Annotated in this window: 41 protein-coding genes; 26 read left to right on the top strand and 15 right to left on the bottom strand. The window is 54.3% G+C overall.

The window, feature by feature from the left end; translation table 11 throughout:
- Positions 1 to 184: 184 nt before the first annotated feature.
- From purM to LQZ21_RS09660, 5 genes are all read left to right on the top strand, one after another.
- Positions 185 to 1,300: a phosphoribosylformylglycinamidine cyclo-ligase gene (gene purM, locus LQZ21_RS09680; RefSeq protein ID WP_411044127.1), complete on the top strand. Its 1,116-nt coding sequence runs from the start codon at positions 185 to 187 to the stop codon at positions 1,298 to 1,300.
- Complete coding sequence (gene purN / locus LQZ21_RS09675; RefSeq protein ID WP_486401691.1) at positions 1,293 to 1,928, top strand: phosphoribosylglycinamide formyltransferase; 636 nt, start codon at positions 1,293 to 1,295, stop codon at positions 1,926 to 1,928. The genes purM and purN overlap by 8 nt, the downstream gene beginning before the upstream one ends.
- Positions 1,929 to 1,938: 10 nt before the next feature.
- The gene (gene purH / locus LQZ21_RS09670; RefSeq protein WP_411044125.1) at positions 1,939 to 3,567 is read left to right on the top strand and encodes a bifunctional phosphoribosylaminoimidazolecarboxamide formyltransferase/IMP cyclohydrolase; all 1,629 of its coding nucleotides are present in this window, start codon (positions 1,939 to 1,941) and stop codon (positions 3,565 to 3,567) included.
- Between the two features lie 41 nt (positions 3,568 to 3,608).
- Positions 3,609 to 4,904, top strand: coding sequence for a phosphoribosylamine--glycine ligase (gene purD, locus LQZ21_RS09665; RefSeq protein WP_411044124.1), 1,296 nt, complete (start codon positions 3,609 to 3,611; stop codon positions 4,902 to 4,904).
- Between the two features lie 73 nt (positions 4,905 to 4,977).
- Entirely contained in the window at positions 4,978 to 5,373 is a 396-nt protein-coding gene (locus LQZ21_RS09660; RefSeq protein WP_411044123.1) for a pyridoxamine 5'-phosphate oxidase family protein, read from the top strand.
- Positions 5,374 to 5,382: 9 nt separating this feature from the next.
- Here LQZ21_RS09660 and LQZ21_RS09655 read toward each other — a convergent pair whose 3' ends face one another.
- Complete coding sequence (locus tag LQZ21_RS09655; RefSeq protein ID WP_411044122.1) at positions 5,383 to 6,009, bottom strand: NUDIX hydrolase; 627 nt, start codon at positions 6,007 to 6,009, stop codon at positions 5,383 to 5,385.
- 167 nt (positions 6,010 to 6,176) lie between these two features.
- Between LQZ21_RS09655 and LQZ21_RS09650 the strand changes: the two genes are divergently transcribed.
- The 4 genes from LQZ21_RS09650 (at position 6,177) to LQZ21_RS09635 (ending at position 10,297) form a co-directional block, all read left to right on the top strand.
- Positions 6,177 to 6,998: a cytidylate kinase family protein gene (locus tag LQZ21_RS09650; RefSeq protein WP_411044121.1), complete on the top strand. Its 822-nt coding sequence runs from the start codon at positions 6,177 to 6,179 to the stop codon at positions 6,996 to 6,998.
- Positions 6,999 to 7,275: 277 nt separating this feature from the next.
- A complete protein-coding gene (aspS, locus tag LQZ21_RS09645; RefSeq protein WP_411044120.1) occupies positions 7,276 to 9,174 on the top strand; it encodes an aspartate--tRNA ligase in 1,899 nt (632 codons plus the stop codon).
- Positions 9,171 to 9,749: a chromate transporter gene (locus tag LQZ21_RS09640; RefSeq protein ID WP_411044119.1), complete on the top strand. Its 579-nt coding sequence runs from the start codon at positions 9,171 to 9,173 to the stop codon at positions 9,747 to 9,749. Before aspS ends, LQZ21_RS09640 begins: the two co-directional genes overlap by 4 nt.
- The gene (locus LQZ21_RS09635; RefSeq protein ID WP_411044118.1) at positions 9,746 to 10,297 is read left to right on the top strand and encodes a chromate transporter; all 552 of its coding nucleotides are present in this window, start codon (positions 9,746 to 9,748) and stop codon (positions 10,295 to 10,297) included. Before LQZ21_RS09640 ends, LQZ21_RS09635 begins: the two co-directional genes overlap by 4 nt.
- 163 nt (positions 10,298 to 10,460) lie before the next feature.
- Here the strand turns inward: LQZ21_RS09635 and LQZ21_RS09630 are convergent, their stop codons facing one another.
- The 3 genes from LQZ21_RS09630 to LQZ21_RS09620 all read right to left on the bottom strand — a co-directional run bounded on the left by LQZ21_RS09630 (position 10,461) and on the right by LQZ21_RS09620 (position 14,237).
- Positions 10,461 to 10,865, bottom strand: a complete 405-nt coding sequence (locus LQZ21_RS09630) for an acyl-CoA thioesterase (RefSeq protein ID WP_411044117.1) — start codon at positions 10,863 to 10,865, stop codon at positions 10,461 to 10,463.
- 271 nt (positions 10,866 to 11,136) lie between these two features.
- A complete protein-coding gene (gene adhE / locus LQZ21_RS09625; protein ID WP_411044116.1) occupies positions 11,137 to 13,806 on the bottom strand; it encodes a bifunctional acetaldehyde-CoA/alcohol dehydrogenase in 2,670 nt (889 codons plus the stop codon).
- A gap of 77 nt (positions 13,807 to 13,883) precedes the next feature.
- The gene (locus LQZ21_RS09620; protein WP_411044115.1) at positions 13,884 to 14,237 is read right to left on the bottom strand and encodes a hypothetical protein; all 354 of its coding nucleotides are present in this window, start codon (positions 14,235 to 14,237) and stop codon (positions 13,884 to 13,886) included.
- Between the two features lie 64 nt (positions 14,238 to 14,301).
- Between LQZ21_RS09620 and LQZ21_RS09615 the strand changes: the two genes are divergently transcribed.
- The 3 genes from LQZ21_RS09615 (at position 14,302) to LQZ21_RS09605 (ending at position 16,168) form a co-directional block, all read left to right on the top strand.
- Positions 14,302 to 14,781, top strand: coding sequence for a glutathione peroxidase (locus tag LQZ21_RS09615; protein WP_411044114.1), 480 nt, complete (start codon positions 14,302 to 14,304; stop codon positions 14,779 to 14,781).
- A 61-nt stretch (positions 14,782 to 14,842) separates the two neighbouring features.
- Positions 14,843 to 15,430 carry an orotate phosphoribosyltransferase gene (gene pyrE, locus LQZ21_RS09610; protein ID WP_411044113.1) on the top strand — a complete coding sequence of 196 codons (588 nt, stop codon included), beginning with the start codon at positions 14,843 to 14,845 and terminating at the stop codon, positions 15,428 to 15,430.
- 3 nt (positions 15,431 to 15,433) lie between these two features.
- Entirely contained in the window at positions 15,434 to 16,168 is a 735-nt protein-coding gene (locus tag LQZ21_RS09605) for an HAD family hydrolase (RefSeq protein ID WP_411044112.1), read from the top strand.
- A 146-nt stretch (positions 16,169 to 16,314) separates the two neighbouring features.
- On the opposite strand, the gene LQZ21_RS09600 is transcribed toward LQZ21_RS09605, so the two are convergent.
- Entirely contained in the window at positions 16,315 to 17,520 is a 1,206-nt protein-coding gene (locus tag LQZ21_RS09600) for a mannitol dehydrogenase family protein (protein ID WP_411044111.1), read from the bottom strand.
- 139 nt (positions 17,521 to 17,659) lie between these two features.
- Here LQZ21_RS09600 and LQZ21_RS09595 point away from each other — a divergent pair, with 139 nt between their 5' ends.
- Together LQZ21_RS09595 and LQZ21_RS09590 are read left to right on the top strand one after the other, a co-directional pair.
- Complete coding sequence (locus tag LQZ21_RS09595) at positions 17,660 to 18,904, top strand: ROK family transcriptional regulator (protein ID WP_411044110.1); 1,245 nt, start codon at positions 17,660 to 17,662, stop codon at positions 18,902 to 18,904.
- Positions 18,905 to 18,929: 25 nt separating this feature from the next.
- Entirely contained in the window at positions 18,930 to 19,634 is a 705-nt protein-coding gene (locus LQZ21_RS09590; protein WP_411044109.1) for a PIG-L deacetylase family protein, read from the top strand.
- 20 nt (positions 19,635 to 19,654) lie between these two features.
- Here the strand turns inward: LQZ21_RS09590 and LQZ21_RS09585 are convergent, their stop codons facing one another.
- From LQZ21_RS09585 to LQZ21_RS09555, 7 genes are read right to left on the bottom strand one after another with little or no spacing between them, the layout of a single operon-like run.
- Entirely contained in the window at positions 19,655 to 21,550 is a 1,896-nt protein-coding gene (locus LQZ21_RS09585) for a beta-N-acetylhexosaminidase (RefSeq protein WP_411044108.1), read from the bottom strand.
- Complete coding sequence (locus LQZ21_RS09580; RefSeq protein WP_411044107.1) at positions 21,550 to 22,860, bottom strand: DegT/DnrJ/EryC1/StrS family aminotransferase; 1,311 nt, start codon at positions 22,858 to 22,860, stop codon at positions 21,550 to 21,552. Before LQZ21_RS09580 ends, LQZ21_RS09585 begins: the two co-directional genes overlap by 1 nt.
- Before the next feature lie 39 nt (positions 22,861 to 22,899).
- Positions 22,900 to 23,505: a carbohydrate-binding family 9-like protein gene (locus LQZ21_RS09575; RefSeq protein ID WP_411044106.1), complete on the bottom strand. Its 606-nt coding sequence runs from the start codon at positions 23,503 to 23,505 to the stop codon at positions 22,900 to 22,902.
- Between the two features lie 16 nt (positions 23,506 to 23,521).
- Positions 23,522 to 24,340 (bottom strand): carbohydrate ABC transporter permease, encoded by an 819-nt coding sequence (locus tag LQZ21_RS09570; protein WP_411044105.1) that lies wholly within the window; start codon positions 24,338 to 24,340, stop codon positions 23,522 to 23,524.
- Entirely contained in the window at positions 24,337 to 25,215 is an 879-nt protein-coding gene (locus LQZ21_RS09565; protein WP_411044104.1) for a carbohydrate ABC transporter permease, read from the bottom strand. Before LQZ21_RS09565 ends, LQZ21_RS09570 begins: the two co-directional genes overlap by 4 nt.
- Before the next feature lie 21 nt (positions 25,216 to 25,236).
- Positions 25,237 to 26,478 carry an ABC transporter substrate-binding protein gene (locus LQZ21_RS09560; protein ID WP_411044103.1) on the bottom strand — a complete coding sequence of 414 codons (1,242 nt, stop codon included), beginning with the start codon at positions 26,476 to 26,478 and terminating at the stop codon, positions 25,237 to 25,239.
- A gap of 38 nt (positions 26,479 to 26,516) precedes the next feature.
- On the bottom strand, positions 26,517 to 27,464 hold the full coding sequence (locus LQZ21_RS09555) for a sugar phosphate isomerase family (RefSeq protein ID WP_411044102.1): 948 nt from the start codon (positions 27,462 to 27,464) through the stop codon (positions 26,517 to 26,519).
- Positions 27,465 to 27,775: 311 nt separating this feature from the next.
- Here LQZ21_RS09555 and LQZ21_RS09550 point away from each other — a divergent pair, with 311 nt between their 5' ends.
- The 9 genes from LQZ21_RS09550 (at position 27,776) to LQZ21_RS09510 (ending at position 38,151) form a co-directional block, all read left to right on the top strand.
- Positions 27,776 to 28,558 carry an RluA family pseudouridine synthase gene (locus LQZ21_RS09550; protein ID WP_411044101.1) on the top strand — a complete coding sequence of 261 codons (783 nt, stop codon included), beginning with the start codon at positions 27,776 to 27,778 and terminating at the stop codon, positions 28,556 to 28,558.
- A gap of 478 nt (positions 28,559 to 29,036) precedes the next feature.
- The gene (locus LQZ21_RS09545; protein WP_411044100.1) at positions 29,037 to 30,110 is read left to right on the top strand and encodes a LacI family DNA-binding transcriptional regulator; all 1,074 of its coding nucleotides are present in this window, start codon (positions 29,037 to 29,039) and stop codon (positions 30,108 to 30,110) included.
- Positions 30,111 to 30,513: 403 nt separating this feature from the next.
- Entirely contained in the window at positions 30,514 to 31,815 is a 1,302-nt protein-coding gene (locus tag LQZ21_RS09540) for an ABC transporter substrate-binding protein (RefSeq protein WP_411044099.1), read from the top strand.
- A gap of 168 nt (positions 31,816 to 31,983) precedes the next feature.
- Positions 31,984 to 32,895 carry a carbohydrate ABC transporter permease gene (locus LQZ21_RS09535; protein WP_411044098.1) on the top strand — a complete coding sequence of 304 codons (912 nt, stop codon included), beginning with the start codon at positions 31,984 to 31,986 and terminating at the stop codon, positions 32,893 to 32,895.
- Between the two features lie 2 nt (positions 32,896 to 32,897).
- Positions 32,898 to 33,746, top strand: a complete 849-nt coding sequence (locus LQZ21_RS09530) for a carbohydrate ABC transporter permease (RefSeq protein ID WP_411044097.1) — start codon at positions 32,898 to 32,900, stop codon at positions 33,744 to 33,746.
- An 80-nt stretch (positions 33,747 to 33,826) separates the two neighbouring features.
- On the top strand, positions 33,827 to 34,297 hold the full coding sequence (locus LQZ21_RS09525; RefSeq protein WP_411044096.1) for a VOC family protein: 471 nt from the start codon (positions 33,827 to 33,829) through the stop codon (positions 34,295 to 34,297).
- Between the two features lie 59 nt (positions 34,298 to 34,356).
- The gene (locus tag LQZ21_RS09520) at positions 34,357 to 35,334 is read left to right on the top strand and encodes an NAD-dependent epimerase/dehydratase family protein (RefSeq protein ID WP_411044095.1); all 978 of its coding nucleotides are present in this window, start codon (positions 34,357 to 34,359) and stop codon (positions 35,332 to 35,334) included.
- 172 nt (positions 35,335 to 35,506) lie between these two features.
- Positions 35,507 to 35,872 carry an ArsR/SmtB family transcription factor gene (locus tag LQZ21_RS09515; protein ID WP_411044094.1) on the top strand — a complete coding sequence of 122 codons (366 nt, stop codon included), beginning with the start codon at positions 35,507 to 35,509 and terminating at the stop codon, positions 35,870 to 35,872.
- A 116-nt stretch (positions 35,873 to 35,988) separates the two neighbouring features.
- Positions 35,989 to 38,151 (top strand): heavy metal translocating P-type ATPase, encoded by a 2,163-nt coding sequence (locus tag LQZ21_RS09510; protein ID WP_411044093.1) that lies wholly within the window; start codon positions 35,989 to 35,991, stop codon positions 38,149 to 38,151.
- Positions 38,152 to 38,173: 22 nt separating this feature from the next.
- Here the strand turns inward: LQZ21_RS09510 and LQZ21_RS09505 are convergent, their stop codons facing one another.
- A complete protein-coding gene (locus tag LQZ21_RS09505; RefSeq protein ID WP_411044092.1) occupies positions 38,174 to 38,860 on the bottom strand; it encodes a hypothetical protein in 687 nt (228 codons plus the stop codon).
- Positions 38,861 to 39,016: 156 nt separating this feature from the next.
- Here LQZ21_RS09505 and LQZ21_RS09500 point away from each other — a divergent pair, with 156 nt between their 5' ends.
- The 3 genes from LQZ21_RS09500 (at position 39,017) to LQZ21_RS09490 (ending at position 40,835) form a co-directional block, all read left to right on the top strand.
- A complete protein-coding gene (locus LQZ21_RS09500; RefSeq protein WP_411044091.1) occupies positions 39,017 to 39,436 on the top strand; it encodes a Fur family transcriptional regulator in 420 nt (139 codons plus the stop codon).
- Between the two features lie 29 nt (positions 39,437 to 39,465).
- On the top strand, positions 39,466 to 39,744 hold the full coding sequence (locus tag LQZ21_RS09495) for a hypothetical protein (protein ID WP_411044090.1): 279 nt from the start codon (positions 39,466 to 39,468) through the stop codon (positions 39,742 to 39,744).
- 134 nt (positions 39,745 to 39,878) lie between these two features.
- Positions 39,879 to 40,835, top strand: a complete 957-nt coding sequence (locus LQZ21_RS09490; protein WP_411044089.1) for a metal ABC transporter substrate-binding protein — start codon at positions 39,879 to 39,881, stop codon at positions 40,833 to 40,835.
- Between the two features lie 757 nt (positions 40,836 to 41,592).
- On the opposite strand, the gene LQZ21_RS09485 is transcribed toward LQZ21_RS09490, so the two are convergent.
- A complete protein-coding gene (locus LQZ21_RS09485) occupies positions 41,593 to 41,838 on the bottom strand; it encodes a UPF0175 family protein (protein ID WP_411044088.1) in 246 nt (81 codons plus the stop codon).
- A gap of 223 nt (positions 41,839 to 42,061) precedes the next feature.
- The coding region (locus LQZ21_RS09480; RefSeq protein ID WP_411044087.1) for a hypothetical protein at positions 42,062 to 42,367 on the bottom strand (306 nt) is incomplete at its 5' end.

The following is a 42,367-nucleotide window of genomic DNA, read 5'->3' as shown; positions in this document are numbered from 1 at the left end:
GCCCCTTGGGGCGGAACCAAGGGTATGTACCCTGAGTCAAATACCTTATGAGAACAACATACCCCGACCGCTTGCGGCGGGGTTGTTGATTTAATCCCCCCGCAATGCTATAGTAAACTCCAACGATACCGTGCGGCAGAGCCGGGCGGCGGGGTAGTACGCTTTCCGGATGAAAGGACAGGACATGGATTACAAACAAGCCGGGGTTAATATTGAGGAAGGGTACCGGGCGGTGGCGAAATACCGGGACCTGGCCGCGGGAACCACCAATGCGGCGGTGATCAATGGGATAGGCAGCTTTGCGGGAATGTTCTCCCTTAAGGAACTGATAAGGGCCGGCGCCGGAATGGAAGATCCGGTGCTGGTCTCGGGCACCGATGGGGTTGGTACCAAGCTGGAACTGGCCTTTAAGCTGAAAAAATATGATACCGTGGGCATTGATTGTGTGGCCATGTGTGTAAACGATATCCTCTGCCACGGAGGGCGGCCCCTGTTTTTTCTGGACTACATCGCCTGCGGCAAACTTGATGCGGAGGTGGCGGCGGAAATCGTTACGGGGGTGGCTGCCGGCTGCCGTGAAACCGGGAGCGTCCTCCTGGGGGGGGAAACCGCGGAGATGCCCGGTTTCTACGAAGCGGGCAAATACGATATCGCGGGATTTGCCGTGGGTATGGTTGACCGGAAAAATATCATAGACGGAAGCAGGATACAAGCGGGGGATACCCTCGTGGGAATTGCCTCATCGGGGCCCCACTCCAATGGGTTCAGCCTTATCCGTAAGGTCCTTCCCGATTTGCATGAGGATTTTGGCGGTATGCCCCTGGGAATGGCCTTGCTGGAGCCGACCCGGCTGTACGTAAAACCCGTGCTGGCCCTGCTGGAGCAGATGGAAGTCCGGGGTATGGCCCATATCACCGGGGGGGGCTTTTACGAAAATGTCCCCCGGATGTTTTCCCGCCCCTTGGATGCGGTCTTCGGCATCCCCCCTGCCAAAGCAGCGGGGACCGGTAACGCCTGGACCATTCCCCCTGTTTTTGCCCGGATCGCCTGGGGAGTGGCCGGCGGCGGCTCTACCGGCCCGCAAGCCCAGGAGGCGGGGGCGGAACTGCTGGAAACGGATGAAGCCCTGCGAAAATTAATGTTCAACACCTACAATATGGGGATAGGTTTTGTCCTGGCCCTGGCCCCGGAGGACAGCGGCAGGGCGATAGATTTTCTCGACCGCCGGGGGTATCCCGCCTGGGAAATAGGGACGGTCAAGGCCGCCCGGGGTACTACCGGAGCCGTGGCTTTTGTCTAACCCGCCTGTTTCCGGCCGGGGGCCGGTGGATATTTTGGTCCTGGTTTCCGGGAGCGGTACCAACCTCCAGGCACTGATCGATGCGGAAAAACAGGGCCGGCTGGGTCCCGGGCGGGTGGCTATCGTGGTTTCGGATCGTCCCCAGGTTTATGCCCTTACGCGGGCGGCGGCCGCGGGGATCCCCACCCTGACGGAACCGGTGAATCCCCTCCTCGCCCCAAAGGAGCGGCGGCGGGATCTTTCGGATCGGCTTCTGGGGATAGCCCGGGAGCGGAAGATCGGCCTGGTGGCGCTGGCGGGTTTTCTCTCGATTCTTGAGGGGGACTTTATCCAGGCCTATGGGGGCAGGATCATCAACCTGCATCCAAGCCTGCTGCCAAAGTTTGGCGGGCCGGGCATGTACGGCCTCCGGGTTCACCGGGCCGTGCTGGCGGCAGGGGAAAAAGAGTCGGGCTGCACCGTACACCTGGTTGATGCGGGGACCGACACCGGGCCGATCCTCCTGCAGCGGAAGGTCCCGGTCCTTCCCGGGGATACCCCGGAGGGGCTCGCGGAACGGATCCATGGGGAGGAACATATCGCCATAGTTGCGGCCGCGGCCATGATGGCGGAAAAACTTACCATTTGAGGGAGAATGCATGAAACAACGGGCACTGATCAGCGTCTTTAACAAGGACGGTATCCTGGAGCTGGCTTCGTTTTTGGCCGGATCAGGGTGGGAGCTCCTTTCCACCGGGGGAACCGCAAAATATCTGGAGGAACATCAGCTTCCTGTTACGGATGTGGCGGCGGTGACCGGATTTCCCGAATGTCTGGACGGCCGGGTAAAAACCCTGCATCCCGCGATTCACGCCGGACTCCTCGCCCGGCGGAATGAAAAATCCCACCTCGACACCCTGGAAAAGTTGAAGATTTCTCCCATTGATTTGGTCTGTGTGAACCTCTACCCTTTTTTTGAAAAGGTCCAGGCCGGACTTTCCCTGGAGGAGACCGTGGAGTTCATCGACATCGGGGGACCCACCATGCTCCGTTCGGCGGCGAAAAATTACCGGGATGTGCTGGTCCTTACCGACCCGGCGGATTACGGGGACCTTATCGCCGGCCTCAAAGCGGGAACCCTCAGCGCGGAATTTCGCAAGCGCCTGGCGGGAAAGGTCTTTGACCTTACCTCCGCGTATGACGGGGCCATTGCCCGGTACCTCCTGGATGAGAAATACCCGGAGTATCTGCCCCTTTCCCTCCGCAAAGCCCAAACCCTGCGGTATGGCGAAAACGGCCACCAGGGGGCTGCCCTTTATTTAAACACCGACCGCCCGGGGGCGCTGGGGGCCATGGAACAACTCCACGGCAAGGAACTCAGTTACAACAATATCCGGGATCTGGATCTGGCCTGGAAAGCGGTGTGCGCCTTTGGCCTGGGGGCGGATCATACCAAGCCCCAGGGGGAGGAAGACCTGGAGCGGCTGTTACCGGAGCTTTCGGCTGCGGCCAGGGGGAAATCCCCGGTCTGTTGTGTGGCAATAAAACACAATACCCCCTGTGGAATAGCCCTGGGGAATACCCTGGGGGAGGCCTACGAAAAAACCTATGCCTGCGATCCGGTTTCCATCTTTGGGGGTATTGTCGCTTCCAATGTTCCGGTGGACGCTGCTACCGCGGAAAAACTGGGGGAACTTTTCCTGGAAATTGTGGCTGCGCCGGATTTTGAGGAAGACGCCCTGGAGATCCTCAAAAAGAAAAAAAACCTCCGGATCATCCGCGCCCCGGCTGCTCCCCGGGAGCAGGTGGAATATGCTGCCATTGACGGCGGCTTATTGGTGCAGGACGTAAACCGCCGGCTCCTGGAAAAATGGGAGGTGGTTACCAAAACAGCCCCCCTTCCTGAGGACAGGGAGGATATGATCTTTGGGATGCGGGCGGTGGCCTATGTTAAGTCCAATGCCATAGTGGTGGTAAAAAATCAGGCCGCGGTGGGCATAGGGGGAGGCGAAACCAACCGGATTTGGGCGGCGGAGCTGGCCCTGAAACGGAGCGCCCGGCTGATCGCCGCTGCTGCCGAAGCCGGGAAAGACGACGGCGTCCCCGCCCGGGTTCTGGCTTCGGATGCCTTTTTCCCCTTTCCGGATGTGGCCGAGGCCGCGGCTGCGGCGGGGATCAAGACCATCATCCAACCCGGGGGCTCCCAGAATGACAAGCTTTCCATTGAAACCTGCGATAAGCTGGGGCTTGCCATGGTTTTTACCGGGATCCGGCATTTTAAACATTAGCGGCCAAGGCTTTCGACTGGCGCTATTATAGGAAAGGTAGTATGAAGGTTTTGATTATCGGTTCAGGGGGAAGGGAACATGCCATTGCCTGGAAGTTGGCCCAGTCGGATAGGATAGACCGGGTTTTTGTCGCCCCTGGAAACGGCGGTACCGCCGGAGAAGCCAAATGCGTCAACCTTCCCGTTTCCGATGAGGCTGCCCTGGCCGCCTGGGCCCGGCAGGAGGGGATAGACCTTACCGTGGTAGGCCCCGAGGCGCCTTTGGCGGCAGGGGTGGTGGACCGGTTTCGCGCCGCGGGGTTAACTATCGTAGGCCCCGACAAAAACGCCGCCCGGCTGGAGGCAAGCAAGGGCTTTGCCAAGTCTTTTATGGAAAAGTACGGCGTCCGGGCGGCCCGGAGCACAACCTTTACGGATCACGGCGCGGCCGTAGCCTACGGGGCAAAACATTTTGCCCGGGATAACCCGCCCCCCCTGGTGATCAAGGCCGACGGCCTTGCCGCGGGCAAGGGGGTGATCATCGCCCTCAGTCAGCGTGAGGCGGAGGACGCCCTAAAGGCCTTTATGCGGGAGAGCACCCTGGGCGAGGCGGGGCAAACCGTGGTGCTGGAGGATTATCTTGCGGGCCGGGAAGTATCGATCCTGGCCGCGGTGAGTTCCGCGCCGGGAAAGGCCGGTGGGGCCATCCTTCCCTTTGTGTCCGCCCGGGATCATAAACGCCGTTTTGAGGGAGGGCAGGGACCCAATACGGGGGGTATGGGGGCCATTGCCCCGGTGCCGGATTTTTCCCCCGCCGCCCAAGAGGATTTCCGGCGGGCCATCCTGGAGCCGACCCTCCAGGGTATGGAACAGGAAGGGATGGATTACCGGGGGTTTATCTTTTTCGGCCTCATGGTCAGGGAAGATCAATGTTTTCTTTTAGAGTACAATGTGCGGTTGGGGGATCCCGAGACCCAGGCGGTGCTTCCCCTTTTGGAATCGGATCTGGGGGAATTGTGCCTTTCCATGCTTGACGGAAGCCTGGGGAGTTTTTCCCTGCGCTGGAAGCCCGGCGCGGTTTACGCGCCGGTGGCGGTCGCCGGGGGCTATCCCGGTTCCTACCGCAAGGGGGACCCCATCACCATAGACCGGGAGGTCCTCGCCAAAACCGGGGCCCGGCTTTTTATCGCCGGGGCATCGACCGGCGATGCAGGGGACCTGTATACTGCCGGAGGCCGGGTCCTGGCACTATCCGCCTGGGGCAGCGACGGCGATGAGGCTCATGCCCGGGCCTACCAGGCCATAGAGGCCGTGCACTTTAACGGCATGGCCTTCCGCCGGGACATAGGCCGTGAATAGGGTGTTAAATGAGGCTGCTTTAGAACCTCAGTTTTTAAATTAACTCAAATTAATAGTAAAGGGGAGCGTTTTTATGGAAGAGATAATCAAATTTTTGCAGGACCAGCAGGTTTTTTTTCTTGCCACTACCGAGGGGGATCAACCCAGGCTGCGTCCCATGGGAGCGGTGATGGAATACAAAGGTAAACTCTACCTTTGTACCAATAACCAAAAGGAGATGTACAAGCAGATGAAAGCCAACCCCAAGGTGGAGCTCGGCGCCTGTTCACCGGAGGGGCAAACCCTCAGAATCTCCGGAGTGGTGGCCTTTGATACTTCCCGGGAGGCAAAAGAAAAGATCCTGGAGGCGCTCCCCAGGATAAAGCAGATGTATTCCGTGGATGACGGTATATTTGAAGTTTTCTATTTTGAGCAGGGAACCGCGGTTTTTAGCGATATGCAGGGGGGCAGGCAGGAGATCCGGTTGTAAGCCGGGGCCTTAGCGCTTTAGCAGATACAGGCCCAGCGCCGATGCCATGAGGGCATGCACATAGGGGGGGCTGCCCATGTCCTTGAGCGCCTCGTTCTCCGGGATAATTTCCACCGCTATATATTCATCCTCGTCTAAATGCCGGGTCTTCCGGTATTCCAGGGATTCGGCTAAAAAAAAGTGAACCCGGTTCGACATGAGCGCCGGATTTGGGCGCATCTCCCCGATTTTCCGTATTTTTCCCGGCGCATAGGCGGTTTCTTCCTCCAGTTCTCTGGCTGCCGCCGCTGCGGGATCTTCCCCCGGCTCTACAACGCCCCCGGGAAATTCAAGGCTCAGTTCCCGGGAACCATGACGCCATTGCCGGACCATGACAAAGGCCTTTCCCTGCTCCGTTTCTACCACCGGAATGACAATGGCCCAATCCGCGGCCTCCAGTACGGTAAAACCCTTACGCTCCCCCTCCGGGGACAGGCTGGAAGTCTCATGAATCGAAAATACCGGACAGGTAAAAACCTGCTTCCGGCTCTGTTCCTTCCAGATAAGATGACCAGTATCCATAGTATCCTTTTGGCCGGAATCCGGGGAACCATCGTTCTTTCCCCCATTCCGTAGCCATAGATGAATATACTTCATATCGTTGGGTCCGTCAATTTAGCGTGCCAGGCACCGGAGATTGGCAAACAGCTAGCCTGAACCTGCCACACCCCAAAAAACCTTTTGACAAGATCGATCCTTGGCTTTATGCTAAGAGAAGGGAGCATAAACGACGTGGCTTTAGCGGCGCCCTAAAGGAGTTTGCGATGGCGATTATTACGATTTCCCGTGAATTGGCAGCCATGGGAGATGAAACTGCCCATGAGCTGGCGAAACTTTTGAATTACCGTTTTGTGGATAAGCTGAGCCTGGAGGAACGGATAAAATCTTACGGCGTGGCGGATCGGAAATTTGAAAAGTACGATGAACGGAAGCCGTCCCTTTTTGCGTCCCTATCCCAGGACCGGGATGATTATCTTCATTATTTAAAAACCGCGATCTTTGCCGAAGCCGGAAGCGGAAATTGTGTTTTTATCGGCCGGGGAGCCGGGGCGGTCTTTAGAAACATACCCGGAGTCTTGTCAGTCTTTCTGGTTGCCCCCGGCGAAATACGGAATGAGCGGGTAAAGAGTTATTTCCACTGCGATGACCGGCGGGCCCGGCAGATCATTGAGCAAAGCGATCAAAACCGTGTGGGATTTCACCGTTATTTTTTTGATATTGATTGGCGATCCCCGGACAATTACCATCTTACCCTGAACACCGGTTATTTATCGCCGGCGGCATGTGCGGAACTCATCAAAAACCTCCTGGAAAAACTGATCTCCGAGGAAATAGAGATCCAAAACCTCCGGAAACTCCGGGAATTGATCCTGTCGCAGCGGGTGGTTCATCATATTCTCTATGAAAAGGAAATACCGATCCATTTCCTGGAATCTTCATCTTCGGAAAACGCGGTAACCCTGTACGGCGTTGCCAGTTCCCAAGCCCTGGTGGAAGCGGCGGTTTCTTCCGCCCGGGAAGTCCCCCCGGTGGCCGATGTGCGGTCAGAGATCCAGGTGGTTCAGGAATACAGTGTGATGCCTTAGTACCTAAGCCGGTACAACCAAAGAGATGTAACCACGAACCGGGGGGAATAATTAACCACGAACTACACGAACCACACGAACAAAGAGGAAGGAGGAGTTAGAAGTTAGGAAATTTGGTACTGGATATTGTTTAGATGATTAATTACGAACAAAAGCATGATCTTAATGAAAAGTTCGTGTGGTTCGTGGTTTTTTCGGTCCTTTGTTGAAACTGAGAATTGCCCGGACCGAGGGAGGGGTTCTTGTCAGGCTGCCTTCCAGCAGGTATAGTTACGTTATGGAATTCTTGAAGCGTACAACCACGTGCGGCGCCCTGGGTAAGGCCGATGTAGGGAAGAAGGTGATCCTCAACGGCTGGGTACACCGAAAACGGGATCACGGGGGAATTTCCTTCATTAACCTTCGGGACCGGTATGGGATAACCCAGGTGGTGGTGGATGCCGCCGGGGAGACCGGAGCGGAAAAGGAATTGGCCCGTATCGCCGGGGAACTCCGGAACGAGTATTGTATCGCCGTGGAAGGGATCGTCCGCCCCCGGCCCCCCTCGATGGTGAACCCTGAAATGGCCACCGGTGAAATTGAAGTGGCCGCGGAAAAACTCCTTGTGTTAAACCGTTCCGAGGTACTTCCTTTTCAAATTGATGAAGAATCCGACGCCAAAGAGGAAACCCGCCTTACCTACCGGTACCTGGATCTCCGATCCGGGGGCATGCAGCGGCGGATCCGGCTCCGCAGCGAGCTGTGTTTTGCGGTTCGGGAGTGGATGACTTCTCAGGATTTTTACGAAATTGAAACCCCCACTTTTATCCGCTCCACCCCGGAGGGCGCCCGGGATTACCTCGTACCCTCCCGGCTCTATCCGGGGAAATTTTATGCCCTGCCCCAATCCCCCCAGCTCTACAAACAGATCCTCATGGTGGCGGGATTTGACAAGTATTTCCAGATTGCCCGCTGTTACCGGGATGAGGATGCCCGGGGGGACCGGCAGCCGGAATTTACCCAGATTGATATCGAAATGTCCTTTGTGAGCCGGGAGGATGTCCTGGCCGCGGCCGAGGGCCTTTTGGGTTATGCCTTTAAGAAAACCCTGAACCGGGAACTTCCCCCCCATTTTACCCGGCTGACCTTTGAGGAGGCCCTGGAACGTTACGGTACGGATAAGCCGGATCTCCGTTTTGCTATGCCCCTCCAGGACTTTGGTCCCTATACGGCGGAGGGAGGGTTCCAGGCTTTCAAGGACGCCCTCACTGCCGGGGAAGCGGCCAAGGCTGCCGCGGCCACCCGGGGTATCACCCAAAACAGCGGCGGCGTTAAAGCCCTGGTGGTCCCCGGAGAACTTATGGGCAAGGCGGGGAAGGGCCCCTATTCCCGGAAGCAGATCGAGGAGCTTGAGGCCCAGGCGAAGATCTACCGGGCCAAGGGCCTGGCCTGGATGAAGGTGGCGGGCACCGAAGAGGCCCCGGTTCTGGAAGGGGGGGTCTCCAAGTTTTTTGGAGACGGAAGTTCCGGCGAAAACGGGTTGGCCCAAAGGATCCTCTCCGGATTGGGAGCCAAGCCCGGGGACCTGATCCTGATCACCGCCGATGCCGACCGGCGGATCGCCAACATCGCCCTGGGGGCGGTACGGTCCAAGCTTGGCCGGGACCTGGGCCTTTTGGACCCCGGCCGTTTTGAGTTTGTCTGGATCCTGGACTTTCCCCTCTTTGAATTTAATGACGAGGAAAACCGCTGGGAAGCGGCCCACCATATGTTCTCCTATCCCCAGGAACAGTACCATGCCACCCTGGAACAGGACCCCGGAGCGGTCAAGGGGGATCTCTACGACCTGGTCCTTAACGGTTTTGAACAGGCTTCGGGTTCCATTCGTATTCACGACCCGGAATTGCAGCAGCGGATCTTCAGCATTATGGGCTTTGACCCGGAGGAGGCGGAGCAAAAGTTCGGCTTCCTTACCGGGGCGTTTAAATACGGCGCTCCCCCCCATGGAGGTATCGCCCTGGGACTGGACCGGCTGGTGATGCTCATGGCCGGGGAAACTTCGATCAAAGAGGTGATCGCCTTCCCGAAAAATTCCTTTGCGGTGAGTCCCATGGACGACAGCCCCGGGGAGGTGGATCCCAAACAACTGGATGAACTCCACCTGGCGGTGGTCAAGCCCCCTGAAAAAAAGCCGTGAAAGAATATCTGGACCTTTTGTGGACCTTCTTTAAAATGGGATGTCTTACCTTTGGCGGGGGGTATGCCATGCTTCCCGTGATTGAGCGGGAACTGGTGCGGCATAAGGGCTGGGCTACCATGGACGAGGTGATGGATTATTATGCCATAGGCCAGGTTACCCCGGGGATTATCGCGGTAAATGTATCTACGTTTATCGGATGCAAAAAAAAGGGTATCCTGGGAGGCATCGTGACCACCCTGGGGTTTGTGCTTCCTTCCCTTATCATTATTACGGTCATTGCCGCGGGGCTGCAAAATTTTTCCGAATCCGAGGTCGTCCAGCATGCCCTCAAGGGGATCCGGGTGGCGGTGGGGGCGCTTATCCTGGATGCGGTCCGCAAACTCTTTAAGGGGGCGGTGAAGGATTTCAAGGCTTTGGCGCTTTGCCTCGTGGTTTTCGGCCTTTCGGCGTTTTTTAAGATCTCCCCGGTACCGATGGTGATAAGCGCCGGCCTTGCGGGGTTCCTGCTCTACCGGCCCCGGAACAAGCGCCCTGCCACGGGACCTTCCAATTCCGGGGAAGGGGCACCGTGATTTTTCTCATCCTCTTTGGGGAATTTTTCAAGATCGGTCTTTTTGCCGTGGGCGGCGGACTCGCGACCCTGCCCTTCCTCTACCGGCTGGCGGACCACTACGACTGGCTGAGTTACGAGACCATCGCCGATATGATCGCCATCTCCGAATCCACCCCCGGCGCCATCGGGGTGAATATGGCCACCTATGCGGGGTTTCAGGCCGCGGGTATCGCCGGGGCGGTGATCGCTACCCTGGGGCTGATCACCCCTTCGATTATCGTAATCCTCATCGTGGCCCGGATCCTCACCGCCTTTAGGAATAGCCCGGTGGTGGCTTCGGTTTTTCAGGGCCTTCGTCCCGCGGCCACCGGGCTCATCGCCGCCGCGGGCTTGGGGGTTATCCGGCTTTCCCTGTATAGCGGTCCGGCCCCCCGCTGGTATGACCGGATCCACTGGCCGGAACTGGCCCTGTTTGTCCTGCTGTTTCTGCTTATCTATCGCTTCAAAAAGCATCCGGTGTGGTACATCCTGGCCGCAGGGGCCGCGGGGATAGTTTTGGGTTTGTAACGCATGGTTAACAGCGGGCAGTAGCGCTGAAAACTATGCTGCTTTGGCATAGGACTTGAAAAATAGGGGTGACGTTTCGAACAAAAGGAGCGTGTTTTTCGGGTGATTCGTGGTTAATGAAGAACCCAGGAGCAAGCTCCGGGGTATGGTCTCCGTCTTCCAATCATCTTGGGGGCCGCAGATGTTCCGCCAGGAGTTTCTTTTTGTCCTCGGGAATGGGGATGCTTTCCCCCTTAATAAAATCATAGTGGACAATCACCGCCGTACCCTTGGTACAGAACCGCCCTTCCTGCCAGGCTTCATGGCCCACCGTAAAAGATTTGGTTCCTATCCGTTCCACATAGGTTCTGATTTCCACATCATGGTGAAAGAAAAGCTGGTCCAGAAAATCGTAGTCCGTGTGGGCCATGATCAGGGTCCAGTCCTGGTGGGAAAGGCTCAAGGTGGGACAAAAGATACGGAACAGGGGAGTCCGGGCCGATTCGAACCAGATCGCCAGAATTACGTTGTTGATATGCCCCAAGCCGTCCACATCCCCAAACCGGGGACTTACCGTCGTCGAAAACATAAAAAACTCCAAAAGAAATCCCGATAATCGGAATTTTTGTCTAAAAGTTCGGCCGTCAAACTTTCCCGGAATCCCCATATAAAATGAAGAACCGGTTTCAAAACTCAGGTGGGTTTTTACGACCCCCTCTATTTAGACCCGCGCAGGCAAAACAGGTTGCAAAATGACCTGCCGGGTCCCCCTGTTCGAAGGGAAAGGAGGGGGTACCGTGTCGGCAGCGGCTTGTCGCAGGATAAAATTAGTTCATCCTTTACCGGCGCTCCCCTTGCTCTTAATTGTTGGTAGGGGGCTTTTTCCCCCGGACCGCGGGTTTTGGGGCGTTTGTTATGGCCCCGGATTCGGTCCGCGGCGGTTTTTCCCCGGTCCCGTAGTAGGCGTCCCGGTAGAGCTGTTTTATTTCGCTCAGCAGGGGGTAACGGGGGTTGCCGCCGGTACATTGGTCGTCAAAGGCCTGCATGGACATATCCTCCAGGATATCCAGGAAGGCTTTTTCCTCGATACCGATGTCCCGGATGGTGGGGGGAATCTCCAATTCCTTTTTTAAAGCCTCCAGGGCCGCCAGGTATTTTTCCACCTTGTCCTCCGGGGTTTTGCCCCCCAGCCCCAGGTAGTCCGAGATCCGGCCGTACCGGTCTATGGCCACGGGGTACTTGTATTGGGGGAAGGTCGCCTGTTTCCGGGGGGCGTCCACCGCGTTGTACCGGATCACATGGGTAAGGAGTACCGCATTGGCCAGGCCGTGGGGAACGTGGAAGGCGGAACCCAGCTTGTGGGCCATGGAGTGGCAGACCCCCAGCATGGCATTGGCAAAGGCCATCCCCGCCATGGTGGAGGCATAGTGGACCTTTTCCCGGGCCTTGGGATTTTTCGCCCCCTCCTGGTACGCTCCGGGGAGGTACTTAAAGAGGAGCCGCAGCGCTTCCAGGGCCAGGCCGTTGGTGAACTCCGTGGCAAAGACCGACACATAGGCTTCGGTGGCGTGGACCACAGCGTCCAGCCCTGAATAGGCGGTAAGGCTTTTCGGCATATTCATGATAAAGTCCGGGTCCACAATGGCCATGTCCGGGGTCAGGGTATAATCGGCGATGGGGTACTTGATGTTCTTTTTTTCATCGGTGACCACCGCAAAGGGGGTTACCTCGGAGCCGGTCCCGGAGGTGGTGGGGATCGCCACGAAGATCGCCTTTTTCCCCAATTCGGGGAATTTGTAGATCCGCTTCCGGATATCCATAAACCGCATGGCCAGTTCCCCAAACTGAACCATGGGTTGTTCGTACATGAGCCGCATGATCTTGGCGGCGTCTATGGGACTACCGCCCCCCAGGGCGATCACCACATCGGGTTTAAAGATGTTCATGATATCCACCCCCTTGTAGATGGTGGCCAGGTCCGGGTCGGGGCGGACATCAAAAAAGATCTCGTATTCGATCCCCATGCTTTGCAGGGGGACGGTTACCCGGTTCACAAACCCCGCGTCGAAAAGGTATTTGTCGGTAACGATAAACGCCCGCTTCCTGCCCCGGAGATCCCGGAGCCCTTCGGAGACGGCGTTTTGTTTGAAATAAACCTTGGGCGGTACCTGGAACCACAACATGTTTTCCCTCCGCTCGGCAATGGTTTTTACATTCATCAGATGTTTCACCCCCACGTTTTCGCTGATCGCGTTCCCTCCCCAGCTTCCACAGCCCAGGGTAAGGGAGGGCTCCAGCTTGAAATTGTAAATATCCCCGATGGCCCCCTGGCTGGCGGGCATGTTGATAAGCACCCGGCCGGTGTTCATCATCTCCCCATATAACTTGATCCGGTCACGGTTGTGTTGATCCGTGTACAGTACCGCGGTGTGCCCCAGCCCTTCAAGCTGGATCTCCTCCCGGGCGATCCGGCAGGCGTCGTCAAAATCCCGGGCGCGGAACATGGCCAGCACCGGGGAGAGTTTTTCGTGGGCAAAGGGTTCGTTGGGGGAAACCTCGTTGATTTCCGCGATGAGGACCTTGGTTTCCTCAGGGACCGTGATATTCGCCATGGCGGCGATTTTATAGGCCGGCTGCCCTACAATATCCGCGTTGACCCTGCCGTCCTTCATGATCACCGCCCCGAGTTTTTCCTTTTCCCCGGGGCTCAAAATATAGGCCCCCCGGAGGACAAATTCTTCGGTCACCTGCTTGAACACCGCATCCAGGATGATCACCGACTGCTCGCTGGCACAGATCATCCCGTTGTCAAAGGACTTGCTCATCAGGATGGAACTCACCGCCATCTTGAGGTGGGCGGTCTCGTCGATAATCGCCGGGGTGTTCCCCGCCCCTACCCCAATGGCGGGTTTCCCCGAGGAATAGGCGGCCTTGACCATGCCCGGCCCCCCGGTGGCCAGGATCAGGTTCAGCCCGGGGTGGCGCATCAGGGCCGAGGAAAGCTCCACCGTGGGTTCGTCGATCCAGGCGATCACGTCCTCGGGGGCGCCGGCCTTGACCGCCGCGTCCCGGACGATCCGGGCGGCCTCCACGGTGGCCTTTTTAGCCCGGGGATGGGGGGAGAAGATGATGGCGTTCCGGGTTTTCAGGGTGATAAGGCTCTTGAAAATAGCGGTGGAGGTGGGGTTGGTGGTGGGGACTATCCCCGCGATAAGACCGATGGGTTCGGCGATCTTCACGATCCCCGCCTCGCTGTCCTCCTCAATGATACCGCAGGTTTTTTCCGCCGCATATTTGTTGTAGATGAATTCCGAGGCAAACTGATTCTTGATCACCTTGTCCTCGAAAACCCCCATGCCGGTTTCCTCCACCGCGAGTTTGGCCAGCTTGAGCCGGTTCTCGCTAGCCGCCTGGGCGGCATGGCGGAAGATAACATCCACCTGGGCCTGGGTGTATTCGGCGAATTTCCGCTGGGCCGCGGCCACCCGCACCACCAGTTCGTTTAATGCTTCCTGGGTACTTATTGCCATACAATGCTCCGTTTAAATATAGATAGAAATATATCGATATATTTCTATCTATAAAATAATGAAAAAAACTATTTTTGTCAAGGAACCGTACCAACTGGTCGGTAAGTCGCAGTTGCAACAAAGAAAACCACGAACCACACAAACCTCACGAACAAAAGAAAGAATTCAGGGATTAATTTCAGGGCATCGAAGTAAAAGTTCGTGTTTTTCGTGGTTATTTTAAATTGAGGATTGCTGCCAACCGGTTCATAGGCGCCGCAAAGCCGCCGCGCAAGGGATTGGAGGGGTGCGAAGCAGCCACGGCGCTGTGCGCCGGGGCCGGAGCGATAGCGGAGCCCCGAAAAGCCCGGTTTCCGGCGCGCAGCGCCGGAAATGCGCCCAAATTCCTGATAGGACGCTGCGCTATTGACAAAACAGGTAAAAAGATACAACTATCGCTGATAGATTTCCTGCAAAAGAGGAAAATTTGCGTTTGTTTACGTAAGGAGCGGTGTCATGGAGTTGTATGATTTTTCTGTTAAAAATATTGATGGGGAAGATGTTTCCCTTGCCGGGTACCAGGGTAAGGTGCTTTTGATCGTAAACACGGCAACCCACTGCGGTTTTACGCCGCAATATACCGGCTTGCAGCAATTATATGCCCGTTATCAAGAAAAGGGCTTCGAGATTCTTGATTTCCCCTGCAATCAGTTTGGCGGCCAGGCACCCGAGGACGATGCGGAGATTCAAGATTTTTGCACCTTGCATTACCATACTACCTTTCCGCGTTTTGCGAAGATCAACGTGAACGGCAAGAACGCAAGTCCCCTGTATGCCTATCTGAAAGAACAACAGACGGGTACCCTGGGGGCACGTATCAAATGGAACTTCACCAAGTTTCTGGTGGACAAAAACGGAAGGGTAGTTCGGCGGTATGGCCCGGATCAAAAACCGGAAGTGATTGAAAAAGACCTGGTGGAGCTGTTGGGCTTGTAATCCATGGATTATGGATGATGCGGATGGGCTGCAAGGCTTTTAAGGGACGGGGGAATATTATATGAACGAGACTATTGCCCTATTGCGGGAATCCGGGGCTATGCTGGAAGGGCATTTTTTGCTCTCCTCGGGGCGGCATTCGGACCGGTATTTTCAATGCGCCCGGCTGTTACAGTACCCTGACCGGGCGGCGGCAGCCTTGCAGCCGGTGGCGGAACGGATCCGGCAGGACCTGGACGCGGGCAGGCTGGTTATAGACGCCATTGTGGGGCCCGCCATGGGGGGGATCCTGGTGGCCTATGAGTTGGGCCGTCAGCTGGGGCTCCCCGCCTTTTTCACCGAACGGGATGAACGGGGAGCCATGACCCTGCGCCGGGGGTTTGCAGTGGAAGCGGGCGCGGCTATCCTCATCGCCGAAGACGTGGTCACGACGGGAAAGTCATCCGGGGAAAGCGCCGTGGTCCTGGAAGGGCTCGGGGCCCGGGTTACCGCCCTCGCCTGCCTGGTAGACCGCCGGGCTCCGGGGGCGCCCCTGTCCTGGCCCCTCTATGCCGCCTGTACCGTGGCGGTTTCCGACTGGGACGCCCCCTCCTGCGGGCTCTGCGCCCAGGGGATCCCCGTGGTAAAACCCGGTTCCCGGAAATTCTAGGCCATGCCCGCTCCGCCGGAAACACCCTTCCTGGGGCGCGGGCCCCTAGGCGCGGTGGTATTCGACCTTTTTTTTACCCTGATAAACCCCCTGGACCAGCGCGTGGCAGGGGAAAGCGAATACGCGGTCCTGGGAATGGATCGGGAAGATTTTGAGGCGCGGTATACGGCGGATTATGAGACCTGGGGCCGGGGAAAGCTTCGGGACCCGGTGCAGATTATGACCCGCACCCTCCGGGGCTTGGGCGTTTCCCCGGACCGGATATGCCGGGCCGCGGAGGCCCGGATGGAACGGATACGAAGGGCGATTTACGGTATCGAAGAGAAAAACCTCACCCTCCTCAGGGAGCTCCGGGAAGGGGGGTACAAAATTGCCCTGGTCAGCAACGCCGATGTTATGGATATCCGGTATTGGCCGGGTTCGGCCTTGAGCCGTGCCTTTGACCAGATCATTTTTTCCTGCGAGGAAGGGCTTTTAAAACCCGATCCCCGTATATTTGCCCTGGCTGCGGAAAAACTCCGGCTGGAAAGCAGGGCCTGCCTCTATGTGGGGGACGGCGGTCACCGGGAACTGACCGGTGCCCGGGCCGCGGGGATGATCCCGGTCCTCACCACCGAATATATTAGCCGCATCTGGCCTGAAAAAATCGAAGCCCTGGGTAAAGACGCGGACCGGGTGATCCAAAGCCTGGATGAAATCCGGCGGCTTATCCCCTGGGGCCCGGAACCGCAGGCGTGAGGGCTCATATCACGGTCTTCCCGTCGTACTCCTAATAATACGAAAAGCCCAAAGAAATTTAACCACGAACCAACACGAACCACCCGAACAAAGAGGAGAGGAATGAGGAGATAGGAGTTATGGAATTTGGCGGCATCCTGTTGGGTCTAAATGATTCCGGGTTTATAGGCCGCATCAGCAGCGGCGGTGATGAGTTCCGGAAAATCGGCTTTCTTTGTAATCATGGAATGGAAGGAAAGTATGCCGGCGGCGTCAGGCGAAGACGCCCCCAGGCCGGATACTTCCGCCAGGGCGGCGGCGGCGGCTTTGGGGGTTTGGGGCTGCTGGTTTTCCTCCAGGTGGCGGAACAGCGCGGCGGCGCAGCCGAGGGAAATAAAGGCCGGCGGGATCCCCTGTTCCCCGCAGCAGCGGATGGCGCCTATGAGCCGGTCCTGGGGACCGAGTTTGCGGGTGGTATCCCCGCCTACCCGGGCGCAGGTATCCCTGAGGGCCCGGTTGGAAAAGCGGCGGAGCAGATCCCGAATGTGCCCGAGGAGGTCCGGCAGGGAGGCGCCGAATTTTGCCGAAAGGGCAAGGGCGCTTTCCAGCATGGCATTCTGAACGATATAGCCTATGTCCCCCCGCCGGACAGCCTGGTACAGGAACTCGTCCCCCTGGAGCATCCCCAGGTACGATGAAACCGCGTGCCCCATATTATGGATAAAGAGTTTGCGCTGAAGGTAAAAATCGAATTGACTGAAAGGACACATTCCCTCGATGCGCGGGATTTCCCCCTTAAAGGCGTCCTTATCCACGGGCAAAAAACCGTACGTTTCGGTACAGATCCGCAGCGGGTTCCCGTCCTGCATCTCCGGAGTCTGCAGGGGAACCATACGCCCGATGGAAGCTTCCACCAGACCTATATGTTTATCAAAAAAATCTTTCTCCAGTTCATGCAGATGTTCCTTGATGAGTTTTTCCAGCAGCTTATTGGCGTCAATGAGATTCTCGCAGATAATGATGTTAAGGCAGCTCCCGTTTTTTGCGAAGCGCTTTTTTATTCCTTCCGCAATGACCGGGGCTATGCGGGGAAGGACCCTGACCCCTACCGCCGTGGCCATGATGTCCGCCGCGGCTATGGCCTCCGCCGCCTTTTCCGGGTCCCTGCCGTTGACCGCCTGTACCCCCTCGATCCAGCAGTCCACGCCGCCGCTGTCGGAGAGGAGCCTCACCGGGTAACGGCCCGCTTGGTTTATGCCGTCTATGACCGGTTCGGCCACGTCGATAAAGGTAAGCTCGTATCCCGATGCCGCAAAAAGCTGCCCGATAAAGCCTCTGCCAATATTTCCGGCGCCGTAGATCACCGCTTTCATGGAATAATTATAGGGGCGGAAATTTCATTTGTCAATTGCAGGGAACCGTAAAAACTGTCGTTTAAGGAACTCCCATAGCTATTGACGGGGGGTATAAAAATGCTATAATTAGTTCATCCTACAAACTAATGCGGAGCATATGAAATTTATCAACCTTGAAAACAACCTTAAATCCAGGCCGCATCAAAGTATCATCAAAGAATCTAATATCAAACAGATCTTTGATCTGGTCTTTGAAAATGAAGGCATTTCCCGTATTGAAATATCGCGGATTACGAATCTGAGCCGCTCCACCGTTTCCCTCCTTATGGAGGAACTTATGGATGCGGGGCTTATCAGGATGATCGGCGAACGGGCATCGGACTCTTCAGGAAGAAAACCCATAGGCCTTGAGATTAACGGGGATCGGGCGCAGATCATTACCCTCTCCCTGCGGAAAGACCATTACCACTATATACTCTATGATATACGGGGCCGGGAGCTGGAACAATTTTCCCATAGGATAGTTTATAAAAACGGATGTGCCGCGAAAATATGGAATATGCTAAAATCCCGGTCTTCCTGCCTGGATGAATCCCGGCTGCTGGTGGTGTGTGTTTCTATTCCCGCCAAAATCAACAAGACGGAAAAATCCATCAATCTGTCCATCCTGGACACGGATAAAAATTTTGATCTGCTGAAAGAACTTAAAAGCATGTGTCCACAGATCCCGCTGGTGGCGGTAAACCAGTCCTCCGCCCGGGCGTATGCGGAGTACAAATATGTATACGGCGGAAAAAACGGCGATTTGATCTATTTTAACATCGACGACGGAGTAGGGGCGGGCATCATGGTAAACGGCAGGCTCTTTACCGGTGAGATCGGTCATATGTCCATAGATCCCAAAGGGCCCCGCTGTGTCTGCGGAAAACAAGGCTGCCTGGAAAATCAGATCAGCAAAACCGCGGTGATTAAAGAATTTACGGCCCGGGCGGGCGGGGACCAAAACGGGGTCCTCTATGCCCTGATTGGCGGTGACCCTGTCCGGATAAATTACCGGCTTATCCGGGAAGCCTTGGAGCAGGGGGACCTTGCGGTTATGGCGGCGGCCCGGGATATTGCGGAAAAAATCGCCCTGGGCATCAGTAATGTGATCTGCATGTTTGATCCCGAAAAGATTGTTGTCGGCGGCAATATACTGGAATTGGGCAGAACCTTTCTGAATATGGTACTGGCGCGGGTCGAAATCCCCGGAATTAACGGGGTATGTACCGATATTTCCAGCCAGATAGTCGGCAGCGGCATAGCCCATGATGCGGAAAACCTGGGGGTCCTGCGTTTTTTTCTTGACCGGATCTTTACTATTTCCGTTGAAACCGTAAATACCATATATCTTGGGGATTAAGAACCGGATATAACGAGGAGGAGCGATGAACATTTTAGGAATTGGGTGTCATCCCGATGATCTGGAAATCGGCTGCGGCGGTACTTTGGCGAAATACGTGAAACAGGGGCATAAGGTATTTATGTGCCATATTGCCAACGGGAATCTGGGCCATGCGGTCATTCAGCCCGGGGAGCTGCGGGAGATCCGTGACCGGGAGGCAAAGAACGCCGCCGCCGTGATCGGCGCCGAATCCATTTCCCTTGATGTCGGGGATCTGGAGCCGGAGGCATCGGATAAAAAAGTCAGAGACGCCCTGACCGAAGTGGTCCGTTATACCAAGGCGGACCTCATTATCACCCATAATCCCCAGGATTATATGCGGGATCATGAACAGGTTTCGTTTCTGGCCCAGGATGTCTCCTTTGCTACTACAATCCCCCATCTTCTGACCGGGACTCCCGGTACCGGCATATTCCCTCCGGTTTTTTTTATGGATACCCTGGCGGGGATCAACTTTATTCCCACCGAGTATGTGGATATTACCGGGGAGATAGAAAAGAAACTTGACGCTATCAGTTGTCATGAAAGTCAGGTAGTCTGGATGAGGGAACACGATAACATTGATTTTCTTGATTTTGTGCGGACCTGCAACAAGTACCGGGGGCTCCAATCGAACTGCGCCTTCGCCGAAGGTTTCAGGCAGTACGCCGCCTGGCCCCGGCTGCACCCCCGGCGTTTTTTGCCTTAATTCGGCAAGCCGCCTCCCCATTAAAACCGGTAAGAGATATTCGCCGAAAGCCTGCCGGACATGACTACCCGGCCGTAGCAATTACATTCCGAAAGACCCCGGGATGAAAAGGGGAGCCGCTTTTCTTCAAGCTCCTCTATAACGGAAATTTTTCCTTCAAGCCAGGATTTGATCCGGTATGCCGTTGTATCCAGCCGGGCGAGGAGGGTCCCGTAACGCAGGTCCAAAACTTCCCAGCCCAGGGGCTTGATGTTGGCCATCCAGTAATCCCGGTTGAAACGCCGCAGTTCTTCTGTCCGCCGTATCAGATCGGGGATGGTGGTTTCCGCCAAAAGCCCCAGGGCGGCCTGGTCCCCCGCCTTATAGGCGGCGCTTATTTTTTTACCCAGATCCGCTTTCAATTCCAAAACCCGGGCAATCCGGGCGGAGAAGGCAAAGAGACCGTAGGGGTCCCTGCCCTTGGCCGCCGCCTCGTAATATGCGGCCCATTGGGCGTAATGGCCGGCGGTTTCAATCCCCCTGATTTCGTAATCAAAAAGTCCCGCCAACGGGTCCTGCCAGATGAGGATCTTCGCGGCGTTGAAGTTTTTGGGGTTTCCCGCTTCGGTTCCGGGGATCTCGTTAAGGCGGCTTATGGCTTCAAAATGTTCACCGTCCATTCCGGTACAGAAGGAGGCCCGTTCCCTAAAAGATGCAAGATCTATCTCGTCATGGAAATTATGTTCCGCATAGAGCTGAAGCCCCAGCAGGGTGGTATATACGCTGGACTCGGTGGTGTCGTCTCCCCATACGGTCATAAAAACTTCTTTGCAGCCCGATTCCTTGCAGGCCTGGAGGGCGGCGTTGGTGTTTTTAACGGTCTTCCCCCAGTTCATACCAAAGCCGGTCCAGTTCCACATGCCCCCGGCAAAGACCGTTCCCCCCGGAAAGGCGCGGTGCCGTTGGAGCCATTCCCGGTAGAAGTCCACGGTATCGTGGTAATAATCCCAGTAGACCATCTGTATGTCCGGGGGAGCGGCGGCGGAAACTTCCGGCGGTATCGGGGCGGAGCTGTCGTAATAGTCCCCGGTGGGCGAGGCGGCGCGGAAGTACATGTCGCTCCATATCATGGCCCGTATGCCGTTTTTGCGGCAGATCTCCGCCACCCTTGCCAGGTGTTCGTTCATGATGTCGAATTTACTGCGGTAGCCGTTTTTAAGCAGGTACTGTCCCTGCCCCAGTTCCCAGGCCTCGTCCATACCGATATGCATGCGTTTGGTACGGAAAGGGGCCGCGCTCTGGGTTATCATTTGTTCCACAAAACGATAGGTCTTTTCCTCTCCCACCAGCAAGGTGTCGTCGTCTTCGCGGATGTCCCGGTAGGCTTCCCATTTAAGCACGTCGATGAGATGGGCCAGGGTTTGGATGCAGGGGATCATCTCTATTCCCAGGGCCCAGGCGAAATCATCCAGCGCTTTGAGTTCCTCCGGTGAGTAGCGGGAACGCATGTACCCGAAATAAGGGTTGTCTTTCAGGTCATAACTGTCTTCCACATAAAGCATGAACATATTGAGGCCCATCAGGGACATGCGCCGTAAAATTTCTTTTACCGTGGAGACCCGCATCACCGCGTTTCCCTGGGTCACGTCGTACATGGCCCCGTCCATGGTGAAACGGGGGATTTCGGTTACCGCGATATCCTGGTTTCCCTTTTCCAGTTCCTGACAGAGAAGCCCCAGGCCGCGGAAGAAAAAAACTTTTTCGGAAAAACGGATCCGGTATTTTCCCGAACCGCCTTTTACTTCAAGCAGGGACCCGGTGGTCTTTTCCGCTTCAACTTGGATGCCCCCCGTCCCGTGGCGGAGATCGAGGAGATCCCGGATCGCTTCAAAACCTTCCCGTACGGAGGTATCGCCCAGAACTTGTATGGTGGTCATTATTTTCCGGCCTGCATTTCCGCCACACATTCCATGGCGGTATCGGCCATGTAATCAAGCTGCTCATCGGAAAGCCCGTAAAGGGGAAGATGGGTATAGCGGCGGTAGAATACATCTTCACAGACCGGACAGGTTTTGGCGATGGCTTCGGACTTATAGCCCAGCTGGCGGATAATTTCAAAACGGTAGAGGGGACCAAAGTGGGGAATATTGGTAACCCCCTTGGCGCTCATCTTTGCCTTGAATTGCTGTACGTCGCCGCCGGCTTTTTCGGGATCGATCTGGATCTGGTAGAGATGGAATGTGGAAACATAATCCCTGTTTCCCGGATCCTGGGGAATGATGGCGGGATTTTTAGACAGCCGCTTGGTGACCCTGGCGGCCGCCCTGCGGCGTTCCGTCAGGATAGCTTCGTAGCGGCCCATCTGTTGCAGCAGCCCCAGGGCCTGGATCTCCGTTACCGAGGCGTTTCCCGGAACCGAAGGGCCGTATTTGCCTGGGATGGCGGTGACATCGTAGAGCCAGTCCTTGGACTTACGGCTAAAATCAAGCCCCAGAAACCGCGCCCGTTTCATATCAGCCTCGAAGCCGGGGATGGTGGTGGTAAGGAGCCCCCCTTCACCCAAAGAGGTGTTGTTTTTTACCTCATGGAAACTAAAGCCCGTAAAGTGCGCGGTGGTTCCCACCATCCTGCCCTTGTATTGCGCGCCAAAAGCGTGGGCCGCATCCTCAAGTACCACCAGGTCGTGTTTTTTTGCAAGCGCCATGAGGGGATCCAGGTCAACGGGATAACCGCCGATGTCCACGGGAACGATCATCTTTGTTTTCCTGGTAATTTTCCGTTCCACATCAGCGGGATCGATATTCACTGTTTTGGGATCAATGTCGGCAAAAACCAGTTTTGCCCCCACCGAAAGGGGATAGGCTATGGTCGCCATAAAGGTGATGGCCGGTACGATGACCTCGTCGCCGGGGCCGATGTTGGCGTATTTGTAGGCAATTTCAAAACCGGCGGTACAGTTGCAGAGCAGTATGCTGCCGGACGTTCCCAGGTAGTTATCGCAGGCCGCTTCCGCCTTTTCAACCTCGGTTCCCAGGGAAAGTTTTCCCGGGGGCGAGGACAAGCCGGCCAATGTATTCACCGCCCCCTTCACTTCCTGCAGGGCTTCGTTGTATTCCTTTCCCCGGCCCTGCATCAAGAATTTGATAAAGGCCATTACATCCTTGGCGTTGTAGTTTTCCCCCACCGCCGCCCAGGGGACCTTTGCCGCCCCGGTGTTATATCTAAAATCCGATGCTTTCTTCGCCATAATTTCCTCCTGCCGCACTGCGGCTATAGCAATGATAGACTACTCCAAAACTATTTTTCCAAAACACTCAGGCCGGTGGAAATCCGGTACCGGGCTTTCCACCGTATTCCAGACGAGGTAGTGGGGGACTTCGGTTTCATCGCCGCACTTGTAAAAATTCGCCCGAAAGGCCCGGCCCGTTTCCAACGTGAAAGCCGGGGCGTAAATGCGTATGAAGGTCAGGGGTATGGAAAAATCTATCCCCCATCCCCCCGCCACCGAAAAAGGGCTGACCGCAAAAAGCTCCCGGTATTCGGGAATGTAGAGACGATGGGAATGATCCCGGTCAACGCCGTAACCCAGGTACAGGGAACCCCGGGGATTGAATTCAAAATTGAAATAACGAAGATCCCCTTCAACGGGGGAGAAGAAAAACTCAAGGCAGCTGTCGTTACAGACCATGTCGGTAAGGCCCGAGAAGCGGGAAAGAATTTTTTTCTCCTGCGCCTGGAGCCTGAGTTTAAGTTTTTCCTGATCATAACAGAGCCGGGCAAAAGCGGCGAGTCCTTCCGGGGGCATTATCCACTGGGGAATCGTTATTTCAGCTTTTTCAAGCGAGTCCCAGGGGGGAATCCCTTCTTCATAGATCGCAGGGTACGTGTGCATGATCCTTTTTCCTCTCCTATCCCTTTATCCCGCTTAAGGTGATTCCCTCCACAAACTGTTTTTGTAATATCAGAAAGAGGAAAAACGAGGGAAGAAAGGCTATGGTGGCGCCGGACATTACCAGGCCATAATTGGTTAGATAGTTCCCCCGCAAGGCAGCCAGGGCCAGGGTCAGCGTTTGCATTTGGGGCCTGGTGGTAATCACCAGGGGCCACAGGAAATCATTCCAGCAGTTGATGAAGGTGAATATCGTCAGGGACACCAGCACCGGCTTGATCAGGGGAATAACAATGGTGAAAAATTTTCTTGATTCGCCGCAGCCGTCAATGTTGGCGGCTTCCAGAAGTTCATCGGGAACATTAAACATAAACTGCCGTATCAGGAACACCCCAAAGGCGTCAATCAGCGGCAGGAACAGGGCAGGGTAGGTGTTCATCAGTCCTCCATAGCGGATGATGGTATAAACCGGAATGAGTTTTACCTGGGTAGGGAGCATAATGGTGGCCAGATAGAGCATGAACAGGGCTTCCCGAAAGCGGAAACGTTTTTTCGCAAACCCGTAGGCCGCCATGGATCCGATAAGGCAGTTAAAGAAACAGGCAAAGAACGTAACAATAACGCTGTTTAACATATTTCTCCCGATATTCAGATTGTTAAAAATAATAGGATAATTCTTGATACTGAAATCGGAAGGGTCAAAATTAAAACTCAGGTAACGCTTGCTCGTCAGAGAGGTGATAAACATAAATACAAAGGGCACAATGGCCAGCGCCGCCATACCGGCAAGAAACAGCGCCGGGAGCATAAGCGGCCATCGTTTGGCAGGCTTTATCATTCGCTGCCCCCTGCGCCCCTGAGCACTCTCTTTTGAATCAGGGAAAGGATCAGTACAAAGCAGAGAAGAAGCAGGGCCGTGCAGGCTGCGTAACCCATGTTGAATTCCTTGAAGGCCGAGGTATAGACCGTGTAAACCAGGGTAAGGGTTGAAAGCCCGGGCCCTCCCCCGGTCATGGTATAGATGATGTCAAATACCTGGAACGACCAGATGGTCCCCATGGTCAAAATAAGATAGGTGACCGGCTTGAGGGAAGGGATAGTAATGTACCAGAAACGCTGGAATGTCCCTGCCCCGTCCACCCGGGCGGCCTCGTAGTAGGTTGCGGGGATATCCATGATCCCGGCATAGTAGATAACCAGGTAATAACCGATGTCCTTCCAAACCGAAACTATGGAAACCGAAACTATGGCGGTATTTTTATCCCCAAGCCAATTCACCGGATTGATTGAAAAAAGTCCGAGGATTCCGTTGATTATCCCCTGATGCTGAAACATGATGGCCCAGAGGGTTCCCACCAGCACGTTGGAAGCAATCACCGGAATAAAAAGGGCGCTCCTGATAAATTCGCCGAAACGGTTTTTGAACCCTTCTACCAGCAGGGCTGCCAAAACCAGGGAAATGAAGGTTTGGAATGGAACGGTGAGGAGCATATAAACCAGGGTATTCCGCAGGGAGGCGGCTATATAGGGGTCCTTAAAAAGCCGCCCGTAATTGGCAAGACCGATTATCTGGGGCGGCTGCACCACATTGAATTTGGTAAAACTGAAGAAGATATTCATAAGCGCGGGAATCAAAGAGAAAATCAAAAGGAGCAAAAAACTGGGAAAGATAAAGGCCGCTGCCTGGACCCCATCGTTTTTAAGCTTCCTCATGATTTTCTCCAAAACCCCGCGCTAATTGAGCAGGTTCGCGTAATTGACCGTTTCCTGGATAGCCTGTTCGGGGCTCATTTCATTCATCATCATCTGTTGAAGATTCCTGAAGAGATTATCCTGGATCTGAAAATTATTTTTCGCCACCGGAATGATCACCACGTTTTGGGGGTTCTCGTAGAAGGAACGGAATTTGGGATTGTCCTTATAGGCTTCCCCCCTGGAAATGGGCGGGAAGGGTGATACCTCCGTATGAAAGACTTCCATAATGGAAGGCTTGGTCATCTCTTTCATAAGGCTTGCCGCAAGTTCCTTGTTTTTGGACGCGCTGTTCATAAAGAGTACATCCGCTACCAGCTGAACCGCTTCCCGTTTGTCTTTTAAACTGGTAACAAAATCCCAGTTGATTCCCGCCTCGTCAAAGGTCGGAGCCACCGTTCCAGCGCCGTGCATACAGACGACCTTTCCCTGGGCAAAAAGCTCCTCGATTTTCCCCAGGCTTGACAGCGATTCGGGGGGAGCGATCTGATGCACATAGAGGAGATCGTAGACAAACTGGGCGGCCTTGACCGCGGCGTCATTGTCCTGGAGGGCTATCCTGGAACCGTCCTGGGTAAAGATGTCCCCCCCGGCGGTCCAGAGGAAGGGGTAGTATGCTTCCTGAAGGGTACCGTAATGCCGATCGGTCCATTGGGGCACATAGATGTAGATATCATCCCCCAGGTTCGCGGCCTGCATCTTTTTGCCGAATTCGATAAATTCATCCCAGGTCCGGGGCAGGGTCGTAATGCCGGCCTTGGCCACCAGGTCCATGTTGAAGAAGAACACCCGCACATTCCCGACAATAATCGGCAGGGTATAGAGCTTTCCGTAAACATATCCCATGTCGGTGTAAAGATAGTTGTCCAATTCGGCCTGGCTGAAATAGGGCGCCAGATCTTCTAGGGAACCCATGGTCACGAACTGATCCAGCATTTCCGCATACATATAACCGACATCGGGACCCGCGCCGGATGAAAGACCGGTAAGGTATTTTTCCTCGATGGTTTCCCAGGGGGTTATCTCTATCGAAAGGTTTACCTTGTTGGCCTCCGCCCAGGGCGCAAGGCTTTTGGTCCAGAACTCCATGTCCATACTTTCCGCCGTACCGAAGGGGGGCCACCAAAGGGTAAGATCGGTTTTCTTTTCCTCCGAAGCCTTACATCCCGTTACGACTGCCAGAATCACCAGGATCGGCAGCAGACATCCTATAAGCTTTTTCATTTTTCCTCCTTACTATAAGAACAATTTTCTATCCGGCCTCAATTACACTCAGGCTCAAGAGGTCCGGCTAATTCTTTGACAAAAAAGAGCTTGCCCGGCAGGGTGGTTGTATAGGTTGAAGGCACCCAGGGTGTTTTGCCGTAACGCAGGGTCATCCAGAACGAGAGGCCCTGCCACTGCATCCCCCGGCTTAAAACCCCGTCACAGCCGCCGATGGCGTAATCGGCGGAAAAAAGGAGCTTGGGCCCCAGGGTGTTGGCCGTCGCCGGAACCAACGGCGTCCTGGATTTAAAACTGGTCAGGGCATTCTGTTCCACCGTCAGGGGATGGAGCTTTGCGCCCAAACGAAAGGGGACGGCCATCCATTCGGCTTCGGTTTTGAATTCCGCCGCAAAGGTAGGTTCCCAGAACGCGATATGGCACATGCGGCCGATGCCATAGATCAGGATGAGACTGCCCCCGGCCCTGCGGATCTCGTTTATTTTCTCCTCATAACGGGGAAGACTGTCTTTAGTGGCAAAGTTCCGCCGGTTTTTCGGTATGGGTTTTTTGATATGATCGAAAAAATGGGTGGTCATGGCGTATTCAAAACTCGCCTTGTCCCCGCCCCCTATGGTATTGCCCTCGGTATCGGCGTATTCATCCATATTAAAGGTAGTTACCTGGGAACAGTCCACTCCCCATTCGTTGAGGAAATATGCGGTCCATTTGTACATACCCATGGGCCCCGCCGGAAGGATCAGGGCAAGGGGCAGCCCTTTTTCACTGCTTTCCCGTATTTTGAGGGCAATTTCATGGCCCATTTTTACTTCAAATTCGGCAAGGTCCCCGCATAAAACCGGCGTATACTCCTTGTTCCAGCCCGGCTGGCGTTCCAGCACTGTTTCCGGGGCGCCGATACATTTATCTATCCGATCAAAATCCCAGCCTGCGGGATAAAAATTTTCAAGCAGTGTTCCTGTTTTTGTATCCTGAAAGTTAACCATATATCCCCCCGAATGCTTTACCCATGGAGCCTATTTGTTCGTTTGCTGAACAAATCATTAAAGGAATTATATACGCGCTTTACAAAAAAAGTCAAGCTTTTTTTGTAAAGCGCGGCTGTTTTTGAAACAGCCGCCATCTATTGAACCGCTCCCTTGCGCGGTGTTTTTAAATAGGCTAGTATAGGGAACATGGTCCCGGTAATAAATTTCCTTTCCAATAAAGATGCTATGGTAAAGCGGTTTCAAATTCCTCGGGGCTGTAAGACCGGCTTTGGGGAAAGGCGGCTCAGGCATAACCGGACGTAACCCAGATGAAACAGAAACCGCCCTTTACCCTGGTATACGAGGATGATTTTATCACCGTGGTGGACAAGGCCCCCGGGATCGGTGTGGGGGCCGACCGCTGGGACGATACCAGGGAGCGGCTGGACAGGATCCTGGCCGCCTATTACGCCGAAAAAGCCGCGGACCCCACAATTCCGCCCCCCCGGCTCTTTACGGTTCACCGCATTGACCGGGAGACCTCGGGGCTGGTGGTGTTTGCCCGGGACGGTGAAACCCATAAGCGGCTCTCCGCGGCCTTTGAAACCCGGCAGGTTACCAAGCAATACCTCGCGGTGGTTCACGGCCGTCCCTCCTGGACCGAAACAAGCTGCGAGCTCTCCCTGGTCCCCAACGGGGATAAGCGGCACCGGACCATTATCGACCAATACCGGGGCAAAAAATCCCAAACCCGGTTCCGGCTGCTTTTAAGCGCCGGGAACTACAGCCTGGTGGAGGCCCTGCCCGCCACCGGCCGCACCCACCAGATCCGGGTACACCTGGCAAGCCTGGGCCACCCCGTCGTCAACGATCCCCTCTACGGCTCCCTTAAGCCGGTGTTCCTCTCCTCTTTTAAGCGCGGCTGGCAGGGCGACCCCCTGGAAGAAAAACCCCTCCTCGCCCGGCTGGGCCTGCATGCCGCCCAATTGATCCTGCCCCCCTACCGCTCTGACCAGGCAAATTCCCTCCTCCTGGAAGCTCCCCCTCCCCGGGACCTCGCGGCCCTGATCCGTCAAATGGAAAAAAACGGGGACCGGAAATCCGTGGAATGACGTTTGCGGGGTTGTTGCTGTGCCCGCCCTGTCGTTGTAACGGCTAAAAGACCGGGTATAGCGAAGAAAATTAACCACGAAACAACACGAACAAAAAAAGATAGGAGATAGAAAGGAGGAGTTAGGACCCGCGCATAAATAACATGACCGATTGGTCATGTTATTTCCTTATTGCATAAGCAATTAGAATAAAATGCATGGCATTTTATTCTCGCGCGGGTCCTTATGGAATATGGTGTCGGGTCTGTTGAGGTGAGTAGTTACGAATGAAAGCGCGGCTTTCAAATGAAAGGTTTGTGAGGGGTTGTATCGGTTCGTGGTTTTGTCATTATTTTAGCCTTTACAATCTGCCAATAGGTTGATTATACTAATGTGTATACTTAGCGTTTGCAGGGACCAGATCTAAGGCTGTTTTCCCAAAACTGAAGGTTTGGGAAAGCCATATTAAGGCGTTATCTTCATTCCCGGGAGGCGGTTTTTGGCAAAAGGTATTGATGCGGCCAAAATTGCGCAAATCGCCGGTGTGTCCCGGGCAACGGTCAGCCGGGTTATTAACAATTATGCCTTTGTAAAACCCACTACCCGGGAACGGGTGCTTAAGATAATCGAACAACACGCCTATTCCCCTAATTTTAGCGCCCGGATTCTGGCGGGTAAACAGTCCTATACCATCGGTCTTTTCCATGCCCTGAGGGATCAGGTGGGCCCTAAAAGCCGGTTGGAAGATACCCATGTCAATTTTATGACCGAACGAATAATAAATACCGCCTCCACCGCGAAATATTATGTGCTGGTTTATCAGGTTTCCGATCCGGCCTGCAAGGTGGAACAAAAGAAAATCGTGGATATGTTTAAGCAGAACCGAATTGACGGGGGGATATTTGTGGGTTTTCCCAATTCCTATGATCTGATTGAAAACCTGATAGAACAGGGCTTTGTGACGGGGATCTTCAATCAGTGTATTCCTGAGAAAAACGAGCGGAACCGCATCCTGGTCCGGCTGGATTACCGTGGTTTTGCAGAAATCGTCGATTATGCGGCAAGCCTGGGGCACCGGGATATCATGTTTGTCTGTGCCGATATGGTCCACCAGTCGGGGGTGGATATTATCAGTATTTTCAGGGAAGGGATGAGCCGCAACGGGCTTCCGGTCCGGGACGAATTTATCCTCCAGGCAGGGGCCTTTACCCGGACCCATGCGGTGGAGGCTTTTTCCCGGTTTATGGAACGCAAGCCGCCCATGCCCACTTGTATTGTGTGCGCCAATGACATTATGGCCTTTGGGGTGGTGGAGGTCCTGCGCCAGTATGGTTTGAAAGTTCCCGGGGATGTTTCCATCATCGGCTCCGATGACACCCTGGTCAGCCAATACTTCGATCCCCCCCTTACCACCATGCGCTATGACTTTGACGAGATGATGAAGACCCTCACCGCCAAGGTGGTGGAGTGCATCGAACGTCCCGGTTCAAGCCACTTTGTCATGACCTATCCGGGGAAACTGGTGATCCGCGCTTCCTGCCTGCGAAGGGACCGGGGCAAAAATTTTATTTGACTTTTGGGATGATGGCAGTTATAATGTTACTATATTGAGGTTTTTTCTATGGCTTGGCAGGCATGATAGGGAACGACAAGTTTTGCTTGTTTTATGTTTAATATATCGGTTCTTTGACTGTTTTTTAAACCTTTTCAAAAGAGATGCGGGTTTGGAAAAGGCGTAATTGAGAAAACAGTAGGTTGAATTAAAGATTGAACACGGTTTCAATCTTTGAAACCGTGTTCATAGGTGAGCTGCCGGCAGCCTGTGGTGATTTTGGGGGACATGCTTTACTTGTCCCAATAGCCTTGTGAAACACAGTTTTATCAGGCTTTTGCCTTGAGAAACTGTAAGAGCCGGTGAAAACCAACCGATTTTGGGACCGGCTCATATATTATTTCTATATTTATGGAGGAAAGTGATGAAAAAGAACGTAGCAGCCGGTGCGGCTCTGATCTTGGGGGGGGTATTGTTGCTTTTGGGCGCTTGCAGCAAGGATACGGGCGGTACCGCCGCCTCTACCGGTAGTTCCGGTGGGGGAAAGGAAATCAGTGTATTTACCTGGGGTTTCCCCGCGGAAAAACTCGCCAGGGAGGAGCAGGTTAGGCGTTATATGGAACTCCACCCGGACGTGAAGATAAATTTGGAAGTTTCTCCGGATTATGATCGCAAACTCGCCACCATGCTCGCTTCCGGGGATGGGCCCGATGTGTTCGAGACCAGCGATGACTGGTTCCATTTGTACAACAAGGAGTTGGCGGACCTTCGGCCCTTTATTGAGCGGGATGGAGTGGATCTGAGCATCTATTATGACCGTAGTCTCTCCGGGTTCCGCCTCCCCGACGGTAAACTCGAGAGTCTGCCCATAGGCCTATGTCCCTTTGCCCTGGCGGTGAATAAGGACATCTTTGCTGCTGCCGGGATCACTATCCCCCAAGGACCCTGGACCTGGGACGATCTTATCCAGGCGGCTCAGGCAATTACCCAAGGAAGCGGCGCCAATAAGATCTATGGCCTGACCGACCACTGGGTGTGGCAGCAGATCCTCCCCTTCTACTACGGCGGCGGCTACTACAACAAGGACTTTACCCAGCTTGCCCTGGATACGCCGGAAAGCATCAGGGGGGTGCAGTTTTTCGCGGATCTGATGTACAAATACAAGATTATGCCCACCTTTGAAGAATCCTCCGGACTTTTGGCGGAGCAGCGTTTCTTTGGGGGGCGGTCCGGTTTAATGCCCATCAATCTTTGGGATATTTATAACTTTGTCCAGAACATCGGCGATTCCTTTGAGTGGGACCTGGCTATGATGCCTACCATGAAAGAAAGCGGCCTTACCCCGGTGTGGAGTATTGTCGAAGGTTATGGTATCTGGGAGGGCAGCAAAAACAAGGATGCCGCCTGGGACTTTATCAAATGGGCAACCACGGACAGCGAATCTCTGGCCCTGGCCAGCGTGGCGGCCATTCCGCCCACCCATAATGCCGCTTCGGTCTTCACCGCCTATGATTTTGGGGCGCCGTTAAATCTGCAGGTCTTTATTGATACGATTCCCAACGCGATCCTCTCCATTCCCGGCGGGCCCTTTGCCCAGGTAAACGACACGATCAACGAGTATTGGGACACCTTGAAACAGGGACAAGGGGCGGCGGATGTTACCGCCGGGGTGAATGAAATAACCGCCCGGGCCCGGCCCATCCTTCGCGGTCTTGGTATTAATTAGCGTCTGTTGGGGCAGTTCCAAAATCCAGTTTCCGTGAGGGCCATGATATTGGAACTGCCGCCGCTCATTAAAAGCCCGATGAGACGTACTTGGTTTGCCGTGGGGTATGTTAATTTTGCATTTTACGAGGATTTGTATTAGGCTTGGTGATGGAGGTATGCAAATAGTATGCGTAGAATAAACAGATCGCCTTTACAAAAGCACGAAACCATGAACTTTTTTATCTATATCAGTCCATGGATAGTCGGATTTTCCGCATTTATCTTTTTTCCCATGTTGTATTCCCTTTTTTTGTCTTTTACCGATTCAACCATTGGGAAAATGGGTAACTTTGTCGGATTTGAAAACTACTACTATGTTTTTACCGATCCCCTTTTCAAAGCCGCTGCCATGAACACGGCTTATTTTTCTATTTTAGGGGTTCCCCTGCAGCTTATTCTTGCCTTCTTTCTTGCATCCCTTTTGAATATGAAACTCCGGGGCATCGGTATATTCAGGACTGTTTTTTATTTGCCCAGCGTAGTGGCGGGGATTTCCACGGTACTGCTTTGGAGTTGGATCTTCAATGCCAATTACGGCCTTATCAATTACCTTCTGTCGATTGTCGGCATAAAAGGACCCAACTGGCTTACGGACCCCAAATGGAGTATCCCCGCCATTGTGATCATGAGCCTCCACTCCGTGGGGGGGCAGATGTTGATCTTTCTCGCCGCTCTGCAGGATATCCCCAATGAACTATACGAAAGCGCCGATATGGACGGGGCGGGCCCGGTGAGAAAACTTTTTAATATCAAATTGCCCCAGATATCCCCGACCATATTTTTTAATTTGATTCTCGGGATCATCGGCGCCTTTCAAGTCTTTATGCAGCCCTACATCTTCGCCAACCTTAACGCCAATGTGGGCAGAAACCGGGGTATGTATGTGTATGTGCAATACCTCTTTGACAACGCCTTTCGGTATTACCTGGCAGGTTACGGCAGTGCCATAGCCTGGATCCTCTTTGCCGCGACCTTGGTCCTGACCCTCTTTATTATGAAAACTTCCAAACGGTGGGTTTATTATAGTGGAGGTAATTAATTGTGAGGAGTGATAAAAAACTAAATCAAATTCTTTCATCCCTGGCCGGTTATATTTTGATTTTTATTATGGGGGTGATATTCGTCCTGCCCTTTGCGTGGCTGGTGTCTTCGTCCTTTAAACCCACAGAACAGCTTTACCTGGTTCCCCCCCGGTGGATACCCCATCCGCCGGTATTGACCAGTTTTATAAACGGTTGGGCCCTGCTGCCCTTTGGCAGCTACCTGTGGAATACCATATTTGTGGCCTTGGTGGGGGCCCTGGGGACGGTGATATCCTCATCCCTGGTGGCCTATGGTTTTGCCCGGTTCCGATCCAAGGCGAATCCTATCCTGTTTGTGCTGGTGATAAGTACCATGATGCTGCCAAACCAGGTTACCCTGATACCGGTGTACCAGGTTTTTTCCAAGTTAAAATGGATCAACACTTTTTTACCTATTCTGGTACCCCAATATTTTGCGGTGGGGGCCTTTTATATCTTCCTCCTCCGGCAGTTTTTTCGTACCATACCCAGGGAACTGGACGAAGCCGCCAAGATAGATGGTTGTAATACCTTCAGGATCTTCCTTTTTATCATGATCCCCCTGTGCCGTCCCGCTCTGATTACGGTATTGGTTTTTTCCTTGATCAACAACTGGAACGATTTTATGACCCAACTCATCTACCTCAATTCCGAAAAGCTGTACACCATAGCCATCGGGTTGCAATTTTTTAGCTCCAAATATGGGCCCCAGCAAATCAACCTGCTTATGGCGGTATCCCTGCTCACCTTACTGCCCCTTTTGTTTTTGTTTTTTGTCGCCCAAAAATATTTTGTGCAGGGAATTGCTACCACAGGGATTAAAGGATAGGGATTTTGCGATCCTAGCAGGACCCAACCGGGGTTTCCAAGGGATTTTGAAATAGTTTTATACTACAAGGAGGATTTAGCATGGACGGAATTATTGGATCAAATGTCCTCACTCAGGTGGCATTTATTGTACGGGATGTGGAACAAGCCAGGATCAAATTCGCGGAATTTTTAGGGGTTTCCCCGCCGGCCGTTGTTGACGGTGGAAAATTTGAAATTACCGGGACCCAATACCAAGGCAAGCCCGCCCCGGATGCCAATTGCCGTATGGCATTTTTTGACGTGGGGCCTCAGGTACAAATAGAGCTTATCCAGCCCAATGGCGCGAAAAGCGTGTGGCAGGATTACCTGGACGAACACGGGGAAGGGCTGCATCATATTGCTTTTGGGGTAAAAGGAATGGACGACAAGATCCGGGCTAGCGAGAAATTCGGCCTCTCCTGCGTACAACGGGGAAAATACGGGAATGGTGGCGGTGAATATGCCTACCTGGATGCCCGGAAGGATCTTAAATGTTATATTGAACTCCTGGAGAATTATTCCCCGGCTTGAATGCCGGGATTACGGCTCTCCTGCTTACCCAGATATAAAACGAAAGGAGATTTTACACAGTGAAAATTTTTATTACCGGTGGGACCGGAAATATCGGTCAGTATGTGACCAAGGCCCTTTTGAAAGCGGGGCATGAGATCGTCGCCTATACCAGAACCCCAGAGCGGATTCCTCAAATTGGCGAACAAAAAAATCTTACCCTGGTAAAGGGGGACCTTCTGAATCTAGGGATAATGGAAAAGGCCCTGCACGGTTGTGACGTGGTGATCCATATTGCCCTGGGCTGGGGAAATACTCCGGTGGAGATGCTCGATCATGATACCCGGGTTACGGTTTTTCTGCTGGAAAAGGCGGAACAGGCCGGGGTAAAAAATTTTATTTATACCAGTTCCACCGCGGTCTTTGGCAGGAACCAGGACGGCGCCGATGAAACCACCTTCTGTACCCCTGATGATCTCTACGGCTCCACCAAAGCGGCTACGGAAAAGTACCTGATCGGGTTCCGGCAGTACTATACTGGTCAGGGAGTACGGGGCGCCGCAGTAAAGATCCGGCGCAACATCATCCGGCCGGGTTATACCTTTTCAAACCCCGCCTTTGAGGGAGGCGCTTCCCAATCGGACACGCGGTTTCGGGATATAGCCCGGTCAGTACTGAAGGGCGAAAACATGGAAATTTCCGAATATGACGGCACCCAGTTTATCTCTTCCGCCCAGATAGCCCAGGTTTACCTAAAACTGGCGGAAAGTGATCTGGATGAGGAAATATTCCTCGCCCTGGGAGAGCCCTTTACCTCCTGGGCGGACATTGCCCGGATGGCCATAGACTTGGTCCCCGGTACCCCTTCCAAGGTAGTCCCCCCAGCGGGGGAGATACGGCAGGCCCCCGTCCATGTTAAGGTAGATAAACTCAAGAGGGTTTTCGGCCTCTCCTTTGATGCCACCACGGAGCTCCGGGAGCATGTGCGGTGGAACATTGATCGGGAACGGAAGGTCCTTCGGGGCGAAAAGGTCCACGACGTATACCATGTATGGTAGACCGGAATTACCGGGCTAGGGGAGCCTTTCCCGAAACCAAATCAATGAAGAATGGGGCTGTTTTAAAACTGAAATCTTAAAACAGCCCCAAATTTATGAAAAAACGCTTGACATACCACATGGGCCTTGGTATATTATATATGAGCATATATTCAACTGTTAAAGGGGTGTTATGGGAAGGGATATTTTGGACATTGAAAGCCTTGAGTGCAATATAATCCACGAGGAAGTGGTCGCCGCGGTCAGGGGGGAAATGCCCAGCGATGAGGTGTTGTTGGACCTGGCGGACCTGTTTAAGGTTTTCAGCGATTCCACCAGGGTCAAAATCCTCTGCGCCCTGCTGCGGGCCGAAATGTGCGTCTGCGATATTGCGGCCCTTTTGGGCATGAGCAAATCCGCCATTTCCCACCAGCTGAGGACTCTGCGGCAGACCCGGCTCGTAAAGTACCGCCGGGAGGGGAAAGTGGTCTATTATTCCCTGGAAGATGAACATGTGGGGACCATCTTTGCTCAAGGGTTGGTCCATGTGTGCGAGTAAGACCGGGTGTTTTTTTTACCTTAACAGTTGAACAGGTAATCAGTTGTTCAATTCTAATTTGCTGAGGAGTTTGATATGACAGAAGCAGCCTATATCGGTAAAATGAAGGAGGAGTCATGGAAGCGGTATTAAAACGGGAGTATATTCTCCACAATCTCTGCTGCCCTAAATGCGCGGAAAAAATTGAAAAGCATATCGGTAATCTGGACGGAGTAAGCCGGGCCGTGGTTGATTTTCCCGTACAAAAACTGGTCATCGAAGCGCAAAATGCCGGGTTATGGGACGACATTATGACCCGTACCGGCGAGATCATCAAAAGCCTTGAACCGTCTGTCGAACTGTACGACGCGGTTTCCCCTCCAAAGCAGGAGGAGGCGGCAGGCAAAGCGCGGGTTCCGGCAAAGAACTGGATCGGGCGTTTAAGCCTCATCCTCGGTATGGGCCTCTTTGCCCTGGGGCTGGTCTTTGAGTATGTTTCGCCCCTGACCCCGCTTTTGCGACTTGCTGTTTTTCTGGCGAGTTATCTCCTGGTGGGCGGCAAAGTGCTTATCAAGGCAGTCAAAAATATTTCCAAGGGTGAAATATTCGACGAAAACTTTTTGATGAGTATCGCCACCATCGGAGCCTTTGCCATCGGCGAATACCCCGAAGGCGCGGCGGTGATGATCTTCTATCAGATCGGCGAGGCCTTTCAGAATTACGCCGTGGGACATTCCCGCAAATCCATCTCCGCCCTTATGGACATCAGGCCCGATTACGCCAACCTGAAAACCGCCGCCGGCCTTGAACGGGTATCCCCGGAAACGGTCGGCATCGGATCCCTTATTGTGGTGAAGCCCGGCGAAAAAATCCCCCTCGACGGCGTGGTGGTAGCGGGGGCTTCCGCCCTCGACACCTCGGCCCTCACCGGCGAATCCCTCCCCCGGGATGTGGAGAAGGGCAGCGCCGTCCTTTCGGGCTCGATCAATAAAAGCGGCCTCCTTACCATAGAAGTAAGCAAGGCTTTTGGGGAATCCACGGTCTCAAAGATCCTCAACCTGGTACAAAACGCGGGGAGCAAAAAATCCGTCACGGAAAATTTCATCACCAAATTCGCCCGGTATTATACCCCCGTGGTCGTGTTCACCGCCGCGGCCCTGGCGATTTTTCCACCCCTGTTTATCCCCGGCGCAAGCTTCCCCGAATGGATCAACCGGGCCCTGGTGTTCCTCGTGGTCTCCTGCCCCTGCGCCTTGGTTATCTCCATACCCTTAAGTTTTTTTGGCGGCATCGGCGGCGCTTCAAGAAACGGCATCCTCGTGAAAGGAAGCAACTACCTTGAAGCCCTTACCAACGTGGACACCGTGGTGTTTGACAAGACCGGAACCTTGACCCGGGGAGTGTTCAGGGTAACCAAGGTTATTCCCGCCGGGGACCTTACGGAAGAAAAACTGCTCTACTACGCTGCCCATGCGGAATCAAACTCCAGCCACCCCATAGCCCTTTCAATCAGGAACGCCTACGGAAAGGAAATTGACCCCGGCGCGATCGAAGGCTGTGAGGAAATCGCCGGGAAGGGGGTTTCCGTCCGCGTCGGGGACGCCCAAATTCTGGCGGGGAACGCTAAACTGTTTGAAGCCGCGGAGATCCCGCTTCCCACCATGGAGGAGCCGGGAACCGTCGTGTACCTGGCGGTGAACGGCGCCTATGCCGGCTGCCTCGTTATTTCCGACGAGCTGAAAGCCGACAGCCTCCGGGCGGTGGAGGACCTGCGGGCCCTGGGGGTAAAACAGATCGCCATGTTCACCGGGGACAGTAAAGCGGTAGGTGAAAGCATCGCAAAACAGATCGGCCTGGATGCGGTGTATGCGGAACTCCTCCCTCACCAAAAAGTTGAAAGCCTTGAAGCACTGGAGCGGAACAAATCCGGCTCGGGCAAACTGGTTTTTGTGGGGGACGGTATCAACGACGCGCCGGTGCTGGCCCGTAGTGACATCGGCATTGCCATGGGGGGCATTGGTTCCGATGCGGCCATTGAGGCCGCGGACGTGGTGCTGATGACCGACGAGCCCTCAAAAATTGCCAACGCCATCCACCTCGCCCGGCGAACCCGGAATATCGTCTGGCAGAACATCATCTTTGCCTTGTCGGTTAAGGCCCTCATCCTGGTCCTGGGCGCGTTAGGGTTAGCCACCATGTGGGAAGCGGTATTCGGTGATGTGGGGGTGGCCCTGATCGCCATCCTCAACGCCATGCGGGTAATGAAAAGGGGCAAGCCCCGGGCGCTCTCCCAAAATTGAAGGAAAGCCCCTTTGCCGGCGGTTAATATGCCGCGAAGGGGACAATTTCGGTAACTTCCATCCTGAACCGGGCAGAAACCGCCCATTGCGCCCCGTCTATCCAATACAGGGGAAAGGCGGCAAGGCTGATAAAGCCCCGGGCTTCCTTGGGCCGGTTCCGCTCGCTGCCCCGAAGTACGGCCCGGACCGCTGCCCGGGCGGCGTCTTCCAGGGCCGTGGTCTTGATGGTGATCCAGTCGGACATTTCCACGGCCCCCCCCAGGGGACCGTGCCCGATTGCCTGGGCGCTGCGGACGGTTCCGGATTTCCACATACCCACCCGCCGTTTCTGGGCCTCGGTAAGGCGATAATCGGTATAGAGGTACAGGTAGTTGTCCGCTACCTTGGCATCGGTGGCATAGAGGCCGGGGTCCCCAAATGCAATGGCCCCTACCGGGGTAAGCTCAAAAACTTCCGCGATCCCCCGGGCTTTTTCACCGATATCGTAATAAAAGGACCAGCCATAGATCATGGCGGAATAAAACAGGGCCGCCTCTTCCAGGGCCCTTTGGTGGGCGCTTTGGGTATCCAGGGGATGGGGAACATCGATAAACCGGGCGTATACCGGCTCCAGATCGACCCGGACTTCCCCCCGCAATACCTCCTGGCTATGCAGGTTCCCCCATACGGCGAGCATAAAACAGATACCCCAAAAGAAGATCCGGCGCATAGTTTATTATCGGAAATTTTTCGGGCCTCCGAACAAAAACTACGGGCGCCCCCGAAAACCGGTTTTCATCAATTTTCTCTATTTTTATTCCTAAAATGAAAATAATATTCATTTTCATATTGACAAGGATGATAAAATACACTATGATACCAAGCTATGACGCATAAACGCCCGGCAAATTATCACACCCGGCAGGGGCAAGGTATTCTTAATTATATGAAGTCCCTGGGGAACAACCATGTAACGGTTAATCAAATTGTGCGCCACTTTGAAGATACGGAAGAGGATATTGGGCAAACCACCATCTACCGGCATCTTGAAAGGCTGGCGGCTGAAGGAAAGATCCGCAAGTACCTGCTGGATGACAAAAGCGCCTGTTACCAATACATAGACAACGAACGGGTCTGCCGGGAACATTTTCACATGAAATGCGAAATCTGCGGCGACCTCATTCATCTGGACTGTGATTTCCTGAATAAAATTGAAAGACACCTGCTCCGCAAACATAATTTCCAACTGGATATGCTCAAGACGGTGTTTTATGGAACTTGTAAAAAATGTCTTACCGGCGTTTAAGGGGCGGGGATAAACTTACGAACAGGACCATGTTTTTTTTGATAAGCCTTTGTTTTTGCTTTGTTTCGGCCTCCCTCTTTTCGGAAAATTATATCCTCCCCCATGGGGAGCATGATTGCCCCGGCGAGGGCTGTCCGGTCTGTCCCCTGATACAGGGGGCGGCGAATTTTTCCCGGCAGGCGAAAAACGCCGTGCTGCCCGAATATTCCGCAGCGGTCCGGTGGATGGCCCTCGTTATGTTGCATTTGGTTGTGTTTCGTTTTATTCCCTTAAGCGCCGTACGGTTAAAAGTAAAGATGAATCTATGACGAACCCCCCTTGCGGTCCGGATGGGTTGCAAGGGGTCCCAATCCAAGCTTGCTTTAAGCAAAGCCTATCTTTCAAAGCCGTTGGTTCCATCGGACCAGCGGATTTTGAAACAGCCTCACTAACAGGAGTTTTTATGATGAAACGGATAGTTCTTTTTATTTGTGTATTGGTATCCCTCGCCGCGGTTCTGCCGGCCAGGGGACGGAAGGATGCGGGAAGGGAGAATGGGAAAATAAATGTGGTTACCTCTATTTTTCCTCCCTATGATTTTGTCCGGGAAATTGCCGGGGACCGGGTTAACCTCACCATGCTGCTGCAGCCGGGGGCGGAAAGCCACTCCTTTGAACCGACCCCCCAGGATATTGTCAAAATACAAAACTGCGATATCTTTATCTATGTGGGAGGGGAGTCCGACGCTTGGGTAGAACGGATCCTCGAATCAATTGATACGGGCCGCATGGAGATCATCACCCTTATGGACTGCGTGGAGGTGGTGGAAGAGCTTGTTGTCGAAGGGATGCAGGATGAGGAGGAGGAGGAAGGCCTCGAAGAAGAAGAAGTGGAATACGACGAACATGTCTGGACTTCTCCCAAAAACGCGAAACTTATTGTCCAGAAGATCGCCGAGGCGCTTAAGGGCCGGGACGCGGCCAATGCTGCGGCCTATGAAAAGAATACCCAGTCCTATCTGGCCAAATTAACGGACCTGGACGCTTCTTTCCAGAGTATGATAAACGGCGCGAAACGGAAGACCTTTGTCTTTGGCGACCGTTTCCCCTTCCGTTACTTTGCCGACGCCTATGGTCTTGACTATTTTGCCGCCTTCCCCGGCTGCTCCACCGAAACCGAATGCAGCGCCGCCACCATAGCCTTCCTGGTGAACAAGGTCAGGGCGGAGAAGATCCCCGTGGTTTTCCATATCGAGCTTTCCAACGAAAAAATCGCCGACACCATCTGCGAGGAAACCGGGACGAAAAAACTGCTGCTCCACGCGGTCCATAACATCTCCAAAAGGGATTTTGACCGGGGGGAAAACTACTATGACCTCATGTCTCAAAATGTGCGAAATTTAAAAGAAGCCCTGTACTGAAAGGGCTCTTTTCCGGGAGTTTAGGCCTGGGCTAAAGCAAGCCCGGCGGGGAATTACGCCCTGCCCGCTAACCTGTAGAGTCCGCGTAGCTCTTTTCCGACGGTTTAGGCTTGAACGCAGCCCGGCGGGGAATTACGCCCTGCCCGCTAACCTGTAGAGTCCGCGTCCACAGCCCGTAAACGGTCTGTTACCGCGGGGAATTCCAGAGACGCGGGCAGGGCGTAATTCCCCGCCGGGCTGCGCCGGCACGGGCCTAAACTGTCGGAGTGCCGGGGGGGAAGATGCCTTAGCCGTGGGGGGTACCCCTACGCGCTAACCGGTGGTGGTCGCGGGGAATTCCAGAGACGCGGGCAGGGCGTAATTCCCCGCCGGGCTGCGCCGGCACGGGCCTAAACTGTCGGAGTGCCGGGGGGAAGAGGCCTTAGCCGCGGGGGGTACCCCTACGCGCTAACCGGTGGTGGTCGCGGGGGATACCGGAGTCGCGAGCGGGGCGTAATTCCCCGCCGGGCTGCGCCGGCACGGGCCTAAACTGCCGGGGGGTGGGGGGGGAAGATGCCTTAGCCGGGGGGGTACCCCTACGCGCTAACCGGTGGTGGTCGCGGGGGATACCGGAGTCGTGAGCAGGGCGTAATTCCCCGCCGGGCTGCGCCGGCACGGGCCTAAACTGTCGGAGTGCCGGGGGGTGGGGGGGAAGAGGCCTCAGTCGGGGGGGTCATTACTCAAGGCAATCAGGCAGCTTGTATCGGCAATTATCAGTTTATGGTAATAATTGTCGGGCATTCCTAATATCCGATTCCAATTCTTCGGCATTTTGTGAAAACAACGAGACCCCATATCGGCCAAGTAGTTCGGCAAATGTCCGTTTGGAAAGCCCAGCGGCTTCGGCAGCTTGTCCAAGGGACAACTTCTGGGCTTCGTAAAGTTTGGCCGCCGTAAATATCTGCACATCAGTCGGATGGAGATCAGTCATTTCCGGCATGGTAAGAGTAAGATGCATTTCCATATCTTTAATATATCACCTATTTAGTTACTTTGGAATAGCCGATTTTTGTCCTCACTGATGGAGCGTACCTCAAAAAACATCGTAGCCAAAACTGGACCGTACCTCCTTCTTCGTTCGTGTGGTTCGTGGTTACCTCTCCTAACTCCTCTCTCCTAATTCTTCCTTCTTCGCCTTCTGCGCCTTTGTGGTTAAATTCTTAATTCGGTATTCACCTAATTCGGTCCTACCGTGTCACCGCAAAGGCGGTCCACCCTCCCGCGGCAGCGGCAAGGCTCCCGATGATAAGGGCGAGGTACCAGCGTCTGCCCCGCTCAAGGCGTTGTATCCGCTGTTCCGCCGCGCTCCGGTAGTTTTCCCAGGAGTGTTCCAAGCTCGTCAAGGAGAGCTCGGCTTTCCTCAAGGCTGTCCTGAGCCCGTTCAATTCCTGCTCCGAGTTCTGCGCTGTTTGCAAGAGCTCCGTCGAGCGTGTCCGTAAGGGTGCTAATTCGCTTTTCAACTGTTCGAGCTCGGCTTTCGATGTCGTGAGCAT

The organism is Treponema sp. TIM-1 (assembly GCF_046533115.1).
Lineage (GTDB): Bacteria > Spirochaetota > Spirochaetia > Treponematales > Breznakiellaceae > JAIRMO01.
The sequence above is the reverse complement of the archived record's forward strand: the minus strand, read 5'-3'. Positions and strand labels throughout refer to the sequence as shown.

Bases quoted from the DNA above. Each gene is read 5' to 3' on its own strand.
- purM (WP_411044127.1), top strand. From the start codon at position 185: ATGGATTACAAACAAGCCGGGGTTAATATTGAGGAAGGGTACCGGGCG.
- purH (WP_411044125.1), top strand. From the start codon at position 1,939: ATGAAACAACGGGCACTGATCAGCGTCTTTAACAAGGACGGTATCCTG.
- purD (WP_411044124.1), top strand. From the start codon at position 3,609: ATGAAGGTTTTGATTATCGGTTCAGGGGGAAGGGAACATGCCATTGCC.
- LQZ21_RS09660 (WP_411044123.1), top strand. From the start codon at position 4,978: ATGGAAGAGATAATCAAATTTTTGCAGGACCAGCAGGTTTTTTTTCTT.
- LQZ21_RS09655 (WP_411044122.1), bottom strand. From the start codon at position 6,009: ATGAAGTATATTCATCTATGGCTACGGAATGGGGGAAAGAACGATGGT.
- LQZ21_RS09650 (WP_411044121.1), top strand. From the start codon at position 6,177: ATGGCGATTATTACGATTTCCCGTGAATTGGCAGCCATGGGAGATGAA.
- aspS (WP_411044120.1), top strand. From the start codon at position 7,276: ATGGAATTCTTGAAGCGTACAACCACGTGCGGCGCCCTGGGTAAGGCC.
- LQZ21_RS09630 (WP_411044117.1), bottom strand. From the start codon at position 10,865: ATGTTTTCGACGACGGTAAGTCCCCGGTTTGGGGATGTGGACGGCTTG.
- adhE (WP_411044116.1), bottom strand. From the start codon at position 13,806: ATGGCAATAAGTACCCAGGAAGCATTAAACGAACTGGTGGTGCGGGTG.
- LQZ21_RS09615 (WP_411044114.1), top strand. From the start codon at position 14,302: ATGGAGTTGTATGATTTTTCTGTTAAAAATATTGATGGGGAAGATGTT.
- pyrE (WP_411044113.1), top strand. From the start codon at position 14,843: ATGAACGAGACTATTGCCCTATTGCGGGAATCCGGGGCTATGCTGGAA.
- LQZ21_RS09605 (WP_411044112.1), top strand. From the start codon at position 15,434: ATGCCCGCTCCGCCGGAAACACCCTTCCTGGGGCGCGGGCCCCTAGGC.
- LQZ21_RS09600 (WP_411044111.1), bottom strand. From the start codon at position 17,520: ATGAAAGCGGTGATCTACGGCGCCGGAAATATTGGCAGAGGCTTTATC.
- LQZ21_RS09595 (WP_411044110.1), top strand. From the start codon at position 17,660: ATGAAATTTATCAACCTTGAAAACAACCTTAAATCCAGGCCGCATCAA.
- LQZ21_RS09590 (WP_411044109.1), top strand. From the start codon at position 18,930: ATGAACATTTTAGGAATTGGGTGTCATCCCGATGATCTGGAAATCGGC.
- LQZ21_RS09585 (WP_411044108.1), bottom strand. From the start codon at position 21,550: ATGACCACCATACAAGTTCTGGGCGATACCTCCGTACGGGAAGGTTTT.
- LQZ21_RS09580 (WP_411044107.1), bottom strand. From the start codon at position 22,860: ATGGCGAAGAAAGCATCGGATTTTAGATATAACACCGGGGCGGCAAAG.
- LQZ21_RS09575 (WP_411044106.1), bottom strand. From the start codon at position 23,505: ATGCACACGTACCCTGCGATCTATGAAGAAGGGATTCCCCCCTGGGAC.
- LQZ21_RS09570 (WP_411044105.1), bottom strand. From the start codon at position 24,340: ATGATAAAGCCTGCCAAACGATGGCCGCTTATGCTCCCGGCGCTGTTT.
- LQZ21_RS09565 (WP_411044104.1), bottom strand. From the start codon at position 25,215: ATGAGGAAGCTTAAAAACGATGGGGTCCAGGCAGCGGCCTTTATCTTT.
- LQZ21_RS09560 (WP_411044103.1), bottom strand. From the start codon at position 26,478: ATGAAAAAGCTTATAGGATGTCTGCTGCCGATCCTGGTGATTCTGGCA.
- LQZ21_RS09555 (WP_411044102.1), bottom strand. From the start codon at position 27,464: ATGGTTAACTTTCAGGATACAAAAACAGGAACACTGCTTGAAAATTTT.
- LQZ21_RS09550 (WP_411044101.1), top strand. From the start codon at position 27,776: ATGAAACAGAAACCGCCCTTTACCCTGGTATACGAGGATGATTTTATC.
- LQZ21_RS09540 (WP_411044099.1), top strand. From the start codon at position 30,514: ATGAAAAAGAACGTAGCAGCCGGTGCGGCTCTGATCTTGGGGGGGGTA.
- LQZ21_RS09535 (WP_411044098.1), top strand. From the start codon at position 31,984: ATGCGTAGAATAAACAGATCGCCTTTACAAAAGCACGAAACCATGAAC.
- LQZ21_RS09525 (WP_411044096.1), top strand. From the start codon at position 33,827: ATGGACGGAATTATTGGATCAAATGTCCTCACTCAGGTGGCATTTATT.
- LQZ21_RS09515 (WP_411044094.1), top strand. From the start codon at position 35,507: ATGGGAAGGGATATTTTGGACATTGAAAGCCTTGAGTGCAATATAATC.
- LQZ21_RS09510 (WP_411044093.1), top strand. From the start codon at position 35,989: ATGGAAGCGGTATTAAAACGGGAGTATATTCTCCACAATCTCTGCTGC.
- LQZ21_RS09505 (WP_411044092.1), bottom strand. From the start codon at position 38,860: ATGCGCCGGATCTTCTTTTGGGGTATCTGTTTTATGCTCGCCGTATGG.
- LQZ21_RS09500 (WP_411044091.1), top strand. From the start codon at position 39,017: ATGACGCATAAACGCCCGGCAAATTATCACACCCGGCAGGGGCAAGGT.
- LQZ21_RS09495 (WP_411044090.1), top strand. From the start codon at position 39,466: ATGTTTTTTTTGATAAGCCTTTGTTTTTGCTTTGTTTCGGCCTCCCTC.
- LQZ21_RS09490 (WP_411044089.1), top strand. From the start codon at position 39,879: ATGATGAAACGGATAGTTCTTTTTATTTGTGTATTGGTATCCCTCGCC.
- LQZ21_RS09485 (WP_411044088.1), bottom strand. From the start codon at position 41,838: ATGGAAATGCATCTTACTCTTACCATGCCGGAAATGACTGATCTCCAT.